Annotated in this window: 37 protein-coding genes; 19 read left to right on the top strand and 18 right to left on the bottom strand. The window is 64.8% G+C overall.

Annotation, left to right across the window (positions count from 1 at the left end; translation table 11 throughout):
- On the bottom strand, window positions 1-1,041 hold a 1,041-nt coding region (locus ACQKPE_RS12305), incomplete at its 3' end, for a signal recognition particle protein (protein ID WP_427666139.1).
- A gap of 222 nt (window positions 1,042-1,263) precedes the next feature.
- Here ACQKPE_RS12305 and ACQKPE_RS12310 point away from each other — a divergent pair.
- The 3 genes from ACQKPE_RS12310 (at window position 1,264) to ACQKPE_RS12320 (ending at window position 4,837) form a co-directional block, all read left to right on the top strand.
- A complete protein-coding gene (locus tag ACQKPE_RS12310) occupies window positions 1,264-2,073 on the top strand; it encodes a cytochrome C assembly family protein (RefSeq protein WP_427666141.1) in 810 nt (269 codons plus the stop codon).
- Between the two features lie 9 nt (window positions 2,074-2,082).
- Window positions 2,083-3,294 (top strand): transporter associated domain-containing protein, encoded by a 1,212-nt coding sequence (locus tag ACQKPE_RS12315; RefSeq protein ID WP_427666143.1) that lies wholly within the window; start codon window positions 2,083-2,085, stop codon window positions 3,292-3,294.
- 238 nt (window positions 3,295-3,532) lie between these two features.
- Window positions 3,533-4,837 carry an MFS transporter gene (locus tag ACQKPE_RS12320; protein ID WP_427666145.1) on the top strand — a complete coding sequence of 435 codons (1,305 nt, stop codon included), beginning with the start codon at window positions 3,533-3,535 and terminating at the stop codon, window positions 4,835-4,837.
- 34 nt (window positions 4,838-4,871) lie between these two features.
- On the opposite strand, the gene purT is transcribed toward ACQKPE_RS12320, so the two are convergent.
- From purT to ACQKPE_RS12340, 4 genes are all read right to left on the bottom strand, one after another.
- Window positions 4,872-6,053, bottom strand: a complete 1,182-nt coding sequence (gene purT / locus ACQKPE_RS12325; RefSeq protein WP_427666146.1) for a formate-dependent phosphoribosylglycinamide formyltransferase — start codon at window positions 6,051-6,053, stop codon at window positions 4,872-4,874.
- Between the two features lie 85 nt (window positions 6,054-6,138).
- Window positions 6,139-6,333, bottom strand: coding sequence for a DUF1289 domain-containing protein (locus ACQKPE_RS12330; protein WP_427666148.1), 195 nt, complete (start codon window positions 6,331-6,333; stop codon window positions 6,139-6,141).
- Complete coding sequence (locus tag ACQKPE_RS12335; protein ID WP_427666150.1) at window positions 6,326-6,850, bottom strand: gamma carbonic anhydrase family protein; 525 nt, start codon at window positions 6,848-6,850, stop codon at window positions 6,326-6,328. Before ACQKPE_RS12335 ends, ACQKPE_RS12330 begins: the two co-directional genes overlap by 8 nt.
- Before the next feature lie 45 nt (window positions 6,851-6,895).
- Entirely contained in the window at window positions 6,896-7,495 is a 600-nt protein-coding gene (locus ACQKPE_RS12340; RefSeq protein WP_427666152.1) for a CoA pyrophosphatase, read from the bottom strand.
- A gap of 139 nt (window positions 7,496-7,634) precedes the next feature.
- Between ACQKPE_RS12340 and ACQKPE_RS12345 the strand changes: the two genes are divergently transcribed.
- From ACQKPE_RS12345 to ACQKPE_RS12395, 11 genes are all read left to right on the top strand, one after another.
- Window positions 7,635-8,189, top strand: a complete 555-nt coding sequence (locus ACQKPE_RS12345) for an NUDIX hydrolase (protein ID WP_427666154.1) — start codon at window positions 7,635-7,637, stop codon at window positions 8,187-8,189.
- 20 nt (window positions 8,190-8,209) lie between these two features.
- On the top strand, window positions 8,210-8,767 hold the full coding sequence (locus ACQKPE_RS12350; RefSeq protein WP_427666156.1) for a L,D-transpeptidase family protein: 558 nt from the start codon (window positions 8,210-8,212) through the stop codon (window positions 8,765-8,767).
- Window positions 8,768-8,925: 158 nt separating this feature from the next.
- Window positions 8,926-10,617: a ShlB/FhaC/HecB family hemolysin secretion/activation protein gene (locus tag ACQKPE_RS12355; RefSeq protein ID WP_427666158.1), complete on the top strand. Its 1,692-nt coding sequence runs from the start codon at window positions 8,926-8,928 to the stop codon at window positions 10,615-10,617.
- Window positions 10,618-10,642: 25 nt separating this feature from the next.
- Complete coding sequence (locus ACQKPE_RS12360) at window positions 10,643-15,175, top strand: hemagglutinin repeat-containing protein (protein ID WP_427666160.1); 4,533 nt, start codon at window positions 10,643-10,645, stop codon at window positions 15,173-15,175.
- A 124-nt stretch (window positions 15,176-15,299) separates the two neighbouring features.
- Complete coding sequence (locus tag ACQKPE_RS12365; protein ID WP_427666162.1) at window positions 15,300-17,336, top strand: PhoX family protein; 2,037 nt, start codon at window positions 15,300-15,302, stop codon at window positions 17,334-17,336.
- A gap of 108 nt (window positions 17,337-17,444) precedes the next feature.
- Complete coding sequence (locus ACQKPE_RS12370) at window positions 17,445-18,176, top strand: GntR family transcriptional regulator (RefSeq protein WP_427666164.1); 732 nt, start codon at window positions 17,445-17,447, stop codon at window positions 18,174-18,176.
- A gap of 13 nt (window positions 18,177-18,189) precedes the next feature.
- The gene (gene nagA, locus ACQKPE_RS12375) at window positions 18,190-19,281 is read left to right on the top strand and encodes an N-acetylglucosamine-6-phosphate deacetylase (protein WP_427666166.1); all 1,092 of its coding nucleotides are present in this window, start codon (window positions 18,190-18,192) and stop codon (window positions 19,279-19,281) included.
- Between the two features lie 8 nt (window positions 19,282-19,289).
- Window positions 19,290-20,300 (top strand): SIS domain-containing protein, encoded by a 1,011-nt coding sequence (locus ACQKPE_RS12380; RefSeq protein WP_427666209.1) that lies wholly within the window; start codon window positions 19,290-19,292, stop codon window positions 20,298-20,300.
- Between the two features lie 18 nt (window positions 20,301-20,318).
- Window positions 20,319-22,859 (top strand): phosphoenolpyruvate--protein phosphotransferase, encoded by a 2,541-nt coding sequence (gene ptsP / locus ACQKPE_RS12385; protein WP_427666168.1) that lies wholly within the window; start codon window positions 20,319-20,321, stop codon window positions 22,857-22,859.
- Window positions 22,860-22,871: 12 nt separating this feature from the next.
- The gene (nagE, locus tag ACQKPE_RS12390; protein WP_427666170.1) at window positions 22,872-24,497 is read left to right on the top strand and encodes an N-acetylglucosamine-specific PTS transporter subunit IIBC; all 1,626 of its coding nucleotides are present in this window, start codon (window positions 22,872-22,874) and stop codon (window positions 24,495-24,497) included.
- A gap of 212 nt (window positions 24,498-24,709) precedes the next feature.
- A complete protein-coding gene (locus tag ACQKPE_RS12395; RefSeq protein WP_427666172.1) occupies window positions 24,710-26,755 on the top strand; it encodes an HET-C-related protein in 2,046 nt (681 codons plus the stop codon).
- A gap of 143 nt (window positions 26,756-26,898) precedes the next feature.
- Here ACQKPE_RS12395 and ACQKPE_RS12400 read toward each other — a convergent pair whose 3' ends face one another.
- The 3 genes from ACQKPE_RS12400 to purL form a co-directional block, all read right to left on the bottom strand.
- A complete protein-coding gene (locus ACQKPE_RS12400; protein ID WP_427666174.1) occupies window positions 26,899-27,378 on the bottom strand; it encodes a nuclear transport factor 2 family protein in 480 nt (159 codons plus the stop codon).
- 144 nt (window positions 27,379-27,522) lie between these two features.
- Window positions 27,523-27,834 carry an NGG1p interacting factor NIF3 gene (locus ACQKPE_RS12405; RefSeq protein WP_427666176.1) on the bottom strand — a complete coding sequence of 104 codons (312 nt, stop codon included), beginning with the start codon at window positions 27,832-27,834 and terminating at the stop codon, window positions 27,523-27,525.
- A gap of 2 nt (window positions 27,835-27,836) precedes the next feature.
- Window positions 27,837-31,733, bottom strand: a complete 3,897-nt coding sequence (gene purL, locus ACQKPE_RS12410; protein ID WP_427666178.1) for a phosphoribosylformylglycinamidine synthase — start codon at window positions 31,731-31,733, stop codon at window positions 27,837-27,839.
- A gap of 245 nt (window positions 31,734-31,978) precedes the next feature.
- Between purL and mltF the strand changes: the two genes are divergently transcribed.
- The gene (gene mltF, locus ACQKPE_RS12415) at window positions 31,979-33,436 is read left to right on the top strand and encodes a membrane-bound lytic murein transglycosylase MltF (protein WP_427666179.1); all 1,458 of its coding nucleotides are present in this window, start codon (window positions 31,979-31,981) and stop codon (window positions 33,434-33,436) included.
- Between the two features lie 11 nt (window positions 33,437-33,447).
- On the opposite strand, the gene tadA is transcribed toward mltF, so the two are convergent.
- On the bottom strand, window positions 33,448-33,927 hold the full coding sequence (gene tadA / locus ACQKPE_RS12420; RefSeq protein WP_427666181.1) for a tRNA adenosine(34) deaminase TadA: 480 nt from the start codon (window positions 33,925-33,927) through the stop codon (window positions 33,448-33,450).
- Window positions 33,927-35,309, bottom strand: a complete 1,383-nt coding sequence (locus ACQKPE_RS12425; protein ID WP_427666183.1) for a multicopper oxidase family protein — start codon at window positions 35,307-35,309, stop codon at window positions 33,927-33,929. Before ACQKPE_RS12425 ends, tadA begins: the two co-directional genes overlap by 1 nt.
- A 193-nt stretch (window positions 35,310-35,502) precedes the next feature.
- On the opposite strand from ACQKPE_RS12425, the gene ACQKPE_RS12430 reads away from it, so the two are divergent.
- Window positions 35,503-36,174 (top strand): class I SAM-dependent methyltransferase, encoded by a 672-nt coding sequence (locus ACQKPE_RS12430; RefSeq protein WP_427666185.1) that lies wholly within the window; start codon window positions 35,503-35,505, stop codon window positions 36,172-36,174.
- A gap of 90 nt (window positions 36,175-36,264) precedes the next feature.
- Window positions 36,265-39,213, top strand: coding sequence for a dermonecrotic toxin domain-containing protein (locus tag ACQKPE_RS12435; RefSeq protein WP_427666187.1), 2,949 nt, complete (start codon window positions 36,265-36,267; stop codon window positions 39,211-39,213).
- Window positions 39,214-39,249: 36 nt separating this feature from the next.
- Here the strand turns inward: ACQKPE_RS12435 and ACQKPE_RS12440 are convergent, their stop codons facing one another.
- Genes ACQKPE_RS12440 through ACQKPE_RS12450 form a run of 3 tightly spaced genes read right to left on the bottom strand, consistent with a single transcriptional unit; the run spans window position 39,250 to window position 41,822 of the window.
- Window positions 39,250-40,014 (bottom strand): SDR family NAD(P)-dependent oxidoreductase, encoded by a 765-nt coding sequence (locus ACQKPE_RS12440; RefSeq protein WP_427666189.1) that lies wholly within the window; start codon window positions 40,012-40,014, stop codon window positions 39,250-39,252.
- Between the two features lie 32 nt (window positions 40,015-40,046).
- The gene (locus tag ACQKPE_RS12445) at window positions 40,047-40,745 is read right to left on the bottom strand and encodes an NADPH-dependent F420 reductase (RefSeq protein WP_427666191.1); all 699 of its coding nucleotides are present in this window, start codon (window positions 40,743-40,745) and stop codon (window positions 40,047-40,049) included.
- Window positions 40,746-40,793: 48 nt separating this feature from the next.
- Window positions 40,794-41,822, bottom strand: coding sequence for an NADPH-dependent F420 reductase (locus ACQKPE_RS12450; protein ID WP_427666193.1), 1,029 nt, complete (start codon window positions 41,820-41,822; stop codon window positions 40,794-40,796).
- Between ACQKPE_RS12450 and ACQKPE_RS12455 the strand changes: the two genes are divergently transcribed.
- The gene (locus ACQKPE_RS12455; protein ID WP_427666195.1) at window positions 41,722-42,582 is read left to right on the top strand and encodes a LysR family transcriptional regulator; all 861 of its coding nucleotides are present in this window, start codon (window positions 41,722-41,724) and stop codon (window positions 42,580-42,582) included. The genes ACQKPE_RS12450 and ACQKPE_RS12455 overlap by 101 nt on opposite strands.
- A gap of 12 nt (window positions 42,583-42,594) precedes the next feature.
- On the opposite strand, the gene ACQKPE_RS12460 is transcribed toward ACQKPE_RS12455, so the two are convergent.
- The 3 genes from ACQKPE_RS12460 to ACQKPE_RS12470 form a co-directional block, all read right to left on the bottom strand.
- Window positions 42,595-43,650, bottom strand: a complete 1,056-nt coding sequence (locus tag ACQKPE_RS12460; protein ID WP_427666197.1) for an aldo/keto reductase — start codon at window positions 43,648-43,650, stop codon at window positions 42,595-42,597.
- A gap of 121 nt (window positions 43,651-43,771) precedes the next feature.
- Window positions 43,772-44,698, bottom strand: a complete 927-nt coding sequence (locus ACQKPE_RS12465; protein ID WP_427666199.1) for an AraC family transcriptional regulator N-terminal domain-containing protein — start codon at window positions 44,696-44,698, stop codon at window positions 43,772-43,774.
- Window positions 44,699-44,842: 144 nt separating this feature from the next.
- Window positions 44,843-45,694, bottom strand: a complete 852-nt coding sequence (locus ACQKPE_RS12470) for a LysR family transcriptional regulator (protein ID WP_427666201.1) — start codon at window positions 45,692-45,694, stop codon at window positions 44,843-44,845.
- 106 nt (window positions 45,695-45,800) lie between these two features.
- Here ACQKPE_RS12470 and ACQKPE_RS12475 point away from each other — a divergent pair, with 106 nt between their 5' ends.
- Window positions 45,801-46,730 carry a DMT family transporter gene (locus tag ACQKPE_RS12475; RefSeq protein WP_427666203.1) on the top strand — a complete coding sequence of 310 codons (930 nt, stop codon included), beginning with the start codon at window positions 45,801-45,803 and terminating at the stop codon, window positions 46,728-46,730.
- 103 nt (window positions 46,731-46,833) lie between these two features.
- On the opposite strand, the gene guaA is transcribed toward ACQKPE_RS12475, so the two are convergent.
- Window positions 46,834-48,411: a glutamine-hydrolyzing GMP synthase gene (gene guaA, locus ACQKPE_RS12480; RefSeq protein ID WP_427666205.1), complete on the bottom strand. Its 1,578-nt coding sequence runs from the start codon at window positions 48,409-48,411 to the stop codon at window positions 46,834-46,836.
- 77 nt (window positions 48,412-48,488) lie between these two features.
- Window positions 48,489-48,970, bottom strand: a 482-nt coding sequence (locus ACQKPE_RS12485; RefSeq protein ID WP_427666207.1) for an IMP dehydrogenase, incomplete at its 5' end; no start/stop codon positions are given.

Here is a 48,970-nt window from a genome sequence, read left to right on the forward strand (position 1 = left end):
GCCAACTGCGTGGTCAAGCACAGCCTGTTCACCAACCCGTTCACCCGCGGGCCGGTCAGCGAAGCGCAGTACATCGGCATTGGCGAGCTTGTCGGCCTTGGCCTTGTCGATGGTCTGCTCGGCCTGCTCGATCAGGCTGAGCACGTCGCCCATGCCGAGGATGCGCGAGGCGATACGGTCGGGGTGGAACGGCTCCAGCGCCTCACTCTTCTCGCCCATACCGATGAACTTGATCGGCTTGCCGGTGATGGCACGTACCGACAGCGCTGCACCGCCACGGGCATCACCGTCGACCTTGGTCAGCACCACGCCGGTCAGCGGCAGGGCATCGCCGAAGGCTTTGGCGGTGTTGGCGGCGTCCTGGCCGGTCATGGCGTCGACCACGAACAGCGTCTCGACCGGTTTGACCGAGGCGTGCAGGGCCTTGATCTCGTCCATCATGTCGGCATCGATGTGCAAACGGCCGGCGGTGTCGACGATCACCACGTCGATGAACTTGAGCTTGGCCTCGCGGATGGCGGCCTCGGCGATCGCCACCGGCTTCTGGCTGATGTCGGACGGGAAGAAGGTCACGCCGATGTCATTGGCCAGGGTTTCCAGCTGCTTGATCGCCGCCGGACGGTAGACGTCGGCCGAGACCACCATCACGCTCTTCTTCTTGCGTTCTTTAAGGAAGCGCGCCAGTTTGCCGGCAGTGGTGGTTTTACCGGCACCTTGCAGACCAGCCATCAACACCACGGCAGGCGGTGTGGCATTCAGCGAAAGGTCTTCGTTGGCCGCGCCCATCAGGCTTTCCAGCTCGGCCTGGACGATCTTCACGAACGCCTGGCCCGGCGTCAGGCTGCGCGACACCTCGGTGCCGACCGCACGCTCCTTGACGCTGTTGACGAAATCCTTGACTACCGGCAGGGCGACGTCGGCCTCGAGCAGGGCCATGCGCACTTCGCGCAGCGTGTCCTTGATGTTGTCTTCGGTCAGCTTGGCCTTGCCGGTAACATGGCGCAGCGTCTGTGACAGGCGGTCGGTCAGGTTTTCGAACATGGTGATCCTTTCAAGGCCCAGTGAAGCCGAGGTTTTTCAGGCGCCCCGGCGAACGGATAGGTTCGTCGAGCACAGCAAGCCGAGCATTATAACGGAGTGCGACGGCGGCGCACACCTTGGCGCCAGCCGGTCGACTGTCAGGGCCGGGCTTTTCGCAGTCTTCCTTGCCAGCCGCGTTCTATGCCACACTCACTCCCTTTAAGGGCTCGCCTGACTGGACCTATGCTCTCCTCACCCAGCCTCATCCCCAACCTGCTCGCGGTCGTCCTTTATATAGCCGCCACCGCCTACCAGGGCTCGCGCCTGGCGCAAGGCGTAAAAGCCGATAAACGGCTGCTCGGCCTGCTGGGCGTCATCGCCGTACTGGGTCATTCGGCTGCCTTGTTCTTCCAGTTGCTGACCCCGCTGGGCCTGAGCCTCGACTTCTTCAGCGCCGCCAGCCTGATCGCAGCGGCGGTCATTGCCCTGACCCTGCTCGCCTGCCTGAGCATTCCGGTGGAAAACCTGCTGGTACTGCTGTTCCCACTGGGTGCGGTGACGGCCCTGCTGTCCCAGTTCGCCCCCCCCGGTACGGTACCGCTGATCAACGAAGAACCGGGTATCCTGGCGCATATCCTGTTGTCGATCCTGGCCTACGGCGTATTCACCATCGCCGTGTTCCAGGCCTTGCTGCTGCTTTTGCAGGACCACCAGCTCAAGCACAAGCACCCCTCGGGCCTGATTCGCAATTTCCCACCGTTGCAAACCATGGAAAGCCTGCTGTTCGGCTTCCTCTGGGCCGGCTGGGTGCTGCTGTCGCTGTCGCTGTTGTCGGGCTGGCTGTTCCTCGACAACCTGTTCGCCCAGCACCTGGTGCACAAGACCTCCCTGGCCTGCCTGGCCTGGGTGGTATTCAGCGTGCTGCTGTGGGGGCGCACCCGCCTGGGTTGGCGAGGCCACAAGGCGATCCGCTGGACCCTCGCCGGTTTCTGCCTGCTGATGCTGGCCTATTTCGGCAGCAAGCTGGTCCGCGAATTCATCCTGCATATCTGACGGCCGACCATGGACACCCTGCCGTATACCCCACTGCTCGGCACCCTGGCACTGGCGCTGCTCTGGTCGATGCTGTTCAGCGCTGTCGATGCTGCCCGCCAGCAGCTCAATGGGCATACCAACGGCAACGGCCGCGAACCCGAGCAAACGGCCCTGCCCGCCCAGGCCCTGGTGCTCTGCGCCAGCCTCGGCAAGTGGCTGGTACTGGGGCTGGCCTGCCTGCTCGGCCAACGCCATAGCGGCGAACACGGCTTCTGGCTGGCCGGGCTGACGGTGGTCCTGACGCTGCTGGTGCTCACCGAATACCTGCCCCGTCGCCTGGCTCGACGCAATCCGCAGGCCTTGGTGAACCTCGGTGGCAGCCTTTTGAAGCTGCCACTGGTGGCCCTGCAACCCCTGGCCTACCTGCTCGACGGCCTTGCCAAGCTGCTCCTGCGGCCCTTTCGCGGGCAGCCCAACGCGGTGGCGCTGCACGCGCAGGAGGATGTCGACGAAGATGAAGACGCCCCCCCTGCACCCCAAGGCACTGGCCTGCTCCAAGGCCTCCAGGCGCTGGACAAGATCACCGTCAACGACATCCTGGTGCCCCGCAACGAAGTGGATGGCGTCAACCTGGACGAGCCGATCGAGCGCATTATCGAGCAACTGATCGTCAGCCGTCACACCCGCCTGCCGGTGTATCACAACGACATCAACCAGGTCGAAGCGGTCCTCAACACCAAGCTCATCAGCCACCTGCTGCCACGTGCCGAGCTGACCCTCGAGCAGCTCCAGGCGGCCTGCTACGAGCCGTACTTCGTGCCCGAAAGCACGCCCCTGCAACTGCAACTGCTGAACTTCCACAAGCAGCAGCGGCGCCTCGGCGTGGTGGTGGACGAGTATGGCGAGGTGCTGGGCATCGTCACCCTGGAGGACATCCTCGAGGAAATCGTCGGCGAGTTCGAGGACGAGCACAGCCTGGACAACCCGCACATCCACCCACAACCCAATGGCTGCTTCGTGATCGACGGCGCTGCCTCGCTGCGCGAGCTGAACCGTAGCCTGGGCTGGCACCTGCCCTGCGACGGCGGCCCCAAGACCCTCAACGGCCTGGTCACCGAAGCGCTGGAGAGCATCCCGGAAAGCGCGGTGTGCCTGAAGATCGGCCGTTACCGCATGGAAATCCTCGAAACCGAGGACAATTGCGCCAGCAAGGTGCTGGCCTGGTCCATAACCCGCTAGATATACTCGCCTCACGCTTACCCAGCCCCGCCGTCCCGCCCGCTTACCCGCACCCGGCGCCCCACGGCCAGTCCGTTCCACTGACACCCCTCGCGGCACTGCGTCACACCCCGACCAGCCTGCGCTCCCCGCCCCTACCCTCCTTGGGCTATCGTCAGTCGGACGACCAACAACAATATGCCTGCGGCCTGCGCGTTGATGCCTGTGCCCAGGGCAAACGACTGTCAGGGACCTACGCATGACGACCAGCAGTACCTATGCCGACGAAACACCCTCCACCCCCACCAACTCGCCTACTCGGGTAGCCACCGCAAGCTTCATCGGCACCGCCATCGAGTTCTACGATTTCTACGTCTATGCCACTGCCGCCGCCCTGGTGATCGGCCCGGTGTTCTTCCCCTCCGGTTCCGGCACCGCGCAGATGCTCGCGGCGTTCCTCACCTTCGGCATCGCCTTCCTCGCCCGGCCCCTGGGCTCGGCGCTGTTCGGCCATTTCGGCGACCGCATCGGGCGCAAGTCCACCCTGGTGGCCTCGCTGCTGCTGATGGGCGTCTCCACCACGCTGATCGGCGTACTGCCGGGCTACGACAGCATCGGTGTGTGGGCGCCGATCATCCTCTGCGTGCTGCGCTTCGGCCAGGGCCTGGGGTTGGGCGGCGAATGGGGTGGCGCGGCCTTGCTGGCCACCGAGAACGCCCCGCCAGGCAAGCGTGCCTGGTTCGGCATGTTCCCGCAGTTGGGCCCGTCGATTGGCTTCCTGGCCGCCAACGGCCTGTTCCTGACCCTGGCCCTGGTGCTCAGCGACGAGCAGTTCCGTGAGTGGGGCTGGCGCATCCCGTTCCTGCTCAGCGCCGCGCTGGTGCTGGTCGGCCTGTATGTACGTCTGAAGCTCGAGGAAAGCCCGGTGTTCGCCAAGGCCGTGGCACGCAAGGAACGCGTGAAGATGCCGGTAGTGGAGCTTTTCCGCCAATACTGGGTGCCGACCCTGCTGGGCGCAGGCGCCATGGTGGTGTGCTACGCGCTGTTCTATATCTCGACGGTATTTTCGCTGAGCTACGGGGTGTCGACCCTGGGCTACAGCCGTGAAAGCTTCCTCGGCATGCTGTGCTTCGCCGTGGTCTTCATGGCCCTGGCCACGCCGCTGTCGGCCTGGCTGAGCGACCGCTACGGGCGCAAGCCAGTGTTGATCGTCGGCGGCCTGCTGGCGGTGGCCTCGGGCTTCACCATGGAACCGCTGCTGACCTCGGGCTCGACCACTGGCGTGGCGCTGTTTTTGGCCATCGAGCTGTTCCTGATGGGCATCACCTTCGCACCGATGGGCGCACTGCTGCCTGAGCTGTTCCCGACCCACGTGCGCTACACCGGGGCCTCGGCGGCCTACAACCTGGGCGGTATCGTCGGCGCCTCGGCGGCACCGTTCTTTGCCCAGCAGTTGGTGAGCATGGGGGGGTTGAGCTGGGTGGGGGGCTATGTGTCGGCGGCGGCGGTGCTCAGCCTGATTGCCGTGCTGTGCCTGAAGGAAACCCGCGACACCTCGCTATAACGAACAGGGGGCCGCTTTGCGGCCCCTCGTCACATCAGAACTCTACCTTCACCGCCTGCGAAGCTCGGGTCGCCTTGGCCCGTGCGGCCTCGATCGACTCATCACGCGCCAGGCACACCCCCATGCGGCGCTGGCCGGCGATTTCCGGCTTGCCGAACAGGCGGATGGCAGTGTCCGGCTCGCTCAGGGCTGCGCCCAGGTTGGCGAAGGCGGTTTGCTGCGAGTTGCCCTGCGGCAGGATCACCGCCGAGGCCGACGGGCCGAACTGGCGCACCACCGGAATCGGCAGGCCGAGGATGGCGCGGGCGTGCAGGGCGAACTGCGACAGGTCCTGGGAGATCAGGGTCACCAGGCCCGTGTCGTGCGGGCGCGGCGAGACTTCGCTGAACCACACCTGGTCGCCCTTGACGAACAGCTCGACGCCGAACAGGCCACGGCCGCCCAGCGCATCGGTGACCGCCTGGGCCACACGCTGCGACTCGGCCAGGGCCTTCTCGCTCATGGCCTGGGGCTGCCACGACTCCTGGTAGTCGCCCTTCTCCTGGCGGTGACCAACCGGTTGCAGGAAAGTGGTGCCGCCCACATGGCGCACGGTCAGCAGGGTGATTTCGTATTCGAAGTCGATGAAGCCTTCGATGATCACCCGCCCCTTGCCGGCCCGGCCGCCTTCCTGGGCGTAGTCCCAGGCTTTCTGCAAGTCATCGACACCACGCAGCAGGCTCTGGCCCTTGCCCGACGAGCTCATCACCGGCTTCACAACGCAGGGGTAGCCCAGGTCGGCCACGGCCTTGGAGTAGTCTTCGAAGGTATCGGCGAAGTGGTACGGCGAGGTGGGCAGGTCCAGCTCTTCGGCAGCCAGGCGGCGAATGCCTTCGCGGTTCATGGTCAGCTGGGTGGCGCGGGCGGTGGGCACCACGTTGAAGCCTTCGTTCTCCAGCTCCACCAGGGTGGCGGTAGCAATGGCTTCGATTTCCGGCACGATGTAGTGTGGCTTCTCGGCCTCGATCACGGCGCGCAGCGCCACGCCGTCGAGCATGTTGATGACATGGCTGCGGTGCGCGACCTGCATGGCCGGGGCGTTGGCGTAGCGGTCCACGGCAATCACCTCGACACCCAGGCGCTGCAGCTCGATCACCACTTCCTTGCCCAGCTCGCCGCAGCCACACAGCAATACGCGGGTCGCGGTGGGCGACAATGGGGTTCCGATACGGGTCATTTCAGGTCCTCGAAGGCATCGTGGGCAGGCTGCCCGCTGAAAAAGGACCGTATTCTACATCAGGTTTCGAGCGCTCCGCAGACCTTCAGCCGATGACCAGCCCCGCCGCCAGTGCCCGCTCATGGCACAAGCTGAGCACCTGGCGCCGCTGCGGGTTGTCCATGCGCGACCACTGGGTGATTTCCTGCACAGTGCGCTGGCAGCCGATGCACACATCCTGTTCGTCCAGTGCGCATACGTTGACGCAAGGCGAGGCCACCGGGCGTTCCTGGTCACTCATCGTCGACCACCAGGTCGCGGGCATAGCGCTGGGCGTTGTGCACGTAATGCGCGGCACTGGCTTCGAGCATGCGCTTCTGCGCATCGGTCAGCTCGCGCACCACCTTGCCCGGCGAGCCCATCACCAGTGAGCCATCAGGAATTTCCTTGCCTTCGGCGATCAGCGCATTGGCGCCGATGATGCAGTGCTTGCCGATGCGCGCGCCGTTGAGGATCACCGCATTGATACCGATCAGGCTGTAGTCGCCCACCGTGCAGCCATGCAGCATGGCGTTGTGGCCGACGGTCACGCCCTTGCCGAGGGTCAGTGGCACGCCCATGTCGGTGTGCATCACCGTGCCGTCCTGCACGTTGCTGTCCTCGCCGATGTCGATCAGCTCGTTGTCGCCGCGCAGTACCGCGCCGAACCACACGCTGGCACGCGCCTGCAGGCGCACCTTGCCGATCAGCGTGGCGTTGGGCGCGGCCCAGCTGGTGGGGTGGGCTTCGACGCGCAGGTCGCCCAGGCGGTATTTCATGTGTCGCTCCTCACGGTTGAACGCAGGCGGCGGGGTCAGCCCCGCTCAGTTCTGGATGAAACGCTCGGGGGGCTGGTGCAGGCTGATGCCAGCGTCGTACAGCAGGTTGACCAGCTCGACGATCATGATCGCCGACAGCCCCCAGATCTTGTATTCGCCATAACGGTAGCTGGGCACGTACCAACTGCGGCCCTGGTAGTCGATACGGTGGGTGTGGTCGCGCGGGTCCTGGCGAAAGAACGACAACGGAACGGTGAACACCGCGGCGATCTCGGCATCGTTGGCGTGGTATTCGACGTAATCGGGAATCAGCCCGACGAATGGCGTCACCTTCAGGCCGTGCAGGGAAATCAGCGGGCTGAGCGGGCCAAGCACCTCGACCAGCCCGGGGGGCAGGCCGATTTCTTCCTCGGCCTCACGCAGCGCGGTGAACACCAGGTCCGGATCTTCCGGGTCGCGTCGTCCACCGGGGAAGGCCACTTCGCCACCATGGGTGGAAAGCCCCTTGGCCCGCAGCGTCAGCACCAGCTCCGGCTCTTCGCTACGGGTAATGGGCAGCAACACCGCGGCCTCCGGAAAACGGTGGTCCGTCTCCAGCAATGCGGGGGTGTGGTTGCTCATTCGGCGAAGAAGCTCGTCCAGCATTACGCACTCTCGATTCCAGGGGCTGATTCCAAGGGCTGGCGTGCATGATGCACCAAAGCCGCAAGGCACCCAAGCCCTGGGCGCTTGCGGGCAAGGCGTCGACCGCGCCAAGATAGCCGGGTCCATAAGGAAGAAAAGCATGAAATTCTGCAGCGCGTGCGGCCAACCGGTCATCCAGCGGGTTCCCGAGGGCGACAGCCGCCTACGATACGTTTGCGATCACTGCCAGACCATCCATTACCAGAACCCCAACATCGTCGCCGGGGTGCTGCCCACCTGGGGCACCCAGGTGCTGCTGTGCCGCCGCGCCATCGAGCCGCGCCGCGGCTTCTGGACCTTGCCGGCCGGCTTCATGGAGAACGGCGAAACGATGGAGCAAGCCGCTCGTCGCGAAACCGTCGAGGAAGCCTGTGCACGGCTGGGCCCACTGAGCCTGTACCAGCTGTTCGACATCCCGCACATCAACCATGTGCACGTGTTCTTTCGCGCCGAGCTTGCCGACCTGGATTTCGCCGTCGGCGTCGAAAGCCTGGAGGTGCGGTTGTTCGAGGAGCACGAGGTGCCTTGGGACGAGCTGGCTTTCCGCACCATCGCCCGCACACTAGAATGCTATTATCGCGACCGCATCGGGCAGCAGTACCCCGTAGGCCATGAATACCTGCCGCCGATGAACGTCTCGTCGTCCACCTCCTAGTTTTCAGGGATACGGTTTTCATGCGCTGGTTGCTCGCTCTTCTCTGCCTTGGCGTCACCTCGCTGTCTCAGGCGGCTTTCACCGAGACCATCATCCGCAACCCGCAACCGGGCAAGCCGGTGCAATCCACGCCCAACTCGACGACCACCCAGCCGCTGATCGACAAGGTGCTGGTGATCAAGTCCGAGCGCCGCCTGCAACTGATAAGCCGGGGCGAACCGCTGAAGACCTACCGCATCTCCCTGGGCAAGCAGCCCAAGGGGCACAAGGAACGCGAGGGCGACATGAAGACCCCCGAGGGCTTCTACTGGCTCGACTGGCGCAAGACCAGCGACCGCTACAACCTGTCCATGCACATCTCCTACCCGAACATCAGCGATGCCGCCACGGCGCGTCGCGAGGGCCGCAACCCCGGCAGCATGATCATGATCCACGGCACGCCGATCGACGAAGAGTACCCGGAGTGGTACTTCCACACCCTGGACTGGACCGAAGGCTGCATCGCCATGCGCAATGGCGATATGCGCGAGGTCTGGAGCATGGTCAAGGACGGCACGCTGATCGAGATCCGCCCGTAGCGTCCTACTTCCTGCACAATTTGCAGGAATTTCCCTACGCAATTCAGAAACTTACCTGACTTTAGTCAGAGCACGGGACCGCATCCAGGCAACGTCCCATCTTCCTAGAATCCACTCAGTCGAGTACCTCAACCGTACAAGCTTTGTGGATTTTTCCCATGCGGATACCGCCTTTTCCTGCCGTACGACCGAGCACGGTCGGCTTGATCGCCGCCCTGTTGTCGCCCTGCACGGCCCTCGCCAATGACCCCGGCAGCACCCAACTGCGCGACCAGCAACGCGAGCTGCGCCAACTCGAGCAGCAGCAGCGCCTGGAACGCTGGCAGCGCCCCGCGCAACCTGATGCCAGTGAGCCGACCAGGCAGCCCTCGCCCAGTGCTGACGCCTGCTGGCCCATCCCCGGCGTGCGCCTTGCCGGCAACCGGTTACTGCCCACCCCAGCACTCGAACAGGCGCTGAAACCTCTGCTACGGCCCTGCATGAACGCTGCCGCCATCAACGCGTTGCTCAAGGCCATTACCGAACGCTACGTGCTGGCCGGTTACCCGCTGAGCCGCCCACTGCTGGCACGAACGCGCCAGGCAGGCGAGCCGCTGTTCATCTTCATTGCCGAGGGCTTCGTCGAGTCCATCGAACTGCACGACGACCTGCCGCTTTCGCTGCGCGGTGCCTTTCCCAGCCTGCTCGGCCAGCCGCTGTACCTGCCTGACCTCGAACAGGGCCTGGACCAGCTCAACCGCCTGCGTGCTTTCGACCTGGGTGTCAAGCTGCTGCCCGGCGAGGCGCCAGGTGGCACGCAGGTGGTGCTTGCTTCGCAGCGCCCGGCGACAGCACGCTGGCATTTGGACAGCCGCCTGGACAACCGTGGCAGCGACCTCACCGGCCGTCACCGCCTGACACTCGGCCTGGGCCTCGACAGCCCTCTGGGCCTGAACGACGAGCTGCGTCTGTCGCGGGTCTTCCCCGTACTCGACGCCCCAGGCCGAATGTTCGGCAGCAACCTCTACTACAGCCTGCCCTACGGCCTCTGGACCTTCGCCCTGAATGCCAGCCAGCTCGCCTACCGCGCCCCCCTGCCCGGTGGCCGCCAGAGCAGCAGCGGCAGCAGCCAGCTGGCAGGCGTGAGCATCGAGCGCCTGCTCTGGCGCAACGCGCAAGGCCTCGTCAGCAGCAGCCTGCGCCTGGACCACAAACGCCTGGTCAATCGCCTGGGCAGCGTGTACCTGGGCCAACAGAGCCCGACCCTCACCACGCTCGAAGCCGGGCTGAACCTGCTATGGCTCGGCGACGGCGTGTGGATGGGCTACCTCGGCCTGTCGCACGGCCTTGGCTGGTTCGGTGCCGACCGCTCGCCCCTCGGTCGAATGGCCCCGGAGCCGGCCTTTCGCAAGTACCGCGCCAGCCTGATGCACCTGCGCAGCGGCCCACCACAGCAGCCCTGGCGCTGGGCGAGCGAGCTGAGCCTGCAATACAGCCCCGACCTGCTGCCGGCCGTCGAGCAGATGCCATTGACCGACGACCAGGCCGTGCGCGGCTTTCGCCAGCACGTAGTCAGCGGCGCCAGCGGTGCCGTCTGGCGTAACACCTTGAGCTATCCCCTGGCCCTGCTCAGCGCAGCAGAGGTCCGCCCGCACCTGGGCCTGGACCTTGGCTGGGGACGCTACAGCGAACTGCGCGCGCCCGGCCATCGCACGACACAACGCCTGGCCGGTGCCGCGCTGGGCGTGGAAATCAGCCGCCCCGATACCCGCCTGCGCCTGGACTACCAGCGCCCCTTGCACCTCAGCGGCCAGCCGCGCAGTGCCCTGGAGCGCGGTTTCTGGGTGCTGGATTGGACCCTGACCCTGTGATTCACCCAACAAAAGAGAGAACAACGTGAATTCCAACCCAACAACACGTCCCGACCCACTGCGCTGGGCCGTCTTCCTCGGCGCCTTGGGCGCCTCCCCCCAACTGCTTGCCACAAGTGGCATTCAACCCAGCCTCGGCCCCGGCGGCACACCGCTGATAGACCAGGTCAACGGCGTCGCGGTGGTCGGCATCGTCGCGCCCAACGCCACCGGGCTCTCGCACAACCAGTACGTCGACTACAACGTTGGCCAGGCCGGTGCGGTGCTGAACAACTCGCTGCACGCTGGCGAGTCGGCACTGGCCGGCCACCTTGCCGCCAACCCCCAGTTCCAGGGCCACGCCGCCTCGACCATCCTCAACGAAGTGATCAGCCGCAATGCCTCGCTGATCGAAGGCCCCCAGGAAATCTTCGGCCGCCCCGCCGACTACATCCTCGCCAACCCCAACGGCATCACCCTCAACGGCGGCAGTTTCATCAACACCACACGGGCCGGCTTCGTCGTCGGTATACCAAAGATCCAGGAGCAGCAATTGCGTTTTCTCGACACCCTCAATGCCGACGGCACCCTCACCGTGCAGGGCTTTGGCCAGAGCAACTCATCCGGAGCGCTGGAGCTGATCGCCCCGCGCATCGACAACCAAGGCCCGCTGCGCGCCAAGGACGACCTGAACATCACGGTCGGGCACAACCTGCTCGACGCCGCCAGCGCAGAAGTCCTGCAACACCTGCCAGGCACGCCGGCGACCATCGATGCCAAGCTGTTCGGCGCCATGCATGCCGGGCGTATACGCATCATCAGCACCGGCGAAGGGGCCGGTGTGCGCGTGGGTGCGGTCGACGTCCGCGCACGGGAGGATATTGCCATCAGCTCGGCGGGTGACTTGCAGATCAGTGGCGATGGCCAGAAGGTCGCCGACTTGCAAAGTGCCCAGGGCGACCTGCTCCTTACCGCCGCCGATGACCTGCAGCTAAGTGCTGCCCAGGGCAAAGGCAGCAAGGTCGAGCTCAAGGCAGGCAAGAAGCTGACCCTGGACGCCGAGGAACGGGAAAACATCGAGCGCGACCAGGAAAGCTGGAACAAGAAGTGGCTGTTCGTCACCACCGAAACCTACGAGCGCCAGCGCAGCACCACCGACCGCACCCTGGAGGGCACCCGCCTGCACGCCGATGAGCGGCTTACACTGCAATCGGGCGACGACATGAAGCTGGTGGCCAGCCAGCTCCAGGCAGGCGGCGAACTGAACCTCGACAGCGCCCAGCGCCTGGATATAGAAGCAGGCGTCGAAAGCCGACGTACCGAGGAACAGGTGCGCCACCGCAAGCACCTGTGGCGCGGCACCAGCGACACCGAGCACTACCAGGAAACCGCCAAGCCCAGCGCGCTCAGCGGCGCCACCCTGGTGGCCAAGGCCGGAGACACCCTCAAGGTGCAGGGCAGCCAGGTCACTGCGCAAGGCGACATGAGCCTGACCGGCAAACAGGTCGATATCGGCACCACGACCCAACAGCAAACCCGCAACGACAACAACTACAGCGGCGACCTGGTCTCAGGTGCGTTCTTCGGTGAGAACAGCGATGTCGACCTGCAAGGTCAAAGCAGGCTCGGCAGTGCCGTGAACGCCGGTGGCAAGCTCGAGGTGTTCGCCGAGCAGGTCGCGGTCAAGGGCAGCCAGGTCATGGCCAAGGACGACGCTGTGCTCTACAGCGACAAGGGTGCCCTGGCGATCGAGGCCGACCACAACCAGTCCACCGCGACCGAGCGCGAGCGCAACAGCAAGCTGTTCGGCCTGTTCGCCAACGAACACCAGCAAACCACCGACCAGCAGCAAGTGTTGGCCAGCGATATCGTCTCCAGCAGCAACCTGCGCCTGGCCAGCGCCGAGGAACTGCGCATCCAGGGTGCCAAGGTCGAGGCCGGCAAGCAGCTACAGGTCGACGCCAAGGGCGACCTGCGCGTCGACAGCGCCCAGGTACGCAACGACAGCGACACCACCACCCACCAACGGGGCTTGAGCGCTAGTGCCAAGCAAACCCAGGAGGCCCAGGACGGCAAGCCGGAGTCCAGGCAGTACAGCGTCAGCCTCGGCTACGACGTCACCAATACCCAGAAGAAAGTCAGCGAAACCACCCAGGTCGCCAGCGTGCTCAAGGGTGCCTCGGTCGACTTGAACAGCGGCGCCCATCTGCAGGTCAATGGCTCGCACGTCGAAGCCGTTTCCGGTGACCTCGACATCAAGGCACCACAGATCACCTTGGGGGCCACTCGCAACGAACAGCAGATCCGCAGCGAAACGCGCCAGAGCGGTGGCGGCCTGGCGCTGACCGGCGGCATCGACAGACTTGGCAGCGCCTTCGAAGGCCACGACCGCCTGGAGCAGGTGACCGAACGCGACAGCAAGGTACAAGGCAGCACCCTGAAAGCCAGCGGCGACCTGAACATCGACACCCACACGCTGGTGACCGAGGCTGCCAAGGTCAAGGCCGGCGAGCGTTTGCAGGTCAATACTGAAACCCTCGAGAATCGCGCCGTGCAAGATATCCACGAGCGCCAGCAACTGAACCGCGACTGGCAGGCCAGCCTCGGCGCCAGCGTGGAATACCGCGACCTGACCCGCCCCATCGAACGCCTGGTGCTCGGCGAAGAGGCTGCGCGCTTCCAGCAGGCCTCGCCCGAGGACGCCATGGCGCCACCGAGCGTCGGTGGCGAAATGACCATCGACCACCTCAAGCGCCTGGAAAACCAGCGTCGAGGGTTCGCCCAGGTCAGCGAGCTGTCTGGCGGCTCGGTTCAGGTGAGGGCTGATCGCATCCAGGATGAAGGCACGGCGTGGCGTGCTGAAACCGGCACCCTGCGCATCGATGCCAACCAACACCAGATGAACGCTGCGCGAAACCAACGACACGAACAGGTGCAGCGCCTGAGCTTCGGCGGCGATGCGCGGGTCGATACCAGCACCGGCAGCGATGTGAACGCACGCCTGGCGGGCAAGGGCGGTTCGCTCGAGCGCCAGGACACCGGCGACACCGCGCGGGTCGGCAGCCTCTATGGCCAGCAGGGTATCCAGGTACAACTGGGCAGCGACGGCGCTTATGAAGGCACGCGCATCGATGCAGGCGACGGCGATGTCTCGATGCACAGCGCTGGCAAGCTGACCCTGGCACAGGCCTCCGACCACACCACCGGCCAGTCGCGGCAACTGGATGGCAACGCCTGGGCCAAGGGCGGCAACCGCCCTACTGGTACCGGCCTCGACACCCGCGGCTACCTTGACCACGAACAGCGCCGGGCCAGCACCAGCACTGCCCAGGCAGCCCAGGTCGATGCCAAAGGCAGCGTCACGCTAGGCGCGGCTCGCGACCTGCTGCTCGAAGGCACCCGTATTGGCAGCCGCGAAGCGCCAGTGGCCGGTGTGCAACTCGACAGCGGCGGGCTGCTTCAGGTCAAGGCTGCCCGTGACACCGCCGAGGCAAGCGGCGGCAGGCTCGGCGGCGGCCTGGAGCTGGGTGTCCGGCAAGGCACCGGCCAGGGCGGCGCCCTGGGTGGGCACTTCACCCATGGCAAGCAACAGGAGCGCGACAGCAATGCCACCGGCGCCAGCATTGCCAGCAGCGGCACGCTGCAAATGAACAGCAGCGGCCGCGAGGACGTCGCCTTGCACCTGGAGGGGTTGCAGGCGTCGGCCCAGCGCATCGAACTCAACGCCAGCCATGGCGGCATGCGTATCGAGGCAGCCGACAACCAGGCATACCGCGACAACCTCGACATCAGCGCTGGCGCAGGCTTCAACCTCACCGCAGGCGAAACCTCGGACGCAGGCACCCGTGGTCTGCACGGTCGGCTACAGGTCGGCCTGGACAAACGCAACGACCAGACCTGGAACGCCAGCACCTTGCGCGCCGACCACATCGACCTGCAAAGCCGTGGCGATACCCGTATAGAGGGCGCCAGCCTGGAGGCCGGGCACATCACCGGCAACGTCGGTGGCGACCTGCTGCTGGCCAGCCGCAAGGACCGCATCGATCATCTGAGCGTCAACGCTGATGGTCGCCTGAGCCAGGAGAAGAGCCCACAAGGCTACGCCAATGCGGTCAACGCTCTCGCCGGGCCCGCCAAGGGTGAGCTGAGCGACAAGGTCAGTGCAACGGCCAGCAAGGCCGAGCCCGGCCTTTCGCCCACGTTCAAGCTCGAGCTGTCGCATCAGCAACGCGACACCGTGGCCCACCAAACTACCCTCAAGGGCAGCGACGGGGTCGAGCTGAACGTGGGGGGCGAGGCACGACTGGTCGGCGCACGGGTGCAATCGGTCGCAGGTAACGTGGACCTGCGCGCCAGCAGCGTCAGCCGGGAGACCCTCAGCGGCAGCGACTACCGCCGCGACGTCTCGGTGGATGCCTCCAACTCGCCCGTAGACCTCGGCACCGCCATCGCCGACATCGCCAAGGGCAAGGGCAGTGCAGGTGGGGAGAATGCTCTGGACCTCGGGCTGCTGCGCACCAGCGGGCACAACCGCACCGAGCAGTGGACCTCGAACGTGCAGGCCAAACACGAACGATAAGTGGGTAGGTGCAGGCCGGCCCTGCACCTCACTCAAACCCTGTTAACCTTTTTGTCAGATAACCGTCATACCCAGGTTTTAAAGTCGCCGTTCGCTCACACTCAGCCAACACAAGGACACCCTGATGAGTCGAGAGACCGGCGACAAACTGGACCGCAACCCAAGCGGCAACCTGCCAATGGCCAGCGTCATGGATGCCTACCTGAGCCGACGCAGCGTGCTGCGAGGCAGCCTGGGCGCGGCGATCGCGATGATTGCCAGCACTGGCCTCGCAGGCTGTTTCGACAGTGCCTCGCAGGCCACCCCGCCCCAACCTACCCAGCCGCCACTGCCCAAGTTGGGCTTCACGTCCATTGCCGGTTCCCGTACCGACGGCTGCGCCATTGCAGCCGGCTACAGCGCCTACGTTCTGGCGCCCTGGGGCACGCCGCTGAACGACCACGCCCGGCCGTGGCAGGCCGACGGCAGCAACACCGCCGTCGACCAGGCCAACGCCATGGGCCAGAACCATGACGGCATGCATTTCTTCCCGATCAATGGCAGCGCCGACGATGGCCTGCTGGCGATCAACTTCGAATACATCGAGCCTGCCGCCCTGCACCCGAACGGCCCGACCCAGGTCGATGGCAAGCGCCCGGCCGAAGAGGTGCGCAAGGAAATCAACGCCCACGGTGCGGGCGTGGTGCGCCTGAGCAAGGTCAACGGGCGTTGGCAGGTGATGCACAACGACCCGCTCAACCGCCGCTTCACCAGCGCCTCGCTGATGGACATCGCCGGCCCCTTGCGCGGCTCCGAGCACGTCAAGACGCGCTTCTCGCCCACCGGCACCCAGACCCGCGGCACCAACAACAACTGCGGCAACGGTTACACCCCGTGGGGCACCTACCTGACCTGCGAGGAAAACTGGCCGCTGGTGTTCATCAACAAGGCCAAGCGCCCGGCCGACCAGGAACGTATCGGCGTGAGCACCGGTACCACCTTGTTCCGCTGGGAAACCGCCGCAGGCGATGCCAGCGAAGTGAACGATGAGTTCGCCCGCTTCGACGTCACCCCGCGCGGCGCCAGCGCCCTGGACGACTACCGCAACGAGGCCAGCACCTTTGGCTACATCGTCGAGATCGACCCTTACGATGCGTCCACTCGGGCAGTGAAGCGCACCGCCCTGGGACGTTTCCGTCACGAAGGCTGCTGCCCAGGGCTGGCAGTACCGGGTAAGCCGCTGGTGTGGTACAGCGGCGACGACTCCAACAACGAATACCTCTACAAGTTCGTCTCCGACGCGCCATGGGACCCTGCCGACGCCAACCCAGCCGACCGCCTGGCCACCGGCGCCAAGTACCTGGACCACGGCAAACTCTACGTGGCCCGCTTCGACAGTGACGGCAGCGGCGTGTGGCTGCTGCTCGACAGCGCCAGCGCCACCACCGATGGCCGCACCCTGGGTGCGTTGTACGGCGACCTGCCGGGTATCATCATCAACACCCGTGGCGCCGCCGACGCCCTCGGCGCCACCCCCATGGACCGCCCGGAATGGACCGCCGTGAACCCGCTGAACGGCGATGCCTACCTGACCCTGACCAACAACACCATCCGCACCCCGGAGCAGGTGAACGCCGCCAACCCCCACGGCCCGAACCGCCATGGCCATATCATCCGCTGGCATGACAGCGACGATCACCAGCGCTTCACCTGGGACATCTTCGTGTTCGGCGCCAATGCCGACGGCGCGCCGGACATCAACCGCTCGGGGCTGACCGAACTGAACCAGTTCGCCAGCCCAGATGGCATGCTGTTCGATAGCCGTGGCGTGCTGTGGTTCGAAACCGACAACAGCGAAGCGAGCGTGGCCCGCCATACCAACGACCAGTTGCTGGCAGTGATTCCCACGGCCTTGACGGATGCCAACGGCAAGCAGGTGCCGATCGATGCGCACAACCAGGCCGACCTGCGGCGCTTCTTCGTCGGCCCCAATGGCTGCGAGGTGACCGGCATCGCTTTCACCCCTGACAACAAGACCTTGTTCATCAACATCCAGCACCCAGGTAACTGGCCCTATACCGACCTTGCCACCGACGCTACGCCGACCGGTACCAAGGTCCGTCCGCGGGCCTCTACCGTGGTGATCCAACGCCTCGATGGAGGGGAAATCGGCACGGCTTGACGGTCGCTGTGAACGCTGGCGCAGGGTTCGAGCAGCAGACCAGTGGTATTGACCTGGTATCTAAGTGGTATTAGTTTTTCACCACGACGATATCGGAACTCTACCTCCATGCAGCCATTGACCACCCTGCGCCCGGACGAAAACGCATCCACTCCGCTGTACCTGCAACTGGCCCGCAACCTCGAACAGGCCATTCATGCTGGGCAGTGGAGCGCCGAGCAGGCGCTGCCTTCGGAGCGCACCTTGAGCGAGGCCCTGGACATTTCCCGCGTCACTGCGCGCAAAGCCTTGGAAGTGCTCCTCGAGCAAGGCCTGATCCGCCGAGTCCAGGGCTCCGGCACCTTCATCACCCCACGCCTGGAGCAACCGCTGTCGCGCCTTTCCAGCTTCAGCGAAATGCTCCGCATGAAAGGCTTCACGCCCAGCTCGCACTGGCTCGACCGCCGCATTGGCGCGCCGAGCGCCGAAGAACTGGTACGCCTGGCGCTGTCGCCCAACGACCAGGTGGCGCGCCTCAAGCGCCTGCGCAAGGCCGATGACATCGTCATGGCGGTGGAATGCAGCACCCTGCCCGCCCGCCTGCTCGGCGACCCACAAGCCGTGGGCGACTCGCTCTACCAGCACCTGGACCAGCTCGGCAAACCGGTGGTGCGGGCGCTCCAGCACATCCGCGCAATCAATGCCGATGCCGAACTGGCCGCCCAGGTCGGCATCGAACCCGGCACCGCCATGCTGCTGATGACCCGTATCGGCTACCTCGACGACAACACCCCCATCGAAGTGACCGACACCTACTGCCGCAACGACTACTACGACTTCGTCGCCGAACTGCGGCGCTGAACCGGAGCCCCCCATGGAACTCGCCAATATCCTCACCCCCACTGGCTGGGTGCGTGGCCAACTGGTTCTGGCCGACGGGCGTATCAGCGCCATCGAGGGCGAGCCTTGCGACCCGGCGAACAACACCCTGCCCTACCTGCTGCCCGGCTTCATCGACCTGCACGTACACGGCGGTGGCGGCAGCGACGTGATGCAAGGCAGCGAGGCCTTCGCCACCATCGCCCGCACCCACCTGCGCTTCGGCACGACCTCGTTGCTGGCCACCACCATGACCGCTCCGCGCGAGGAACTGCACGCGGTACTGAGCGCCCTCGGTGAACACCTGTGCAAACCCCGTGGCCAGGCGGCGCGGATACTCGGCGTGCACCTCGAAGGCCCGTATATCAACCCTGGCAAGCTGGGTGCGCAGCCGAACTTCGCGCACCAGGCACTGCTCGAAGAGGTCGAGGCTTATCTCGCGCTGGCACCGATCAAGGTCATCACCATCGCCCCGGAAATCGCCGGGCACCTGCCGTTGATTCGCGCCCTCAGTGCACGCGGTATCCGCCTGCAAATCGGCCATACCCTGGGCAGCTATGAAGAAGGCGTTGCCGCCCTGGAGGCAGGCGCCAGCAGCTTCACCCACCTGTACAACGCCATGAGCCCGCTGCACCACCGCGAGCCCGGCATCGTCGGCGCTGCCCTGGCTCACGCCCGCTACGCCGAGCTGATTCCCGACCTGCTGCACGTGCACCCCGGCGCAATCAAGGTGGCGCTGCGGGCCATCCCCTGCCTGTACTGCGTGACCGACTCCACCGCCGCCGCCGGTATGCCCGACGGCGAGTACCGCCTGGGCAGCCACACCGTGACCAAGTGCCTGGGAGGGGTGCGCCTGGCCGATGGCACCCTGGCCGGCAGCACCCTGACCATGGACCAGGCGCTGCGTAACCTGGTGAAAGTCGGCCTGCCCCTGGCCGAAGCCTCGCAGCGCCTCTCGCAGTTCCCCGCCGACTACCTGGGCCTGGCCGATCGCGGCCGCTTGCAGGTTGGGGCGTGGGCGGATGCTGTGTTGCTGGATCGTCAACTCAATCTGACCGCCGTGATGGTCGAAGGAGATCGTTCGTGAGTTCAAGGATGCTCGAAGAGGCACGCGCCTGTGCCGATGTCGTCGAACGCCAGTTACAACACCATGAGCCCGCCTGCGCGGCGCTGGCCGAAACCCTGCGTGGGCTCGCACCGCAAGTGGCGATGACAATCGCCCGCGGCAGCTCCGACCACGCAGCCAGCTACTTCGCCTACCTGGCAATGCAGCAACTGGGCCTGCCAGTGGCGTCGCTGCCGATGTCGGTGGTAACCCTGCAACAGGCGCCACTGCACGTGCGTGGTCAGGTGGCGCTGGGCCTGTCGCAATCGGGACAGAGCCCGGACCTGGTCGAAAGCCTGCGCCGCCTGCGTGCAGCCGGGGCAACCACCGTATCCCTGGTGAACGCCGAAGACTCCCCGCTGCAACAAGCCTGCGAGCACCACTTGCCGCTCGGCGCCGGCCCCGAGCTGAGCGTGGCGGCGACCAAGAGCTTCGTCGCCACCCTTGCTGCCAGCGCACGCCTGGTCGCCCACTGGGGCCAGGACCGTGCCCTGCTCGACGCAGGCCACGCCCTGCCTGCGCAGTTGCGCCAAGCCGCCGAACAGGACTGGCAACACGCCGTCGACATGCTGCAAGACAGCCAGCGCCTGATGGTGATCGGCCGTGGCGCCGGTTTCGCCATTGCCCAGGAAGCGGCGCTCAAGTTCAAGGAAACCTCGGTGATCCAGGCCGAGGCCTTCAGCAGCGCCGAGGTGCGCCATGGGCCGATGGCCCTGATCGACGCCCAGTACCCCTTGCTGGTGTTCGCCCCTCGTGGTGCCGAGCAACCCGGCCTGCTGCAACTGGCCGCCGACATGCGCCAGCGCGGCGCCCGCGTGTTGCTGGCAGCCCCCGACGACATCGCCGAACGCGACCTCACATTGACCCGCGCCAGCCACCCGGCGCTGGACCCACTGCTGGCGATCCAGAGCTTCTACGTCATGGCCGCCCACCTGGCCGTGGCCCGGGGGATGGACCCGGACCAACCACGCTACCTGAGCAAAGTCACCCGTACGCATTGACGCCACGAGGAACAGCGGATGTCCAACAATAAGAAAATCACGCTTCATGCCCCTTTGAGCGGGCCGGTGGTGGCGCTGGAACAGGTCCCGGACCCCGTGTTTTCCAGCCGCACCCTGGGCGATGGCATTGCCGTCGACCCCATCGACGACTGCCTGCGTGCGCCCTGTGCCGGTGAGGTCGTCCAGCTGGCACGCAGCGGCCATGCCCTGACCCTTCGAGCCGACAACGGGGCAGAAATCCTCCTGCATATCGGGGTAGATACCGTGCAATTGCAGGGTCAAGGTTTCGCCCCCCAGGTGAGCCTTGGCCAACGGGTGGAACGCGGCCAAACGCTGGTGCAGTTCGACCTGGATCGAGTGGCGCAGCATTGCGTCAGCCTGGTCACGGTGATGCTCATCGGCAATGGCGAAGACTTCGCCGTGCAGCGGCTCGAAGCGAGCACCGCCACGCCCGATACACCGCTGCTCGAGGTGCAGGGCCACGCCAGCACTTCCAGCACCCCGACAGACGCCCACCTACATAGTGTGAGCGGCACTGCTCGTGTCGCTCATCAGGGCGGATTGCACGCCCGCCCTGCCGCCCTATTGCGCCGCACCGCACAAGGCTTCCAGGCCAAGGCCGAGTTGCACTTCGCTGGACGACAAGCCGCACTGAACAGTCTGGTGGCAATGATGGCCCTGGGCGTGGGGGAAGGCGATGAAGTGCAAGTCAGCTGCACCGGGCCGGATGCCCAAGCCGCCTTGCAAGCACTGCTCGCCGCCTTGGCAACACCCACGGTAGGCGAGCGGCATGCCCCCTCGCCGGTGCCCCCCACCTTCATAGCCAACCCTCTCGAACCGGGCATTCTGGCCGGTGTCTGCGCATCCCCCGGCCTGGCTCACGGCCCCCTGGCCCGACTCGACGACATCACCCTGCCACAGGATACCGGGCACAACGACCCCGAAACCCAGCGCCAAGCCCTGCATAAGGCACAGGCCGAGGTACGCCATGCCATCGACCACGACCTGCGCCATCTGCCACGCGGCCAACAGGACGCCGCTGCGATCCTCGAAGCCCACCTGGCGCTGCTCGATGACCCCGAGCTGCTCGACAGCGCCCACCAACATATCGCCCAGGGCGTGGCTGCCAGCCACGCCTGGAGCCGCGCCATCGAGGCGCAGTGCCAGGTCCTGCGTAGCCTGGACAACCCCTTGCTGGCCGAACGTGCCAACGACCTGCATGACCTGCAACAGCGTGTACTGCGCGCCCTGCTGGGTGAAACCCGCGAGTTGCAGCTACCGCCTTCGGCGATCATCGTGGCTCACGAGCTGACACCTTCCGACCTGCTGCTGCTCGCCCGCCACGACATCGCCGGCCTGTGCATGGCGGCCGGTGGCGCCACTTCCCACGTCGCCATCCTGGCCCGCGCCCGTGGCCTGCCGTGCCTGGTGGCGCTAGGCGAAGCGGTTCTGTCACTGCCTCTGGGTACGCCGCTGGTGCTGGATGCCGAGCAAGGTCGCCTGGAAACCCGCGCCGACGCCGCGCGCCTGGTCGATGTCGAGCAGCAATGCCGCCAGCGCCGCGAGCAACGCCAGCGACAGCAAGCAGCGGCACATGAGCCGGCGCGCACCCGCGACGGACTGCACATCGAAGTGGCCGCCAACGTCGCCGGTGCCGAAGAAGCTGCCCAGGCATTGGCGCTAGGTGCCGACGGCATTGGCCTGCTGCGCAGCGAATTCCTCTTCGTCGACCGCCATACCGCGCCAGACCAACAGGAACAACGCGCCGCCTACCAGGCAGTGCTCGATGCCATGCCTGAGCGCCCGGTGATCATCCGCACCATCGATGTGGGCGGCGACAAGCAACTCGACTACCTGCCGCTGCCGGCCGAAGCCAACCCAGTGCTGGGCCTGCGTGGTATCCGCCTGGGCCAGGTGCGCCCAGAGCTGCTCGACCAGCAATTGCGCGCACTGTTGCAAGTAAGCCCGCAGCGCCGCTGCCGGATCATGCTGCCGATGGTCACCGAGGTGGACGAGCTGCTTGCCATACGCCAGCGCCTCGACCAGCTGGCCAACGAACTGGGCCTGCGCCAGCGCGCCGAACTGGGGGTGATGATCGAGGTGCCGGCAGCGGCGCTACTGGCCGAGCGCCTTGCCGAGCATGCCGATTTCTTTTCCATCGGCACCAACGACCTGTCGCAATACACCCTGGCCATGGACCGCGACCACGCGGGCCTGGCCGCACGCGTCGATGCCCTGCACCCGGCACTGCTGCGCCTGATCGACATGACCTGCCGCGGCGCGGCGCGGCACGGGCGGTGGGTCGGCGTGTGCGGAGCGCTAGCCAGTGACCCGTTGGCAACGCCTGTACTGGTTGGCCTGGGAGTGGCCGAGCTGTCGGTCAGCGCCCCGCAGGTCGGTGAAATCAAAGCGCGTATCCGCCAACTGGACAGCCACGACTGCGCGCACTTCGCCCAAGGCCTGCTGGCCCTGGCCAGCGCCGCGGCGGTGCGCCAGGCCTGTCGCGACTTCCAGCAACCCGCGCAGCAACCCGCGGCCCGCCGCGCCACGCACCGATAAGGGGGACGCACCATGTACCAGCACTTTATCCAGGGCCTGCAACGCCTGGGCCGCGCCTTGATGCTGCCCATCGCCATCCTGCCTATCGCCGGCCTGCTGCTGCGCCTGGGCGACACCGACCTGCTCGACATCGCCCTGGTGCACGACGCCGGCCAGGCGATCTTCGCCAACCTGGCGCTGATCTTCGCCATCGGCATCGCGGTAGGCTTCGCCCGCGACAACAACGGCACCGCAGGCCTGGCCGGCGCCATCGGCTACCTGGTGCTGATCGCCACGCTGAAGGTGATCGACCCGAAGATCGACATGGGCATGCTCGCGGGCATTCTCTGCGGCCTGTTGGGGGGTGGCCTGTACCACCGCTTCAAGGACATCACCCTGCCGGACTACCTGGCGTTCTTCGGCGGGCGACGTTTCGTACCGATCGCCACCGGCCTTTCGGCGGTCGCCCTGGGGCTTCTGTTCGGCCTGGTGTGGCCACCGGTGCAGAACGGCATCAACAGCCTTGGCCAACTCATGCTGGAAAGCGGCAGCATCGGTGCGTTCTTCTTCGGCGTGCTGAACCGATTGCTGATCGTCACCGGCCTGCACCATATCCTCAACAACCTGGTGTGGTTCGTCTTCGGCAGCTTCGAAGCGGCCAACGGGCAAGTGGTGACGGGCGACCTGGCGCGCTATTTCGCAGGCGACCCCAATGCCGGCCAGTTCATGGCCGGGATGTTCCCGGTGATGATCTTCGGCCTGCCCGCCGCGTGCCTGGCCATGTACCGGCATGCCCTGCCTGGGCGGCGCAAGCTGATTGGCGGGGTGCTGCTGTCGATGGCGCTGACCTCTGCGCTGACCGGGGTGACCGAGCCGATCGAGTTCGCCTTCATGTTCCTGGCGCCGCTGTTGTATGCCATCCATGCCCTGCTCACCGGGCTTTCCATGGCGATCTGCGACCTGCTGAACATCCGCCTGGGCTTCACCTTCTCCGGCGGCGGTATCGACATGGCCCTTGGCTGGGGGCGCTCGACCCATGGCTGGCTGGTGTTCCCGGTGGGGCTGGCGTATGCGCTGGTCTACTACTTCGTGTTCGACTTCTGTATCCGCCGCTTCGACCTGAAGACGCCAGGGCGCGAAGAGCAACCTGTTGCCGAGGTGTCCAGCGCAGTGGGCCATGGGACACGAGCTCGCGACTACATCCACGCGCTTGGCGGTGCGTCCAACGTACAAGGTGTAGATGCCTGCACCACGCGGCTGCGCCTGGTGCTGGCCGACCGAGCCCTGGCCCGCGACGATGTGCTGAAGCGCCTGGGCGCGATGGCTGTGGTACGGCCCGGCAGCGGCGGCAGCCTGCAGGTGGTGGTCGGCCCGATGGCCGATGCGCTGGCCGATGAGATTCGCGCGCAGCTGCCACAGGCGACCGAGGTGTTGCACGCAGACGATTGGCTGAACGCCCTGGGTGGGCGGGACAACCTGCTGGAGGCGCGGTGTGTGGCGTCGAGCCGGGTGCGCGTGCGGCTCAAGGATGAAAGCAAAGTGCAGCGCGAGCGGCTGGCGGCCATCGGCTGCCAGGGGGTTAGCCCACAGGCCGCTGGCGTTTGGCATTTGCTGGTGGGGGACAAGGCGCCTGGCTTGGAGCGGGTGTTGCAGGGTTGAGCGTAGTGCCGCTCCAGGCACACCAGCAATCCCTGGAGCGGGCTTGCCCGACGCCGGTCAGCCACTGATGATGCGCGCCAGCAATGAGCTGGAAAACCACCCCTCGTGCAGCGCGTCGAACAACAATGCCCCGCAATGTAAAGCTTCCCGCTTCGAAGCCTATTGGTAGGGCAGCATCGTGATAGCCCCACTCAAGCCCGAGGCTATCTGAAATGACTGACACGACCACGCTGACCAGCACCTTTGCAATGGACCAACTAAGCCGCGTTGCCAAAGAGTCAAGCGACCTGCTCTTCGCACAGCTGTTGCTACCCGTCTTCGGACTGGATATGCCTGCCAATCGTCTCCTGGCACTGAAAGCAGCGGCACTCGACGGAACGTTCTCACCGCCCACCTACCAGGTGGGCGACAGCGAAGGCGGCATGACCAGCTATGACTATTCGGCCCGTGTGATCAGTGTCGACCGTACCGCGATCGAAACGGCACTGGCACACCCTGAAAACAGTGCCGGCCTGTTGACAGCCATGCTCGAGGCCTTTGGCCTGCACGTCTACAACCTTCTGTACCAGGAACTTGCAGGCCCATCGGAAGGCGATGCCCCCACCCCTGCCGAGCTCCCCCCCGAGGACCTGGGCCATAAATACGCGGCCACGCTGATGTTCATGGATCAAGTACCAAACACTGACGTCGTCTATGGCGACTACACCAGCCCAGAACTCAGCGGCTCATTGACCTTTTCGTTTGCACCTTTGGAGGATCTCGACGAAGAAACGATCGAGCATTCGCGGCAGAAACGCTTTTCCCCTGAAGGTGGCCTTCACTCCAAATCGTTCGGTCATAGGAACATCGAAAAGGTGCTATCAGAAGTCGGCTTCGACGCCGATCAGATAATGAGTATCTACTTCGGTAACTGGCTACGCGACCATTCGCAAATCGTCGACGCCGCACTGATTCACATGCCCGGTCAGCCCCTACAACCGCCAACACTGTTTTCCCGAGCCGCGCTCACGAAACTGGTCGATTTTCTCGCTTTAAAAAAATTCCACACCTTGCAGGACACTTCCGAAGGTCGTGCCACATACACCGTGACGCCTGAAATGCTCGGCGTCTATCGTGCCTCAGAGCATCTCGACAACCCGACCAGGACCGACGAGGACGCAATACCACCGCAAGCCAAGGACCCAGACTTCGAGGCCGTGGTACATCCGCAAGACTCAGCCAACGAACTGAACCCTGAATATGGAAGGAAGCGGTACTTCGACAGTGCGGTCGACTACATGGAAGCCAAGCTGGTCGCGGCACAGGACGCTGGCATGACACCTGAAGGCATGCGCTACTTGGGAGAGGCGCTACACGTACTCGAAGATTTGTTCGCTCACTCGAACTTTGTCGAGCTGTGCCTGCGAAAACTCAACTACCAAGACGTCGTAGTTTGGACCACTGAAGTCGATATACCGGACAACCCAGCCGCTCGCCATGCCCTGGTTACCGGCATGTTCTCCAAACTTGATGTATTGGCCAGCCTATCCACGCCCTTGGCCGATGCCCTGTTCAAGACCGATAGCCTAGAATTCAAGCCAACCAAGCCCGGAGACCGCAGCGACACGGAGCAAATGTTGCTGATCCTGCTGAAAGACTATCCAAACCCAGCACCTTATAGGGCGCTAGAGGATACGTTGCGCATGCGCGACAACTTGGCAAGGCTCCCAATGATCCCTGAGCTCAAGGCAGCGTCATGGGTAATGTCCCAACCCCTCAATGCCATCAGTCACGCCAAGAACCTAATCATGAACCCATTGTTGAAGTACCTGGGCGATAACATCGGCACGCTGCAACTCAAGCTCGATGGCGACCCCAATACAGACGCCAACGTACTCGTCACCCACTCCCAACTGGCCAAGGACCATGACACCCACTGCTTCCATGAACTTGCGGCCCTCTTGGCGACTGACGCCGTGCAGACCGTTGGCCGTGCCATATACGAATACTGGAACGGCAACACCAATCGAAATCCGGCATCCCTGGCGACCAGTTTCTTCGTTCATCCGGGGCGTCTCAGCTGGTACGAAAAGATCGTCAAGCCGTGGGCCGAGGCCAATCCGGAAAAGATCAAGCAAGGCAGCGAACTCGAGCTACTGAGGGCAGAGCAGGAGAGAACGCTCCAGGAGATGGAGGCGCGGCTCAGTGGCCTGGACGAGAAAGTTGGCTATAACATCATTGCTTATCATGAATCCCTGAAAAACCTGTCTCCTTTCTGACCGAGCGCCCGCAACGGCGTCTTTGAACGTTAAGGTGGTATTTACGTGGCATGAATAATGGCACTGAGTTTTCAATACCACCTTGACAGGGCAATGTCTCCCGAGGCCGGTGCATGGTTTCTCCCGGCCTGGTCCTCCACGTCTTATGGCATGCGACGCAGCACAGCGTCATAGGCAGCCAGGTCGAGGAAAGCCGTCACCTCCACCGCTCGCCCCTGCTCCATGCGCATGATCCAGACGTAGTCGTTGCGGTAGGGCTTGCCATCGCGTGCGGTGGCTTCGCCTTTCCAGTTGACGATGACGTGATCGCCATCGGCCCAGATCTGTTTAGCGGTTGGCCGGATCGGCGTACTCAAGCGTGCCGTGAGAGGGCGGACAGCACGGGTCATCAAGTCATTGAGGCCCCGGTAGGTGCCCGCACTCGGCTCTGAGCCCTTGATCGTCCAGATGACGTTGGGCGACAGAACTTCATTGAAGAAGTTGGAGCCACCGGCTGCCCAGCGCTCGAAGGCTGCGGACACGATGGCCTTGTTGTCCTCGGCCTTGGCGGGAATCGTCAGGCAGGCAAGCACCGCGAAAAGCACGGCAGTGGAAAGGCGTTTGGCAAAACGGAACGTGGACATTGCAGGGCCTCCGGTCGGCATGAGCGTTGGCATCGATTCTCTCGACCGAAGAACAATCTCGGTAGCATCATTCTCCAGAATGACTGCACGATAGTCCGCGATTGAAAACAAAAGGGGCCGCAATGCGGCCCCTTTGTCGATATCTCAGAAATCGGCCAGCGGCCAGACTTCGTAGGCGGGAGTCTCGTACGGGTGGCTGGCCTTGAGCGCCGCGACAACCTCGCGAACCAACCCATCGGCCACCACCAGCTCGACCTTCCATTCCTCTACCTGCTCCACCTGGCCGGTCTGCCCGAGGTACGGCTGGCTGCCGTGCAACGGTCGAAACTGGCCCTGGCCGAGGGTTTGCCAGGCGCAGTGGTCATAGTCGCCGATACGTCCGCCACCGGCGGCGAACACAGCGGCCTTGACCACCTCCACATGGCTGGCCGGCACGAAGAAGGCCAGCTTGTACACCCTTAGTTCACCCAGACCCGCGCGTTGCGGAACATGCGCATCCAGCCGCCGTCTTCCTGCCACTCGTCCGGGCGCCAGGAGTTCTGTACGGCGCGGAACACCCGCTCAGGGTGCGGCATCATGATGGTCACGCGACCATCGCGGCTGGTGAGGCCGGTGATACCACGCGGCGAGCTGTTCGGGTTGGCCGGGTAGGCTTCGGTGACCTTGCCGTGGTTGTCGACGTAGCGCAGGGCCACGCAACCGGACAGGTCAGCCTCGAGCAGTGCTTCTTCGCTGGCAAACTCCGCATGGCCTTCGCCGTGGGCGATGGCGATCGGCATGCGCGAACCGGCCATGCCGTGCAGGAACACCGAGTTGGACTTCTGCACCTCGACCATGGCCACGCGCGCCTCGAACTGCTCCGAGCGGTTGCGCACGAAGTGCGGCCAGTACTCGGTGCCCGGGATCAGCTCGTGCAGGTTGGACATCATCTGGCAACCGTTGCACACGCCCAGGGCGAAGCTGTCGGTACGCTCGAAGAAGGCCTGGAAGGCATCGCGGGCACGGGCGTTGAACAAGGCCGACTTGGCCCAGCCTTCACCAGCACCCAGCACGTCGCCGTAGGAGAAGCCGCCGCAGGCCACCAGGCCCTTGAAGGCTTCGAAGTCGACACGGCCAGCGAGGATGTCGCTCATGTGCACGTCGATGGCCGCAAAGCCTGCACGGTCGAAGGCAGCCGCCATCTCGACCTGGCCGTTGACGCCCTGCTCGCGCAGGATCGCCACTTGCGGACGCACGCCCTTCTTGATGTAAGGCGCGGCGATGTCGTCGTTGACGTCGAAGCCCAGCTTCACCGACAGGCCTGGGTTGTCTTCCTCGAGCAGGACGTCGAATTCCTGGTCGGCGCAGTCGGCGTTGTCGCGCAGGCGCTGGATCTGGTAGCTGGTCTCGGCCCATTGGCGTTGCAGCTGACGACGGTTGTCGTCGAACAGCACTTCGCCGTTCAGGCTGATGGACACTTCGCTGCTGTTGACCGGCTTGCCGATCACCGCCACGCAGTCTTCGAGGCCAGCGGCGCTGAACTGGGCGAGCACGTCCGGGGTAGCGTCCTGGCGAACCTGGATCACTGCACCCAGCTCTTCGTTGAACAGAATCGCCGGCACTTCGCCGCGGCTGTCGGCCAGCGGGTCGAGGTGCAGGTCGAGGCCGCAGTGACCGGCGAAGGCCATCTCCAGCACGGTGGTCAGCAGGCCACCGTCGGAACGGTCGTGGTAGGCCAGCAGGTGGCCGTCGATGTTCAGGCCCTGGACCACGGCGAAGAACGCCTTGAGGTCTTCGGCGTCGTCGACGTCCGGTGCCTGGGCGGCGAGCTTGCCGTAGGTCTGCGCGAGGATCGAAGCGCCCATGCGGTTCTTGCCACGGCCCAGGTCGATCAGGATCAGGTCGGTCTCGCCCTTGTCCATGCGCAATTGCGGGGTCAGGGTCTTGCGAATGTCGGTGACCGGGGCAAAGCCGCTGACGATCAGCGACATCGGCGCAGTGACGCTCTTCTCGACGCCCTCGTCGCTCCACTTGGTCTTCATCGACATGGAGTCCTTGCCGACCGGAATGGTCAGGCCCAGCTCGGGGCACAGCTCCATGCCGACGGCCTTGACGGTGTCGTACAGGCGGGCGTCTTCACCAGGGTGGCCGGCGGCGGACATCCAGTTGGCCGACAGCTTGATGTCGGAGAGTTTCTTGATCGGTGCGCCGGCCATGTTGGTCAGCACTTCACCAATGGCCATGCGCCCGGAGGCCGGGGCGTCCAGCAGCGCGAGCGGGGTGCGCTCGCCCATGGCCATGGCTTCGCCGGTGTAGACGTCGAAGCTGGTGGCGGTGACGGCGCAGTCGGCCACCGGCACCTGCCACGGGCCGACCATCTGGTCGCGGGCCACGAGGCCGGTGATGGTGCGGTCGCCGATGGTGATCAGGAAGCTCTTGCTGGCCACTGCGGGGTGGTTCAGCACGCGCTGCACGGCGCTGTCGAGGTCCAGCTCGCTGGGGTCGAAGTCATCGCCCAGCTCGGCTTCGCGGGTGACCGAACGGTGCATGCGCGGCGGCTTGCCCAGCAGCACGTCCAGCGGCATGTCTACCGGGGTGTTGCCGAAGTGGCTGTCGGTGACGGTCAGGTGCGGCTCTTCGGTCGCCTCGCCGACGACCGCGAACGGGCAGCGCTCGCGCTCGCAGATGGCCTTGAAGCGCTCGAAGTCCACCGCGCTGACCGCCAGCACGTAGCGCTCCTGCGACTCGTTCGACCAGATTTCGTGCGGGGCCATGCCCGGCTCGTCGTTAGGCACGTTGCGCAGCTCGAAGCGGCCACCGCGGCCACCGTCGTTGACCAGTTCCGGGAAGGCGTTGGAGATACCGCCAGCGCCCACGTCATGGATGAAGGCGATAGGGTTCTGCTCGCCCAACTGCCAGCAGCGGTCGATGACCTCCTGGCAGCGGCGTTCCATTTCCGGGTTCTCGCGCTGTACCGAGGCGAAGTCCAGATCCGCCGAGCTTGCGCCGGTGGCCACCGACGAAGCGGCGCCGCCGCCCAGGCCAATGAGCATGGCTGGGCCGCCGAGCACGATCAGCTTGGCGCCGACGGTGATTTCGGCTTTCTGCACGTGGTCTTCACGGATGTTGCCCATGCCGCCGGCGAGCATGATCGGCTTGTGGTAGCCGCGCACTTCTTCACCGCGCGGGGTGTTGATGCTCTGCTCGAAGGTACGGAAGTAGCCGGTCAGTGCCGGACGGCCGAATTCGTTGTTGAACGCAGCGCCGCCCAGTGGGCCTTCGACCATGATGTCGAGGGCGTCGACGATGCGGCCCGGCTTGCCGTAGGCCTGCTCCCACGGCTGTTCGAAGCCTGGGATGCGCAGGTTGGAAACGGTGAAGCCGGTGAGGCCGGCCTTGGGCTTGGCGCCACGGCCGGTGGCGCCTTCGTCGCGAATTTCGCCGCCGGAGCCGGTGGAGGCGCCGGAGAACGGGGCGATGGCGGTCGGGTGGTTGTGCGTCTCGACCTTCATCAGGATGTGCACCGGCTCCTGCACCGCGCCGTACTGGCGGGTTTCAGGGTTCGGGAAGAAGCGCCCGGCGACGTTGCCGACGATGACCGAGGCGTTGTCCTTGTAAGCGGACAACACGCCTTCGCTGTGCATCTGGTAGGTGTTCTTGATCATCCCGAACAGGCTCTTTTCCTGAGCCTGGCCGTCGATGTCCCAACTGGCGTTGAAGATCTTGTGGCGGCAGTGTTCGGAGTTGGCCTGGGCGAACATCATCAGTTCGATGTCGTTGGGGTTGCGCTGCAAGCCCTGGAAGGCGTTGACCAGGTAGTCGATTTCGTCTTCGGCCAGGGCAAGGCCCAGGTCGACGTTGGCCTGGGCCAAGGCGGCACGACCACCGGTGAGGATGTCCACGGAGGTCATCGGCTTGGGCTGGGCGTGGCTGAACAGGTCGCTCGCCTGCTCCAGCTGGCTCAGCACGCGCTGGGTCATGCGGTCGTGCAGCTCTGCGGCGATGGCATCGGCGTCGGCAGCGCTCAGCTCACCGGCGACATAGTAGGCAATGCCGCGCTCCAGGCGCTGGATGGCCTGCAGGCCGCAGTTGTGGGCGATGTCGCTGGCCTTGGAGGCCCAGGGCGAGATGGTGCCCAGGCGCGGCACCACCAGGAACAGGCGGCCGCTCGGCTCCTGCACCGGGACGCTCGGGCCGTACTTGAGCAGACGGCCCAGCACCTGCTGCTGCTCGGCGGTCAGCTCGCCATCGACGTCGGCGAAATGGGCGAATTCGGCATACAAACCAGTAACAGCGGGAACTTTCTGGCTCAGTTGCTCGAGTAATTTACCGTGGCGAAAGGCAGAAAGGGCAGGAGCGCCGCGCAGGATCAACATCGTCGGGACAGCCTCAGGAAGGGGTGTGCTTAGAGGCCGTGCATTCTAGCCTAATTCCACGGCTTTCGGCACCCGCCAGAGGGCAATGCTGCCAGGCGGTGGAACCGGACTTCAGGGTCAGAAAAAAGCAGGCGAAACGCTTCGTATTCCTCGCCGATGACGGCGTCAACCCCAACAAGCGCTACCAGACAACCCGTAGATTGTCGAGATATGGTGCGGGCGGTCGTTTGCGTATACTGCTGCCTATGTCCCTCCACACTGTTTTGCGCCAGCGCTGCGCCACATGGCTCTTCGCAACCGGTCTCTTCCTGATGCTCGGTGCCTGTGTTGAAAAACCCAGCACCCTCGAGCGAGTCAAGGAGGACGGCGTGCTGCGCGTCATCACCCGCAACAGCCCGGCCACCTATTTCCAGGACCGCAACGGCGAAACCGGCTTCGAGTACGAACTGGTCAAGCACTTCGCCGACGATTTGGGGGTGAAGCTGGAGATCCAGACCGCCGACAACCTCGACGAGCTGTTCAACCAGCTGGGCAAGCCTTCGGGCCCGGTGCTGGCCGCCGCGGGCCTGGTCAGCAGCGAACAGCGCACGGTCCAGGCACGCTTCTCCCACCCGTACCTGGAAGTGACCCCGCAGGTGGTCTACCGCAATGGCCGCTCGCGCCCCACCGAGCCCAAGGACCTGGTCGGCAAGAAGATCATGGTGCTCAAGGGCAGCAGCCATGCCGAGCAACTGGCGGCGTTGAAGACGCAGTACCCCGAGCTGCAATACGAAGAGTCCGACGCGGTAGAAGTGGTCGACCTACTGCGCATGGTCGATGAGGGGCAAATCGACCTGACCCTGGTCGACTCCAACGAACTGGCGATGAACCAGGTCTACTTCTCCAACGTGCGCGTGGCCTTCGACCTGGGCGATGCCCGCGACCAGCGCTGGGCCGTGGCCGCAGGCGAGGACAACAGCCTGCTCAACGAGATCAACGAATTCCTCGACAAGTCGCAGAAGAACGGCACCTTGCAGCGCCTGAAGGACCGCTACTACGGCCATGTCGATGTACTGGGCTATGTGGGCGCCTACACCTTTGCCCAGCACCTGCAACAGCGCCTGCCCAAGTACGAGAAGCACTTCCGCGCCTCGGCCAAGGTCGAGCAGGTGGACTGGCGTTTGCTCGCCGCGATCGGCTACCAGGAGTCGCTCTGGCAGCCGGAGGTCACCTCCAAGACCGGCGTGCGCGGCCTGATGATGCTGACCCAGCGCACCGCCCAGGCCATGGGCGTATCCAACCGCCTCGACCCCAAGCAGAGCATCCAGGGTGGCGCCAAGTACTTCATGGTGGTCAAGGCGCAGCTCGACGACAGCGTCAAGGAGCCGGACCGCACCTGGTTCGCCCTGGCGGCCTACAACGTCGGCAGCGGCCACCTGGAAGATGCCCGCACCCTGGCCAAGCGCGAGGGCCTGAACCCGAACAAGTGGCTGGACGTGAAGAAGATGCTGCCGCGCCTGTCGCAGAAGCAGTGGTACAGCAAGACCAAGTACGGTTACGCGCGCGGCGGCGAGCCGGTGCATTTCGTCGCCAACATCCGTCGTTACTACGACATCCTCACCTGGGTGACCCAGCCGCAGCTCGAAGGCCCGGCGGCCGAGGGCAATTTGCAGGTGCCGGGGATCAACAAGGACAAGCCGGCGCAATCCACGCCGCCGATGTGAGCCTGGGTCGGCTAGCCCCTGGCCCGCCGCGCCTTGAAGAACTCGCTCAAAATCCGCCCACACTCCTCGCCCAGCACCCCACCTTCATACAGCACGCGATGGTTCAAGAAGCCCTGGGCAAAGAACTGCCCCTGGCTCTGCACCACGCCCGCCTTGGGCTCCAGCGCGCCATACACCACCCGTTCGACGCGCGAATGCACGATCAACCCCGCACACATGCTGCAGGGCTCCAGGGTCACGTACAGGGTGCTGCCCGGCAGCCGGTAGTTGCTTGCCACCTTGGCCGCGTCGCGAATGGCGACCATTTCGGCATGGGCACTCGGGTCGCTGTCGGTGATCGGGCGGTTGAAGCCGCGTCCGATCACCTGGCCATGCTGCACCAGCACTGCCCCCACCGGCACCTCGCCCAGCGCCGCGCCTTCGGCGGCCAGCGCCAGGGCCAGTTGCATGAATTCCTGGTCGCGACTGCGATCGATGATCCGAGGGCGCATCAGACCACCGCGATCGCGGCCATCAGGCCGGTTTCCATGTGGTCGATGACATGGCAGTGGAACATCCAGGTGCCGGGGTTATCGGCTACCAGCGCCACCTGGGCGCGTTCGTTCTTGCCCAGCAGGTAAGTGTCGGTGAACCACGGCTCGACGATCTTGCGGTTACTGGAGGCGATCACCTTGAAACTCATGCCGTGCAGGTGGATCGGGTGCTGGTACTGGGTCATGTTCTTCAGTTCGAGGATGTAGCTCTTGCCGAGCTTCAAGGTCGCGATCGGCCGATCGGCGCAGGTCTTGTCGGTGATATCCCAGGCCTGGCCGTTGATCTGCCAGAGGGTCGGCGGCTTGCCGTTCTCGGTGTTCACCGAGACCTTGCCGGCCCACTCGAAATTGAAGTTGAGCTTCTCGGCGTTCTCAAGGTCCGGCTCGGGGATTGGGTTCGCCGGCAGGGCCTTGGGCCAGTCGCTCGGTGCATCGCTACTGGCCACCGAACGCAAGGTGCCCAGGCGCACGAAACCATCACGCAGGGAAATTTCCTCGCCCGCCTCGGGAATGCGAATGGCCAGGCAGATACGCATGCCAGGGCCGAGCCAGTAGTCCTCATCCAGCGGGCGTGGGGTAACCGGGTTGCCATCGAGGGCATACACCCGCGCCTCGTAGTTGCCCTTGAGGTTGAGGCGGTAGGTCCAGGTGTTGTCCAGGTTGAGCAGGCGCAGGCGCACCACCTGCCCGGCGGGCAGCTCGGTCACTGCATCGGCCTGGCCATTGATGGTGATCAGCCGGCCTGCCGTACCGTTGCGGGCCGCCTCGCGCGGAATGCTGAACGGCAGCCAGGCGCCCTGCTCGTCCACGTGCCAGTTCTTCAGGCTCAGGGTGCGCTCGTGCACGAACCCGGTGGGCTCGCGCTCCTCGACGATCAACGGCCCGACCAGCCCACGCCCCAGCTCCTCGGAGCTGCTGACATGGGGGTGATACCAGTAGCTGCCAGCATCCGGCACACGGAACTTGTAGTCGAAGAATTCGCCCGGCTTGACCGGCAATTGCGACACGTAGGGCACGCCATCCATTTCCAGCGGCAGGCGGATGCCATGCCAATGGATGGTGGTCTCGACCGGCAGACGGTTGATGAAGCGCACCCGCAGCCAGGTGCCCTGGCGTACCCGCAATTCAGTGCCCGGTGCAGAAGGGCCGAACGCCCAGGCCTCGGTCTTGTGGCCCGGCACCAGTTCGACATCCAGGGGCGCGGCGATCAACTCGTAGTCGTGGCCGGCCTGCTCGTCCTCGACCTTGCCCAGCCAGTAGCGTGCCGCGCCTCCAGCGCCCAGGCCCACTACAACGAGGCCGGTCAGGCCCTTGAGCATTTGTCGACGGGTAAAGGACATCGGTGCAGGTACCTCGTTATCGCGCAATCAAGCTGCCAGCATGGCTGGCAATGAAGGGCAAATACGATACACCTGCAATTGAGAAATATTAAGTGAACTGTTGTCACGGTGTTTCATGGCCGGCCCGCCGAGTCTTGACAGGTGCCGTAGCATGGAAGCCATAACGCCCCATTAGCTGACCAGGAGCTTGCCCATGAGCTTTACCGACCCGGCCCAGGTCGCGGACTACATCCAGCGTACCGAACGCATCGTCCCTGGCCTGCACGACCTGCACAAGATGGCCGCCCTACTGCTGGCCGAACGCGCGCCCAGCGCTGCCGAGGTGCTGGTACTCGGCGCAGGTGGCGGGCTGGAGCTCAAGGCCCTGGCCGAACGACAGCCACACTGGCGCTTTACCGGGGTCGACCCCTCGATGCAGATGCTCGACCTGGCCCGCACCCTGCTCGGCCCACTGGGCGAGCGGGTGATGCTGCACGAAGGCTATATAGACAGCGCCGCCGAAGGCCCCTTCGACGCCGCTACGTGCCTGCTGACCCTGCATTTCCTGGCAAAGGACGAACGCCTTCGCACCCTGCGCGAACTCCACCGCCGACTCAAACCCGGTGCCCCGCTGGTGGTTGCCCATCACAGCTTCCCCAACCAGGGCCCGGAGCAGGACCTGTGGCTGATGCGCAATGCAGCCTTCGCCAGCCCTGCCGGGACGACACCGGAGCAGACAGCGAACAACATCGCGGCCATGAAGGCGCATCTGCCGGTGCTGGCGCCAGAACAGGATGTGGCACTGCTGCGCGAGGCCGGCTTCGTCGATGTGCAACTGTTCTACTGCGCCCTGACCTTCAAGGGATGGGTGGCCTACCGGGCCTGAGCAAGCACTTCAGCGGGTAGCAACCCGCTAAGGCCTCTCCTGCACCCGCTGCGACCAAGCTGGGGAACTCTCGACCACGAGGAATTCCCCATGCCTGACAGCAACCCGCACAACTCCGCTCACCAGCAACTCCAGCAACTGGCCGCCGCGGTGGCCAGCACCTGCCCAGACATGCGCCAGCTGGCCCGCGACACCGCGCAAGCCCTGCTGGATCGTCTCGGCCATGGCAGCCTCGATCCCGACCAGGTGTTTCTCAACCGCTTCCACACTGCCCAGAGCAGCCCGAACACCTTCAGCGGCTGGGAGCACTACGAACAGCCCTACCAATCGCTGACCTTGCCGCAGCTGGTGATGCAGCGCTTCGACGTGCAAGACCAGGACAACGCCGACCTGCTCGGCTACCTCACCGGGTTCTACAACGAAGGCCCTCCTCAGGACGTGTTCAATGAACACAACGAGATCGGCATCGCCCCTGGCGATGTGCTGAGCGCATTCTGGGAAATCGATTTCTCCAACGTGTTCAAGCACAAGCTCACGCAGTTCTGGGCCACCCAGGCCGACGACTTCCGCACCCTGGCCAAGGCCAACTTCCTGGGCAAGGTACTGGACACCTATGCCAGCGACGACAACCGCACCTTGGCCATCCATGCACGACAGGTCGCCCTCGCCCTGTCGGGCCTGGGCGAACTGCCACCGACCCTTGAGCAGTTGCGTGAAACCCACGCCCCCAGCCCCGGCTACCGGTTATGCACCTTCGATATCGGCGGCCATGTCGCCAGCGATATCCTGCGGGTGGAGCTGCAAGACGGCGGGCAGTTCCTCTACACCCCTGGCGAGGTCGAGGCATTGCACTATTTCGCCGACCGCAAGGCGTTGTACTGGTGGGTGCTGGAGAACACCAACCAGGCCGACAACCGCGCCCGCTTCATGGCCCACTTCCCACTGGCCAGCCATGCCGAGCGGGGCAATGCCGTGGGCCTGAACCACATGCTCGACCTGCTGTTCTTCAACTGGGGCGGCCACGACCATGACGCGCTCAACCAGTTGGACACCACCCTGTCCGACGATGCCTTCAGCCACCTGTGTGACGCCGCGCGCCAGCGCATGCATGACGATGCCGAATTCGCCCTGCGCTCCAATGCCGACCTCAGGAAACAACTGTGGATCGGCTACCTGAAAGCCTTCGGCCAGGTGTTCGGCGCCATGGCGGCGGTGGACTGGCCGGTGGCGTTGGCCGTGGTGGGCGCCGGGCTGGCCGAGACCGGGCTGAACATCGACCAGGCGGTCAATGGCCACACCACCGCCGAGCGCCAGGCCGGGGTGGTGGGCGCGGTGGTCGCGGCCATCGACACCTTGTTCAACGCGACCTTGCTGGTTGGCGCCGGGGCTAATGCCGCCCAGGAGTTTGGCGAAAACGGCGAGCTGTTGGTCGACCCCAACGAAGTGCCTGCCCTGGAACCGCAGGAGGAACAGCCGGCGACCCAGGCCGAACTGCAAACCTGGGTGCCAGAGCCACTCAGGCCAGTACCGCAGCACGCACTGCTCGCCCCGTTCGAAGCCAACGAGATTCTCGTCGGCGAGCCTGGAGAGGGCATGATGGCAGGCATCTATACCCAGGAAGGCAAGTTCTACGCACAGGTCGACGACCTGCCCTACCAGGTGCGTTACGTAGGGGAGTTACAGACTTGGGTGGTGGTCGACCCGGAAAACCCCTATTCGTTCTACCGCAACGTGCCGCTGCGCCGCACCGACCAGGGCCTCTGGCAACCGCTCGAACGCACTGGCCTGCGAGGCGGCGGCCTGCCGCGCAAAACGTTGAAGATCTGGGGACGACTGACCAACCGCGTGGCCCCCACGCCCGAGCCAGCCCCACACGCCGCGAGCCCTTACGAACTGCCCGAGGATATGCGCCCGCTTCTACGCCGCCAGACCCTGAACCCCGATGACCGTGGCTTGAGTGGCGTGTACGGCTGCACCGACTTCGCCACGGAAAACGCCTGTGTCGAGTTCAGACGTTTGCGCGACGCCCTGGCCAACGATGCCCAGGCATTCTTCGAAGCCCCAAGCCTGCCCACCCGGCCTGCCATACCCGAGCTGCTCCCAAACGCCAACCCCAGGCAGCTCATCGAAGCGGTATTCCAGGAAAGCGAAGGGCTGGTAGTAGGCGAAATTCATGCGCAAGCCGGCAGCAAGCGTTTCCTGATCGACAACATGGCACTGCTGAAGAAGCAGAAGGTAGATGTGCTTTACCTGGAGCACTTCATGACGGACTTTCATCAAGCCGACCTGGACCTGTTCAGCCAAACCGGAGAAATGCCACAGGACCTGAGCGACTACGTCAACGCGCAGGACCGCGGCCACAGGACCGACCGACTCGGCCGCTACACGTTCCGACAAGTACTGGTTGCCGCGCAACGCCAAGGCATCCGCCTGCGCGCTATCGACTGCCTGGCCAGCTACCGCCAGGCCTGGGAAAGCACACCTTCGCGTGTAACGCGCATACAGATGATGAACTTCTACGCACACCAGGTGATCGAGGCTGACCAACTGACCCATGGCAAGAGCCGTTGGATCGCGTTGGTAGGCGCTGCCCATGCCAATAGCTATGACGGCGTACCTGGCGTCAGCGAACTCGAAGGCGCGATCGGTTTGCGCGTGCAGGACGTGCCCATCGGCCAACCCGAACGCATCGGCCTGGACCCCGGGCACACCGGCATAGGCATCGACCTGGCCACCAGCTACACCCGCTCGGACCTGCGCCTACTGGCGGCGCTCAAGGAGCCGGTCGCCACCGGGGACCTCCAGACCGTCCTGGAAAAGGTCGGCAGTTTTTCCTTCACCGATGTGGAGGGCACAGTGAACCTGGTGAATCGCGGCAGGAACGGCCAACTCAAATACACCCCGATCCAACAGGACGGCCCCCGTTACTACCTGGAGCGGGCCGACTGGCCTGCGGTCAGTGGCCGCCGTTACGATCACCTGGCGCAAATCCGCACGGCGCTGGTGCACATGGGTATGAAGTACAAGTTCCTCCTCTGACCGACACCCGGGCACAAGGCGGTGGGCAAGACAGGATCAGAGCTTGTACCCACCGCTGGCTTCGATCACCTGGCCAGTCACCCAGCCTCCGTCGGACGCCAGGAACGCCACGACAGCCGCGATATCCGAGGTTTCACCAAAGCGTCCCAGGGCGGTGTCGGACTCGATGGCTTCGACCCTCTCGGCACTCTCGCGCACGGCCGCATTCATGTCGGTGCGCACCCAGCCTGGCGCCACGGCATTCACCGTGATGCCGCGCGGCCCCAGTTCCTGGGCGAGTGCGTGGGTCAGGTTGTTGATACTGGCCTTGGCCATGGAGTAGATCGGTACTGCCGCCATGGCGCGCGCGCCGACACTGGAAGAAACGTTGATGACCCGGGCGTTGTCGGCCAAGCGGCGCAACGCGGCCTGGACGACGAAGAACGGCGCCCGGGCATGCACCGCGAAAATCGTGTCCCAACTTTGCGGCGTGGCATCGGCCAGGCCGCCCCAACCCGCGTTGCCGGCATTGTTGACGAGGATATCGAGGGCGTCGTGGCCTGTGCGCTCGATGAACTCAGCGTCCAGCCGCTCGAACAACGCCGGGATGGCCTGGGCGTCGAGCAGGTCGGCATGTACCGCGAAGGCTCGCCCACCGGCCTGCTCGATGGCAGCGACGACTTGCTCGGCGTCGACCTGGCTGGCGTTGTAGGTCAGCGCGACAGTCGCCCCCTCTTTCGCCAGTCGCTCGGCAATCGCGCGGCCAATGCCCCGCGAACCGCCAGTGACCAAGGCATTTTTTCCAACCAATGAACCTGACATTGCAAACTCCTGAATGAATAGCTGCGCGAACCTCAGACGACGCGCTCGCGAATGACCGGGCCTGGGTTCGCCTCGAGTACCGCAAGGCCCAGACGGATGAGATCGGCATCGCCGTCGTACTCATGGGCGGCCACCTGATGCATCAGTACACCGAGCTGCTCCAACTGCCGGGCGGCACTGAGCGGCCCGGCGTTGATCGGGGTGAGGCCTGCGTCCTCGATCAGACGCCGCACGACTTGCCCGGCCTGCGGGTCGTCAGTGGCATAGAACACGTTGGCCTTGAGCGGCGACTGCGCCCAGGCCGCAGCCTCCAGCACTGGGGCGGCCAGCAGGCTGAAGGCCTTGACCACGCGTGCGCGGGGCAGCCGCTGTTGCAGGTACTCGGCAGTGGAGTTGTCACGCATGAAGGCGTGGTCGTGATAGTGCTCGAACGCTTCGTTGACACCCAGCGGGTTCATGGTTTCGATCACCACCTTGCCGTCGAGCGCATCGCCTACGGCGTCGACCACCGCATCGGTGCGCGGCCAGTACACCGAGAACAGCACTGCCTCGCCGAAGCTTGCGGCCTGTTCGAACGTGCCGGGGCGGGCACGCCCACCCAGTTCCGCCAGCAACGGCGCGAGTTTGCGCGCCTCGCCGTCCTTGGCCAGCAGCAGTTCATGCCCTGCGCCAGCCCAAGCCCGCGCGAGGCGGCTGCCGATATTGCCGGTGTTGAGTATTCCAACCTTCATGCGCTGTGCGCCTCCTGTGGTTGTCTGGAAAAGCTCGATGCGGGGGCATCAGCTCTGGACAGTGGCGGAGCTGGCCTGCTCGAGGAACAAGGCGATATGGATCGGCGGCATGCCCTCCAGCGTGCCGCCAATCGGCGACGGACGCTGCGCAGTGGCGATCAGTTGTCGCGCGGCGTGCGGGGAAAGCGGCTTGCCGCTTTTCTGGTAGGCACGCTTGGCCTCGTCGTCGCTGAGGTCATCGGCCAGGGTGGGGGCATAGGGCCAGAAGTAGATCGGCGTATTGGGTTCGATGCGCCAGCTGTCGGCCAGCGAACCGGCATCGACCACGTTGTAGCCAATGGCCTCGATGAAGCGTGTGACGGTTTGCTTGGCTGCCGTGTCGTCACCGGCAATCGGCAAGGTCGTGCGCTCGGCATCGCCCTTGGGCCGGGCGTTGTGCTGCATGTGAATCCAGCCCAGGTTGTGCACGCCCTTGACCACTTTCGCGCCCTTCAGATGACGCTGTATCAGCTCGCTGGAGGTCAGCTCGCCGTTGTCCAGGTCGGCTCTGCGGAAACCGCCGATGCCTGGGTAGTAGTTGGTCTGGTCGAGTACCACCTTGCCGGCGAAGCCATCGCCCGGCAGGGCCTGGAACACCGCCAGGGGCAGTGAGAGCGAGACGATGTCGGCAGCGGCGATGGCTTCTTCGACGGAACCTGCGCGAGCCTGAGGGCCGAGCGCCTTGACAAGGCCTGCCAGCGACTCGGGGCCACGGGAGTTGCTGATCACCACGTTGTAGCCTGCCGCGATGGCGAGGTGTGCGAGGGCTTTGCCAACAAGGCCGGAGCCGATGATACCGATGGTCTGGGTCATGTTGCGGGGTCCTTCTACAGAGAAAAACGACTGGAGGTTCACTGTAGAATTGACGCGATAATTGATAAATACAGGCAAAAGCCAAATACTGTTGTCCATGAATACATCAATCGATCTACCCGAAATGCGCGTGTTCGCAGCGGTCGTCACCGATGGCTCCTTCACCCAGGCAGCGGACCGCCTCGGTACCGACAAGGCCCGGGTCAGTCGCATCATCCGCCGCATGGAAGAAAAGCTCGGCGCACAGCTGCTCACCCGCTCGACCCGCAGGCTGAGCGTGACCGAAGTGGGCCGCGACTATTTCGAGCGTGCCATGTGCATTCTCAGCGCCGCCGAGGCTGCCGAGGCGGCGGTGGCGCAGCAGTCCCGCGAGCCCATGGGGCTGCTGAAGATCACCGCGGGCTCGGAGTTCGGCCCACTGGTGGTGGACCGCTGGATCGCGGCATTCCTGCGCCAGGCGCCGAAGGTGTCAGTCGAGGTGGAATACACCAACCGCCTGGTGGACATCATCCATGAAGGCTTCGACGTGGCGATCCGCGTCGGCAGCCTGGAGGACTCCGGCCTCAGCGCCCGGCGGCTCGGCGAGGTCGACTACGGCCTTTACGCCGCCCCCGGCTACCTCGAGCAGGCACCGGCGCTGGCGACCGTCAGCGACCTGATGCAGTACGACCTGATCATGAAGACACTGCGTGGCCGCGCCCATTGGAACCTGCTCAACGGCGCGGCCAACCAGAAGGTCACGGCCACGCCGCGCTGCGCGGTCAACAGCATCATCGCCGCGAACAACCTGGCACTGGCCGGGCTGGGCATCGCGCAACTGCCGCGTTTCGTGGCGCAGCCGCAGGTGGCGCAAGGTAGCTTGCGCCACGTACTCCCCGGCTGGGCCGAGGCACCCGCCCCGGTGCATGCCCTGTTCGCCTCGAGCCGCTACATGGACCCGAAGGTGCGCAGCTTCGTCGACCTGAGCTTGGCCGCATTCGACTGACCGGGGTGTACTTCAGGAGGCGGAAACTTTAGACCACAGGTCGATAGGCCCCAGGCGGTCGGCGCCCTGGGTTTCCAGCATCCAGCCGGGGTATTCAGGCGGCAGGCTGCTGACGTCGTCCAGTTGCTTGAGTTCGTCGGCACTCAGTTGCAGGTCGATTGCGCCGAGGTTGTCCTGCAACTGCTCGATACGCTTGGCCCCGACAATCACCGAGGTGACCACCGGGCGCGACAGCAACCAGGCCAGTGCTACACGCGCAGGGCTGCAACCGTGAGCCTCGGCGATGGGTAACAACACGTCGATGACATTCCAGGCCCGTTCACGGTCCACCAACGGGAAGTCGAATTCGCTACGCCGCGAGTCGCCCGGCTTCTGCTTGTCACGGCTGAACTTGCCGGACAGCAGCCCACCGGCCAGCGGGCTCCACACCAGCATGCCCATTTTCTCAGCCTCCAGCATGGGTACGATCTCACGCTCCACATCGCGGCCGGCGAGCGAGTAGTAGGCCTGCACGGTCTCGAAACGCGACAGGTTGCGGTGCTCGGAAACGCCCAGCGAACGGGCGATCTTCCAGGCCTGCCAGTTGGACACGCCGACGTAGCGCACCTTGCCCTGGTGCACCAGGTCATCCAGTGCACGCAGGGTCTCTTCGACCGGGGTGAGCGGGTCGTTGGCGTGGATCTGGTACAAGTCGATATGGTCGGTGCGCAGACGTTTCAAGCTGGCTTCTACAGCGTTCATGATGTGCCCACGCGAGGCCCCGACGTCGTTGCGCCCCGGCCCCATGCGCATGTAGCCCTTGGTGGCCAGCACGTAGTCGCTGCGGGCCAGGCCCAGGTTGCGAAACGCCTGGCCCAGCACCTGCTCGCTGGCGCCACCTGAATACACATCGGCGCTGTCGAAGAAGTTCACGCCGCTGTCCAGCGCGGCCTTGACCAACTGGTCGGCCTCCTGCTGGCCGGCGCCGCCGATGTGCTTGTAGATGCCCGCGCCGTCGCCGAAGGTCATGGTGCCCAGGCACAGGCGCGAGACGATCAAACCGGTGTTACCAAGGGTGGTGTATTGCATGAGGGTTCTCCCTGCGGTCGCGATGTTGGAGTGACTGCATGGAGAAAGTATTCGGTGCCAGGACGTGCTTGCGCTGCATGTTCCACCGAAAGCGCTGCACAAAAGTCCGAATCGAAAACGCTCAATCGCTTTCGGCGCGCAGCCGGTTGGCATCCTGCAACGGCGGGAAGCCGAACAGCCGCTTGTACTCGCGGTGGAACTGCGAAAGGTTGTCGTAGCCCACGGCACCGGCCACCACGCCCACATCGCGGGGTTGCTTGAGCATCATGCTACGCGCTGCGAACAGGCGCAGGCGCTTCTGGTATTGCAGCGGGCTGAGGCCGGTGGCTTCCTTGAAGTGCTGGTGCAGCGACGACACGCTCATGTTGGCGTGGCGCACCAACTCTTCGATGCGCAGCGGCGCGTCGTAATGAGCCTTGATCCACTCCACCGCGCGGTTGACCTTGAAGGTGCGACCGCCGGCAACCAGCGCCTGGCGCAGGCGCATGCCCTGGCTACTCATCAGCAGGCGATAGAGGATTTCCCGCTCGATCAACGGTGCCAACACCGGGATGTGCTTGGGCGTGTCCAACAGTTTGGCCAGGCGGTAGCAGGCTTCCAGCACATCCAGCGGCAACTCGCCGGCGCTGATGCCCAGGCCATGCTGTGGCGCATCCGGCGGCGGCAGTTGATGCGCCGCGACCAGTTCGGCGACCTGGCGCAGGTCGATTTCCAGGTAGAAACACAGGTAGGGGCACTCGCGGCTGGCTTGCTCCACCCGGCCGGTGACGGGCATGTCGATGGAGGTCAGCAGGCAGTGCGCGGTGTCGTAGTAGTAGGCGGCCTTGCCGGCGAACACGGTCTTGGCGCCTTGGGCTGCGAAGATCAGCGACACCTTGGCGAAGGCGGCCTGTTCCTTGCCGGGCGTGGAATAGCGCAGGAAATGCAGTGCCGGAATCGCGGCCATCGAGTGTTCCCCGTCGACCGGTGCGTGGCGGCTGGCGAGGGCGGCGAGGGCGGCGGTGATTTCGGCGCGGTTGCTGGCGATTTCGGGGAAGTGGGAGCTCATCGCAAAGGTCCGAGAATGGGCGGCACAGGCGGATAATCGTACACAAATGCACCTGTGGGCGGTGGTGTCCCCGTAGAGCAACTACGCAACTCGTGTAGAAGCGGGCCTGCCCGCGGAAAGAACAGCGCGGTGTATGGCGCTGGCTCAGGGTTTCAGGTGCTTGCGCAGAATGCTGTCGAGCAGGTTCGCGGCGGGGTTCTCTTGGGCCGAAACAGCGCGCAGCAGCACGACCTCGTGCGCAGCGACAGGCGGCAACTCGTCCAGTACCCGCATACCTGCCGTGATTCGCGAGCGGTCAACCAGGCTCACGCCCAGGCCTGCTTCGACACAAGCTTCCACTGCCTGGCTGGACGGGCTGCTCAGGATAATCCGCCAAGCTCGGCCCGCCTGATCGAGCGCGCCGGTCATGGCATCGCGGTAAGGGCATTGGGTGGCATGCAGGGCCAGGGGAAGCGGGTCGGGCAGGCTTTCTGCCAACGTACCGCCGCCCACCCAGACCGGCGTAGTGAAAGCCAATGCCTGGGCAGTGCTACCTGGGCCGACAGGCCGCACTGCCACTGCCAAGTGCAACCGCCCACGCTCGACCTGCGCGCGCAGCGTCAAGCTGGGCGCAGTGACCACATCGAGCCGCACGTTGGGCCATGTTGCCGCGAACAGCGGGAGTACGTCGCGAATGACATGCACGGCGTATTCGTCAGGCACCCCCAGCTTGATATGCCCTGCCAGTTGCGTGCCGTGCAGCTCGCCCAACACCTTGTCGTGGCGCCCCAGCAGATCGACCGCGCCGGCCAGCAGCCGCCGGCCCAGCGGCGTCAGCGCGACCGACTGATTGTCTCGCTCCAGCAACCGCCCACCGGCCACGCTCTCGAGCCGCTGGATGTGCATGCTGATGGCGGCAGGGCTGCGGTGCAGGTGCTCGGCAGCGGCGCGGAACTGGCCGAGCTGGGCAACTGCCTGGAAGGTGCGCAGCAGTTCTATATCAAGCACTTGACTCATAATTTCGATTCACTGAATAAGTTAGCCAGTATGTTTTGATTTATTTAATTAAAGCTCGGTTTTAAGGTCAAGGTCTCTGACAAGCCTGCCGACGAGCGAGATCTCCATGCCTGATTCAGACGTCCCCGTCATCGACCGCCGCACCACGACCGACGTGCGTATCGTCATTCCCCTGCTGGTGCTGGAAGCGGCATTGGTGGTGGCCTGGAGTTCAGGTTTCGTGGGGGCACGTTTCTCGATCGACCACGCGCCGGCGTTCCTGGTGGTGTTCTGGCGCTGCGTGCTGGTGTCCCTGGTGTTGCTGCCGTGGGCCATCGGTGCACTGCGCCGCGCTTCGGCTGCCGTGCTGCTGCGCCATGCCGGCATTGGCCTGCTGGCGATGGCGGGCTACGTGGCGGGGGTCGTCAAGGGCATCGAACTGGGCGTTCCGGCTGGGCTGGCCGCGTTGATTGCCGACCTGCTCCCCCTCGGCACCGCCCTGCTGGCGCTGGGCCTGCCCGGCCATCGGCTGGGTCGGCTTGGCTGGACTGGCTTGTTCGTCGGCCTGCTGGGCGTCGCACTGGTGTCGCACGATGCATTGGCCTGGGGCAGCGCGCCGCTTTGGGCCTATGGCCTGCCGCTGCTGGGCATGCTGTCGCTGGCGGTGGCGACGTTGTGGCAGAAGCATGCGCATTCCGAGGCGTCGTTGGGGATGCTGCCCAACCTGTGGGTGCAATGCGCGGTGTCGGCGGTGGCCTTCGCCTGGCTGGCGGGGCTGGAAGGTAGCCTGATGCCGGTGGCGAGTAGCGGGTTTGCGGTGAGCGTGCTGTGGACGGCGGCGTTGTCCACCCTTGGCGGCTATGGGCTGTACTGGGTTTGCCTGCGGCGCTCGTCGCCGACCCGGGTGGCCAGCGTGCTTTATCTGAGCCCGGCGGTCACGTTGGTGTGGGCTTGGGCCATGTTTGGTGAGCCGCTGTCGTGGTTGATGCTGGTGGGGACTGGGGTTTCGGGGTTGGGGATTTGGATGGTGGTGCGGGCGGAACGAGCGCTGCAATAACGACAACCAGCCGAATGCACTGCCTAAAAACGCCAAAAGCCCGCAGTTACGCGGGCTTTCGGTCTTGTCTCGCTAACGGCTGCCGGTCAATACCGGCCCCCGATCATTCCCACTCGATAGTCGCGGGCGGCTTGCTCGACACGTCGTAGGTCACTCGCGAGATCCCGTCGATCTCGTTGATGATGCGACCACTTACGGTCTCCAGCAGTTCGTACGGCAGGTGCGCCCAACGTGCGGTCATGAAGTCCACGGTCTCGACCGCGCGCAGCGCGACGACCCAGGCGTAGCGGCGGCCATCGCCGACCACACCCACCGATTTCACCGGCTGGAACACCACGAACGCCTGGCTGGTCTTGTGGTACCAGTCGGCCTTGCGCAGTTCTTCGATGAAGATATGGTCGGCGCGACGCAGGATGTCGGCGTATTCCTTCTTCACTTCACCGAGGATACGCACGCCCAGGCCCGGGCCTGGGAACGGGTGGCGGTAGACCATATCGTACGGCAGGCCCAGCTCCAGGCCGATCTTGCGTACTTCGTCCTTGAACAGCTCGCGCAGCGGCTCGACCAGCTTGAGGTTCATTTCCTCCGGCAGGCCACCGACGTTGTGGTGCGTCTTGATCACGTGGGCCTTGCCGCTCTTGGCGCCGGCCGACTCGATCACGTCGGGGTAGATGGTGCCCTGGGCGAGGAACTGGATGTTCTCAAGCTTGCTGGCTTCTGCATCGAACACGTCGATGAAGGTGCGGCCGATGATCTTGCGCTTCTTCTCAGGGTCGGCTTCGCCTTCCAGGTTGTCGAGGAACTGCTTCTCGGCATCGGCGCGGATCACCTTGACGCCCATGTTCTCCTTGAACATGGCCATCACCTGGTCGCCCTCGTGCAGGCGCAGCAGGCCGTTGTCGACGAATACGCAGGTCAGCTGGTCGCCGATGGCGCGGTGCAGCAGCGCGGCAACCACCGAGGAGTCGACACCGCCGGACAGGCCCAGCAGGACGTTGGCCGAACCGACTTGCGCACGCACCTGGGCGATGGCGTCTTCGACGATGTTGGAGGCGGTCCACAGGGCTTCACAGCCGCAGATGTCCTGCACGAAACGCGAGAGGATGCGACCGCCCTGCTTGGTGTGGGTCACTTCCGGGTGGAACTGTACGCCGTAGTAGCCCAGCGAATCGTCGTACATGCCGGCGATCGGGCAGCTCGGGGTGCTGGCCAGTACATGGAAGTTGCCCGGCATCTGGGTGACCTTGTCGCCGTGGCTCATCCACACGTCCAGGCCCAGTACGCCGTCGTCGTCGACGTGGTCTTCGATGCCGTCGAGCAGGCGGCTCTTGCCGACTACGTCAACGCGGGCGTAGCCGAATTCACGCAGGTCGGAACCTTCGACCTTGCCGCCCATCTGCTCGGCCATGGTCTGCATGCCGTAGCAGATGCCCAGTACCGGCACCTTCAGGTCGAATACCGCCTGCGGCGCGCGTGGGCTGTTGGCTTCGTGAACCGACTCGGGGCCACCGGCCAGGATGATGCCGCGCGGGTTGAATTCGCGGATCGCGTCATCGTCCATGTCGAAGGGGTGCAGTTCGCAGTACACGCCGATTTCGCGCACGCGGCGGGCGATCAGCTGGGTGTACTGGGAACCGAAATCGAGGATCAGGATACGGTGAGCGTGAATGTCGAGGGCCATGACTCAATCTCGTCAGTGGAAATCGGAAACGACGCGGGGCTGTTCGTGACAGCCCCGTTCGGTTATTGCTTGAAGCCTCAGCCTACGCGGTAGTTAGGGGCTTCTTTGGTGATCTGCACGTCATGCACGTGGGACTCGGCCATGCCAGCACCGGTGATGCGCACGAACTCCGGCTTGGTGCGCATCTCGTCGATGGTCGCGCTGCCGGTGTAGCCCATGGAGGACCGCAGGCCGCCCATCAGCTGGTGGATGATCGCGGCCAGGGCGCCTTTGTACGGCACGCGGCCTTCGATACCTTCCGGTACCAGCTTCTCGGCACCGGCCGAAGAATCCTGGAAGTAGCGGTCGGAGGAGCCTTGCGCCTGTGCCATGGCACCCAGCGAGCCCATGCCGCGGTAGGCCTTGTAGGAACGGCCCTGGAACAGCTCGACTTCGCCCGGCGCTTCTTCGGTACCGGCGAACATCGAACCCATCATCACGCACGAGGCGCCTGCAACGATGGCTGCCGGACTTGACGATCGAACCCAGGGATTTCTCGACGATATTCGACAACCCGCCT

This window comes from Pseudomonas sp. NPDC089554, from assembly GCF_050280645.1.
GTDB lineage: Bacteria > Pseudomonadota > Gammaproteobacteria > Pseudomonadales > Pseudomonadaceae > Aquipseudomonas.

Bases quoted from the DNA above. Each gene is read 5' to 3' on its own strand.
- ACQKPE_RS12310 (WP_427666141.1), top strand. From the start codon at position 1,264: ATGCTCTCCTCACCCAGCCTCATCCCCAACCTGCTCGCGGTCGTCCTT.
- ACQKPE_RS12315 (WP_427666143.1), top strand. From the start codon at position 2,083: ATGGACACCCTGCCGTATACCCCACTGCTCGGCACCCTGGCACTGGCG.
- ACQKPE_RS12320 (WP_427666145.1), top strand. From the start codon at position 3,533: ATGACGACCAGCAGTACCTATGCCGACGAAACACCCTCCACCCCCACC.
- purT (WP_427666146.1), bottom strand. From the start codon at position 6,053: ATGACCCGTATCGGAACCCCATTGTCGCCCACCGCGACCCGCGTATTG.
- ACQKPE_RS12330 (WP_427666148.1), bottom strand. From the start codon at position 6,333: ATGAGTGACCAGGAACGCCCGGTGGCCTCGCCTTGCGTCAACGTATGC.
- ACQKPE_RS12335 (WP_427666150.1), bottom strand. From the start codon at position 6,850: ATGAAATACCGCCTGGGCGACCTGCGCGTCGAAGCCCACCCCACCAGC.
- ACQKPE_RS12340 (WP_427666152.1), bottom strand. From the start codon at position 7,495: ATGCTGGACGAGCTTCTTCGCCGAATGAGCAACCACACCCCCGCATTG.
- ACQKPE_RS12345 (WP_427666154.1), top strand. From the start codon at position 7,635: ATGAAATTCTGCAGCGCGTGCGGCCAACCGGTCATCCAGCGGGTTCCC.
- ACQKPE_RS12350 (WP_427666156.1), top strand. From the start codon at position 8,210: ATGCGCTGGTTGCTCGCTCTTCTCTGCCTTGGCGTCACCTCGCTGTCT.
- ACQKPE_RS12355 (WP_427666158.1), top strand. From the start codon at position 8,926: ATGCGGATACCGCCTTTTCCTGCCGTACGACCGAGCACGGTCGGCTTG.
- ACQKPE_RS12365 (WP_427666162.1), top strand. From the start codon at position 15,300: ATGAGTCGAGAGACCGGCGACAAACTGGACCGCAACCCAAGCGGCAAC.
- ACQKPE_RS12370 (WP_427666164.1), top strand. From the start codon at position 17,445: ATGCAGCCATTGACCACCCTGCGCCCGGACGAAAACGCATCCACTCCG.
- nagA (WP_427666166.1), top strand. From the start codon at position 18,190: ATGGAACTCGCCAATATCCTCACCCCCACTGGCTGGGTGCGTGGCCAA.
- ACQKPE_RS12380 (WP_427666209.1), top strand. From the start codon at position 19,290: ATGCTCGAAGAGGCACGCGCCTGTGCCGATGTCGTCGAACGCCAGTTA.
- ptsP (WP_427666168.1), top strand. From the start codon at position 20,319: ATGTCCAACAATAAGAAAATCACGCTTCATGCCCCTTTGAGCGGGCCG.
- nagE (WP_427666170.1), top strand. From the start codon at position 22,872: ATGTACCAGCACTTTATCCAGGGCCTGCAACGCCTGGGCCGCGCCTTG.
- ACQKPE_RS12395 (WP_427666172.1), top strand. From the start codon at position 24,710: ATGACTGACACGACCACGCTGACCAGCACCTTTGCAATGGACCAACTA.
- ACQKPE_RS12400 (WP_427666174.1), bottom strand. From the start codon at position 27,378: ATGTCCACGTTCCGTTTTGCCAAACGCCTTTCCACTGCCGTGCTTTTC.
- purL (WP_427666178.1), bottom strand. From the start codon at position 31,733: ATGTTGATCCTGCGCGGCGCTCCTGCCCTTTCTGCCTTTCGCCACGGT.
- mltF (WP_427666179.1), top strand. From the start codon at position 31,979: ATGTCCCTCCACACTGTTTTGCGCCAGCGCTGCGCCACATGGCTCTTC.
- tadA (WP_427666181.1), bottom strand. From the start codon at position 33,927: ATGCGCCCTCGGATCATCGATCGCAGTCGCGACCAGGAATTCATGCAA.
- ACQKPE_RS12425 (WP_427666183.1), bottom strand. From the start codon at position 35,309: ATGTCCTTTACCCGTCGACAAATGCTCAAGGGCCTGACCGGCCTCGTT.
- ACQKPE_RS12430 (WP_427666185.1), top strand. From the start codon at position 35,503: ATGAGCTTTACCGACCCGGCCCAGGTCGCGGACTACATCCAGCGTACC.
- ACQKPE_RS12435 (WP_427666187.1), top strand. From the start codon at position 36,265: ATGCCTGACAGCAACCCGCACAACTCCGCTCACCAGCAACTCCAGCAA.
- ACQKPE_RS12440 (WP_427666189.1), bottom strand. From the start codon at position 40,014: ATGTCAGGTTCATTGGTTGGAAAAAATGCCTTGGTCACTGGCGGTTCG.
- ACQKPE_RS12445 (WP_427666191.1), bottom strand. From the start codon at position 40,745: ATGAAGGTTGGAATACTCAACACCGGCAATATCGGCAGCCGCCTCGCG.
- ACQKPE_RS12455 (WP_427666195.1), top strand. From the start codon at position 41,722: ATGCGCGTGTTCGCAGCGGTCGTCACCGATGGCTCCTTCACCCAGGCA.
- ACQKPE_RS12450 (WP_427666193.1), bottom strand. From the start codon at position 41,822: ATGCGGCGGATGATGCGACTGACCCGGGCCTTGTCGGTACCGAGGCGG.
- ACQKPE_RS12460 (WP_427666197.1), bottom strand. From the start codon at position 43,650: ATGCAATACACCACCCTTGGTAACACCGGTTTGATCGTCTCGCGCCTG.
- ACQKPE_RS12465 (WP_427666199.1), bottom strand. From the start codon at position 44,698: ATGAGCTCCCACTTCCCCGAAATCGCCAGCAACCGCGCCGAAATCACC.
- ACQKPE_RS12470 (WP_427666201.1), bottom strand. From the start codon at position 45,694: ATGAGTCAAGTGCTTGATATAGAACTGCTGCGCACCTTCCAGGCAGTT.
- ACQKPE_RS12475 (WP_427666203.1), top strand. From the start codon at position 45,801: ATGCCTGATTCAGACGTCCCCGTCATCGACCGCCGCACCACGACCGAC.
- guaA (WP_427666205.1), bottom strand. From the start codon at position 48,411: ATGGCCCTCGACATTCACGCTCACCGTATCCTGATCCTCGATTTCGGT.